This window comes from Vibrio sp. MEBiC08052, assembly GCF_001506075.1.
Taxonomy (GTDB): domain Bacteria; phylum Pseudomonadota; class Gammaproteobacteria; order Enterobacterales; family Vibrionaceae; genus Vibrio.
Window position 1 is genome coordinate 230687 of sequence record NZ_KQ947475.1, and the last position, 57671, is coordinate 288357.

Annotated in this window: 53 protein-coding genes and 3 pseudogenes (2 of these 56 running past the window's edge); 37 read left to right on the forward strand and 19 right to left on the reverse strand. The window is 45.9% G+C overall.

Features of this window, described 5'->3' with window-relative positions:
- From hslU to rraA, 3 genes are all read left to right on the forward strand, one after another.
- A protein-coding gene (gene hslU / locus VRK_RS01010; RefSeq protein WP_059119694.1) for an HslU--HslV peptidase ATPase subunit crosses the window boundary here: on the forward strand, nt 1–157 show its final stretch. 1175 nt of this gene lie to the left of the window's left edge; 157 of the gene's 1332 nt are visible here — the last part of the coding sequence; its start codon lies off the left edge, out of view; its stop codon occupies nt 155–157.
- A gap of 177 nt (nt 158–334) precedes the next feature.
- Nucleotides 335–1252 carry a 1,4-dihydroxy-2-naphthoate polyprenyltransferase gene (locus VRK_RS01015; protein ID WP_059119695.1) on the forward strand — a complete coding sequence of 306 codons (918 nt, stop codon included), beginning with the start codon at nt 335–337 and terminating at the stop codon, nt 1250–1252.
- A gap of 76 nt (nt 1253–1328) precedes the next feature.
- Complete coding sequence (gene rraA, locus VRK_RS01020) at nt 1329–1889, forward strand: ribonuclease E activity regulator RraA (RefSeq protein ID WP_059122590.1); 561 nt, start codon at nt 1329–1331, stop codon at nt 1887–1889.
- A 28-nt stretch (nt 1890–1917) separates the two neighbouring features.
- Here the strand turns inward: rraA and VRK_RS01025 are convergent, their stop codons facing one another.
- Together VRK_RS01025 and tpiA are read right to left on the reverse strand one after the other, a co-directional pair.
- Nucleotides 1918–3300, reverse strand: a complete 1383-nt coding sequence (locus VRK_RS01025) for an MATE family efflux transporter (RefSeq protein ID WP_059119696.1) — start codon at nt 3298–3300, stop codon at nt 1918–1920.
- 131 nt (nt 3301–3431) lie between these two features.
- Nucleotides 3432–4202 (reverse strand): triose-phosphate isomerase, encoded by a 771-nt coding sequence (tpiA, locus tag VRK_RS01030; RefSeq protein ID WP_059119697.1) that lies wholly within the window; start codon nt 4200–4202, stop codon nt 3432–3434.
- 207 nt (nt 4203–4409) lie between these two features.
- Between tpiA and VRK_RS01035 the strand changes: the two genes are divergently transcribed.
- Nucleotides 4410–4763 carry a tautomerase family protein gene (locus tag VRK_RS01035; protein WP_059119698.1) on the forward strand — a complete coding sequence of 118 codons (354 nt, stop codon included), beginning with the start codon at nt 4410–4412 and terminating at the stop codon, nt 4761–4763.
- 150 nt (nt 4764–4913) lie between these two features.
- On the opposite strand, the gene VRK_RS01040 is transcribed toward VRK_RS01035, so the two are convergent.
- Both VRK_RS01040 and VRK_RS01045 read right to left on the reverse strand, forming a co-directional pair.
- Nucleotides 4914–5255 carry a DUF3135 domain-containing protein gene (locus VRK_RS01040; RefSeq protein ID WP_059119699.1) on the reverse strand — a complete coding sequence of 114 codons (342 nt, stop codon included), beginning with the start codon at nt 5253–5255 and terminating at the stop codon, nt 4914–4916.
- Nucleotides 5256–5385: 130 nt separating this feature from the next.
- Complete coding sequence (locus VRK_RS01045; protein ID WP_059119700.1) at nt 5386–6006, reverse strand: helix-turn-helix transcriptional regulator; 621 nt, start codon at nt 6004–6006, stop codon at nt 5386–5388.
- 246 nt (nt 6007–6252) lie between these two features.
- Between VRK_RS01045 and VRK_RS01050 the strand changes: the two genes are divergently transcribed.
- From VRK_RS01050 to VRK_RS01060, 3 genes are all read left to right on the forward strand, one after another.
- A complete protein-coding gene (locus tag VRK_RS01050; RefSeq protein WP_059119701.1) occupies nt 6253–6543 on the forward strand; it encodes a co-chaperone GroES in 291 nt (96 codons plus the stop codon).
- Nucleotides 6544–6618: 75 nt separating this feature from the next.
- Nucleotides 6619–8256 (forward strand): chaperonin GroEL, encoded by a 1638-nt coding sequence (groL, locus tag VRK_RS01055; RefSeq protein WP_059119702.1) that lies wholly within the window; start codon nt 6619–6621, stop codon nt 8254–8256.
- A gap of 113 nt (nt 8257–8369) precedes the next feature.
- The gene (locus tag VRK_RS01060) at nt 8370–9818 is read left to right on the forward strand and encodes an ATP-binding cassette domain-containing protein (protein WP_059119703.1); all 1449 of its coding nucleotides are present in this window, start codon (nt 8370–8372) and stop codon (nt 9816–9818) included.
- A 36-nt stretch (nt 9819–9854) separates the two neighbouring features.
- Here the strand turns inward: VRK_RS01060 and epmB are convergent, their stop codons facing one another.
- Nucleotides 9855–10877 carry an EF-P beta-lysylation protein EpmB gene (gene epmB / locus VRK_RS01065; RefSeq protein ID WP_059119704.1) on the reverse strand — a complete coding sequence of 341 codons (1023 nt, stop codon included), beginning with the start codon at nt 10875–10877 and terminating at the stop codon, nt 9855–9857.
- Between the two features lie 34 nt (nt 10878–10911).
- Here epmB and efp point away from each other — a divergent pair, with 34 nt between their 5' ends.
- The gene (gene efp, locus VRK_RS01070) at nt 10912–11478 is read left to right on the forward strand and encodes an elongation factor P (RefSeq protein ID WP_059119705.1); all 567 of its coding nucleotides are present in this window, start codon (nt 10912–10914) and stop codon (nt 11476–11478) included.
- Nucleotides 11479–11573: 95 nt separating this feature from the next.
- Here efp and frdD read toward each other — a convergent pair whose 3' ends face one another.
- From frdD to frdA, 4 genes are read right to left on the reverse strand one after another with little or no spacing between them, the layout of a single operon-like run.
- Entirely contained in the window at nt 11574–11936 is a 363-nt protein-coding gene (frdD, locus tag VRK_RS01075) for a fumarate reductase subunit FrdD (protein WP_059119706.1), read from the reverse strand.
- Nucleotides 11937–11946: 10 nt separating this feature from the next.
- Nucleotides 11947–12330: a fumarate reductase subunit FrdC gene (gene frdC / locus VRK_RS01080; protein ID WP_059119707.1), complete on the reverse strand. Its 384-nt coding sequence runs from the start codon at nt 12328–12330 to the stop codon at nt 11947–11949.
- Nucleotides 12331–12333: 3 nt separating this feature from the next.
- A complete protein-coding gene (locus VRK_RS01085) occupies nt 12334–13074 on the reverse strand; it encodes a succinate dehydrogenase/fumarate reductase iron-sulfur subunit (protein ID WP_059119708.1) in 741 nt (246 codons plus the stop codon).
- 2 nt (nt 13075–13076) lie between these two features.
- Nucleotides 13077–14879, reverse strand: coding sequence for a fumarate reductase (quinol) flavoprotein subunit (gene frdA, locus VRK_RS01090; RefSeq protein ID WP_059119709.1), 1803 nt, complete (start codon nt 14877–14879; stop codon nt 13077–13079).
- 236 nt (nt 14880–15115) lie between these two features.
- On the opposite strand from frdA, the gene epmA reads away from it, so the two are divergent.
- The 5 genes from epmA (at nt 15116) to cysE (ending at nt 19307) form a co-directional block, all read left to right on the forward strand.
- Nucleotides 15116–16093, forward strand: a complete 978-nt coding sequence (epmA, locus tag VRK_RS01095; RefSeq protein ID WP_059119710.1) for an elongation factor P--(R)-beta-lysine ligase — start codon at nt 15116–15118, stop codon at nt 16091–16093.
- A 191-nt stretch (nt 16094–16284) separates the two neighbouring features.
- Entirely contained in the window at nt 16285–16719 is a 435-nt protein-coding gene (locus tag VRK_RS01100; protein WP_059119711.1) for a rhodanese-like domain-containing protein, read from the forward strand.
- 56 nt (nt 16720–16775) lie between these two features.
- Nucleotides 16776–17252 carry a protein-export chaperone SecB gene (gene secB / locus VRK_RS01105; RefSeq protein WP_059119712.1) on the forward strand — a complete coding sequence of 159 codons (477 nt, stop codon included), beginning with the start codon at nt 16776–16778 and terminating at the stop codon, nt 17250–17252.
- Between the two features lie 143 nt (nt 17253–17395).
- Nucleotides 17396–18430: an NAD(P)H-dependent glycerol-3-phosphate dehydrogenase gene (gpsA, locus tag VRK_RS01110; RefSeq protein ID WP_443083468.1), complete on the forward strand. Its 1035-nt coding sequence runs from the start codon at nt 17396–17398 to the stop codon at nt 18428–18430.
- A gap of 52 nt (nt 18431–18482) precedes the next feature.
- On the forward strand, nt 18483–19307 hold the full coding sequence (gene cysE / locus VRK_RS01115) for a serine O-acetyltransferase (protein ID WP_059119713.1): 825 nt from the start codon (nt 18483–18485) through the stop codon (nt 19305–19307).
- Nucleotides 19308–19454: 147 nt separating this feature from the next.
- On the opposite strand, the gene VRK_RS01120 is transcribed toward cysE, so the two are convergent.
- From VRK_RS01120 to argE, 3 genes are all read right to left on the reverse strand, one after another.
- Nucleotides 19455–19994, reverse strand: a complete 540-nt coding sequence (locus VRK_RS01120; protein ID WP_059119714.1) for a PadR family transcriptional regulator — start codon at nt 19992–19994, stop codon at nt 19455–19457.
- A gap of 365 nt (nt 19995–20359) precedes the next feature.
- On the reverse strand, nt 20360–22993 hold the full coding sequence (gene ppc / locus VRK_RS01125) for a phosphoenolpyruvate carboxylase (protein ID WP_059119715.1): 2634 nt from the start codon (nt 22991–22993) through the stop codon (nt 20360–20362).
- Nucleotides 22994–23291: 298 nt separating this feature from the next.
- Nucleotides 23292–24428 carry an acetylornithine deacetylase gene (gene argE / locus VRK_RS01130; protein ID WP_059119716.1) on the reverse strand — a complete coding sequence of 379 codons (1137 nt, stop codon included), beginning with the start codon at nt 24426–24428 and terminating at the stop codon, nt 23292–23294.
- Between the two features lie 247 nt (nt 24429–24675).
- Between argE and argC the strand changes: the two genes are divergently transcribed.
- The 4 genes and pseudogenes from argC to argH form a co-directional block, all read left to right on the forward strand.
- Nucleotides 24676–25680 (forward strand): N-acetyl-gamma-glutamyl-phosphate reductase, encoded by a 1005-nt coding sequence (gene argC / locus VRK_RS01135; protein WP_059119717.1) that lies wholly within the window; start codon nt 24676–24678, stop codon nt 25678–25680.
- 7 nt (nt 25681–25687) lie between these two features.
- Nucleotides 25688–26482: an acetylglutamate kinase gene (gene argB / locus VRK_RS01140; protein WP_059119718.1), complete on the forward strand. Its 795-nt coding sequence runs from the start codon at nt 25688–25690 to the stop codon at nt 26480–26482.
- A gap of 100 nt (nt 26483–26582) precedes the next feature.
- Nucleotides 26583–27800, forward strand: coding sequence for an argininosuccinate synthase (locus VRK_RS01145; RefSeq protein ID WP_038179195.1), 1218 nt, complete (start codon nt 26583–26585; stop codon nt 27798–27800).
- Between the two features lie 103 nt (nt 27801–27903).
- Nucleotides 27904–29283 (forward strand): annotated as a pseudogene (argH, locus tag VRK_RS01150) (argininosuccinate lyase); the annotation flags it as partial.
- Between the two features lie 258 nt (nt 29284–29541).
- Here argH and VRK_RS01155 read toward each other — a convergent pair.
- Nucleotides 29542–29790: a DUF3624 domain-containing protein gene (locus VRK_RS01155; protein ID WP_059119720.1), complete on the reverse strand. Its 249-nt coding sequence runs from the start codon at nt 29788–29790 to the stop codon at nt 29542–29544.
- Nucleotides 29791–30098: 308 nt separating this feature from the next.
- A complete protein-coding gene (locus VRK_RS01160) occupies nt 30099–30842 on the reverse strand; it encodes a glutathione peroxidase (protein ID WP_059119721.1) in 744 nt (247 codons plus the stop codon).
- Nucleotides 30843–31002: 160 nt separating this feature from the next.
- Between VRK_RS01160 and oxyR the strand changes: the two genes are divergently transcribed.
- Nucleotides 31003–31896, forward strand: a complete 894-nt coding sequence (gene oxyR / locus VRK_RS01165; protein WP_059119722.1) for a DNA-binding transcriptional regulator OxyR — start codon at nt 31003–31005, stop codon at nt 31894–31896.
- A 96-nt stretch (nt 31897–31992) separates the two neighbouring features.
- On the opposite strand, the gene VRK_RS01170 is transcribed toward oxyR, so the two are convergent.
- Entirely contained in the window at nt 31993–34593 is a 2601-nt protein-coding gene (locus VRK_RS01170) for a penicillin-binding protein 1A (protein WP_059119723.1), read from the reverse strand.
- 271 nt (nt 34594–34864) lie between these two features.
- On the opposite strand from VRK_RS01170, the gene pilM reads away from it, so the two are divergent.
- From pilM to trpS, 11 genes and pseudogenes are all read left to right on the forward strand, one after another.
- A complete protein-coding gene (gene pilM, locus VRK_RS01175) occupies nt 34865–35776 on the forward strand; it encodes a pilus assembly protein PilM (protein ID WP_059119724.1) in 912 nt (303 codons plus the stop codon).
- Nucleotides 35766–36431 carry a PilN domain-containing protein gene (locus VRK_RS01180; RefSeq protein ID WP_059119725.1) on the forward strand — a complete coding sequence of 222 codons (666 nt, stop codon included), beginning with the start codon at nt 35766–35768 and terminating at the stop codon, nt 36429–36431. Before pilM ends, VRK_RS01180 begins: the two co-directional genes overlap by 11 nt.
- The gene (pilO, locus tag VRK_RS01185) at nt 36421–37038 is read left to right on the forward strand and encodes a type 4a pilus biogenesis protein PilO (RefSeq protein ID WP_059119726.1); all 618 of its coding nucleotides are present in this window, start codon (nt 36421–36423) and stop codon (nt 37036–37038) included. Before VRK_RS01180 ends, pilO begins: the two co-directional genes overlap by 11 nt.
- A 160-nt stretch (nt 37039–37198) precedes the next feature.
- A pseudogene (gene pilQ, locus VRK_RS01190) lies at nt 37199–38158 on the forward strand (type IV pilus secretin PilQ); the annotation flags it as partial.
- A gap of 187 nt (nt 38159–38345) precedes the next feature.
- On the forward strand, nt 38346–38864 hold the full coding sequence (aroK, locus tag VRK_RS01195; protein WP_021019597.1) for a shikimate kinase AroK: 519 nt from the start codon (nt 38346–38348) through the stop codon (nt 38862–38864).
- Between the two features lie 27 nt (nt 38865–38891).
- Nucleotides 38892–39980: a 3-dehydroquinate synthase gene (gene aroB, locus VRK_RS01200; RefSeq protein WP_059119728.1), complete on the forward strand. Its 1089-nt coding sequence runs from the start codon at nt 38892–38894 to the stop codon at nt 39978–39980.
- Nucleotides 39981–40017: 37 nt separating this feature from the next.
- A complete protein-coding gene (locus VRK_RS01205) occupies nt 40018–41571 on the forward strand; it encodes an SPOR domain-containing protein (RefSeq protein WP_059119729.1) in 1554 nt (517 codons plus the stop codon).
- 80 nt (nt 41572–41651) lie between these two features.
- On the forward strand, nt 41652–42491 hold the full coding sequence (locus VRK_RS01210) for a Dam family site-specific DNA-(adenine-N6)-methyltransferase (protein WP_059119730.1): 840 nt from the start codon (nt 41652–41654) through the stop codon (nt 42489–42491).
- A gap of 156 nt (nt 42492–42647) precedes the next feature.
- Nucleotides 42648–43322, forward strand: coding sequence for a ribulose-phosphate 3-epimerase (gene rpe / locus VRK_RS01215; RefSeq protein WP_059119731.1), 675 nt, complete (start codon nt 42648–42650; stop codon nt 43320–43322).
- Nucleotides 43323–43409: 87 nt separating this feature from the next.
- On the forward strand, nt 43410–44096 hold the full coding sequence (locus tag VRK_RS01220; RefSeq protein ID WP_059119732.1) for a phosphoglycolate phosphatase: 687 nt from the start codon (nt 43410–43412) through the stop codon (nt 44094–44096).
- Nucleotides 44097–44214: 118 nt separating this feature from the next.
- Nucleotides 44215–45249, forward strand: coding sequence for a tryptophan--tRNA ligase (gene trpS, locus VRK_RS01225; RefSeq protein WP_059119733.1), 1035 nt, complete (start codon nt 44215–44217; stop codon nt 45247–45249).
- Nucleotides 45250–45300: 51 nt separating this feature from the next.
- Here trpS and VRK_RS01230 read toward each other — a convergent pair whose 3' ends face one another.
- Nucleotides 45301–46572 (reverse strand): NAD(P)/FAD-dependent oxidoreductase, encoded by a 1272-nt coding sequence (locus tag VRK_RS01230; protein ID WP_059119734.1) that lies wholly within the window; start codon nt 46570–46572, stop codon nt 45301–45303.
- A gap of 139 nt (nt 46573–46711) precedes the next feature.
- Between VRK_RS01230 and VRK_RS21655 the strand changes: the two are divergent.
- Nucleotides 46712–47306, forward strand: a pseudogene (locus VRK_RS21655) (RHS repeat-associated core domain-containing protein); the annotation flags it as partial.
- 1144 nt (nt 47307–48450) lie between these two features.
- Here VRK_RS21655 and VRK_RS01250 read toward each other — a convergent pair.
- Nucleotides 48451–48636 carry a hypothetical protein gene (locus VRK_RS01250; protein ID WP_059119738.1) on the reverse strand — a complete coding sequence of 62 codons (186 nt, stop codon included), beginning with the start codon at nt 48634–48636 and terminating at the stop codon, nt 48451–48453.
- Between the two features lie 548 nt (nt 48637–49184).
- Between VRK_RS01250 and VRK_RS01255 the strand changes: the two genes are divergently transcribed.
- Nucleotides 49185–49547, forward strand: a complete 363-nt coding sequence (locus tag VRK_RS01255) for a hypothetical protein (protein ID WP_059119739.1) — start codon at nt 49185–49187, stop codon at nt 49545–49547.
- Nucleotides 49544–49864: a hypothetical protein gene (locus tag VRK_RS01260; RefSeq protein ID WP_059119740.1), complete on the forward strand. Its 321-nt coding sequence runs from the start codon at nt 49544–49546 to the stop codon at nt 49862–49864. The genes VRK_RS01255 and VRK_RS01260 overlap by 4 nt, the downstream gene beginning before the upstream one ends.
- A 77-nt stretch (nt 49865–49941) precedes the next feature.
- On the opposite strand, the gene VRK_RS01265 is transcribed toward VRK_RS01260, so the two are convergent.
- On the reverse strand, nt 49942–50982 hold the full coding sequence (locus VRK_RS01265) for a CARDB domain-containing protein (RefSeq protein WP_059119741.1): 1041 nt from the start codon (nt 50980–50982) through the stop codon (nt 49942–49944).
- A 410-nt stretch (nt 50983–51392) separates the two neighbouring features.
- On the opposite strand from VRK_RS01265, the gene VRK_RS01270 reads away from it, so the two are divergent.
- Together VRK_RS01270 and VRK_RS01275 are read left to right on the forward strand one after the other, a co-directional pair.
- Nucleotides 51393–52376, forward strand: coding sequence for a glycoside hydrolase family 5 protein (locus tag VRK_RS01270; RefSeq protein WP_059119742.1), 984 nt, complete (start codon nt 51393–51395; stop codon nt 52374–52376).
- A 567-nt stretch (nt 52377–52943) separates the two neighbouring features.
- Complete coding sequence (locus VRK_RS01275) at nt 52944–54893, forward strand: glycoside hydrolase family 44 protein (RefSeq protein WP_059119743.1); 1950 nt, start codon at nt 52944–52946, stop codon at nt 54891–54893.
- A gap of 95 nt (nt 54894–54988) precedes the next feature.
- Here the strand turns inward: VRK_RS01275 and VRK_RS01280 are convergent, their stop codons facing one another.
- On the reverse strand, nt 54989–55375 hold the full coding sequence (locus VRK_RS01280; protein WP_059119744.1) for a lipocalin-like domain-containing protein: 387 nt from the start codon (nt 55373–55375) through the stop codon (nt 54989–54991).
- 340 nt (nt 55376–55715) lie between these two features.
- Between VRK_RS01280 and VRK_RS01285 the strand changes: the two genes are divergently transcribed.
- From VRK_RS01285 to VRK_RS01295, 3 genes are all read left to right on the forward strand, one after another.
- A complete protein-coding gene (locus VRK_RS01285) occupies nt 55716–56060 on the forward strand; it encodes a hypothetical protein (protein ID WP_231735722.1) in 345 nt (114 codons plus the stop codon).
- Between the two features lie 118 nt (nt 56061–56178).
- The gene (locus tag VRK_RS01290; RefSeq protein ID WP_059119745.1) at nt 56179–57348 is read left to right on the forward strand and encodes a 5-methyltetrahydropteroyltriglutamate--homocysteine S-methyltransferase; all 1170 of its coding nucleotides are present in this window, start codon (nt 56179–56181) and stop codon (nt 57346–57348) included.
- 203 nt (nt 57349–57551) lie between these two features.
- Nucleotides 57552–57671: the 5' end (the start) of an aminodeoxychorismate/anthranilate synthase component II gene (locus tag VRK_RS01295; RefSeq protein ID WP_059119746.1), read on the forward strand. The gene runs 459 nt beyond the window's last position; the window shows 120 of its 579 coding nt (coding positions 1–120); it begins with the start codon at nt 57552–57554; its stop codon lies beyond the right edge, outside the window.

The following is a 57671-nucleotide window of genomic DNA, read 5'->3' on the forward strand; positions in this document are numbered from 1 at the left end:
TCGCCGTCTGCATACCGTAATGGAACGATTGATGGATGAAATTTCTTTCGATGCGACCGATAAGGCCGGATCGTCGTTCATCATCGATGCCGATTATGTGCAAGAGCGTCTCGGTGAATTGGTTGGCGATGAAGATCTCAGCCGCTTCATTCTGTAAGAGCCAAACTGTGATCGGGACAGTGATGCCAGTGTTCTCAATTGCCTGCTCGGTATGGTTGGTTCACTTGGCATTTTAATGTCATCTGGGTATAAAAGCTCGCATTTTTATGCGGGCTTTTTATTATCAATGAATTCGTCGTATACTAGGACACTTGTCGTCCACTAGGCTGTAATCATGATGAACTCTCTTTCGATTTGGATGGATGCGGCTAGACCGAAAACCTTGCCTTTGGCATTGATTTCGATCCTCACAGGAAGTGCCTTAGCTTTTTCTGAAAAGCATTTTTCGTGGCCAATAGCAATTTTGGCCTTGGTCACTGCCATTTTACTGCAAATTTTGTCTAATCTTGCCAATGATTATGGCGATGCGGTGAAAGGAACAGATAATGATGCTCGATTAGGTCCTATGCGGGCGATTCAGTCGGGTGCCGTTACATTGAAAGACATGAAATATGCCATGATGATCAATGTACTGCTTACCGTCGTTTCTGGTATGGCGTTGATTTTGTATGCCTTGGACTCGCTTGAAAATATTCTGGTTTTTATTGGCCTTGGCGTTATGGCGATGATCGCAGCTGTTGCTTATACCGTCGGTAATAAGCCTTATGGTTATGTCGGGCTGGGTGATGTCTCGGTGTTTATCTTCTTTGGCTTGTTGGGGGTCTCCGGGACTTATTTTCTTTATACCGGTCAATTGAATACGACGTTGTTACTGCCATCGATCGCGTGTGGTTTATTGGCTGTTGCAGTATTGAATGTCAATAATATGCGGGATATCGAAAATGATGAAATTTGCGGTAAGCGAACCATTGCCGTTCGTTTAGGCCCGATACTGGCAAAAAAATATCACTTTATTCTGTTAGCCGGTGCTGTCTTCACGTTTAGTTTGTATCTGTGGTTACAGACTGATCCGCTTTGGCTCGCTCTTCCTTTTCTACTCAGTCTGGTGGCGATGATCAAACATGCGGTTGCCATCTGGGAAGCAGAACAGCCGGTGCAGATCGCACCGATGTTACCTGCTGTCGTCAGATGTTCTGTCGTGACAAATTTATTGTTTGTCGGAGTTGTCATTGCTCAAACACTGATCAGTTAATTGCGCTTTGTCATTGCAATGACTTACATAGTCGATATACTCATCTAAGATACTTTCCGCTGTGAGAATGGTTGCCATGGAATACAATACATCTGCACTTTGTGATATTTATTTCGATCAGGTTGATGTTGTAGAACCGATGTTCAGTAATTTTGGTGGGCGAGCCTCTTTTGCCGGCCAGATAACAACGATCAAATGTTTTGAAGATAATGGTTTGATCCGTGAAGTGCTTGAGCAAGACGGTTTGGGACGGGTGCTATTGGTTGATGGCGGTGGTTCTTTACGTCGTGCCCTGATTGACGCGGAATTAGCTGCGCTCGCTGAAGAAAATGAGTGGGAAGGACTGGTTGTTTACGGGTGCGTTCGAGAAGTTGACGAGCTGGAAGAAATGAATATCGGTATTCAGGGCATGGCATCGATTCCTGTTGGCGCTGCTGCACAAAGTGTGGGGGAGATCGATATCCCCGTTAACTTTGGTGGCGTCACCTTCTTACCGGAAGATTATCTTTATGCAGATAGTACCGGTATCATTCTTTCTCAGGAGCCTTTGAATACTGACCTTGAAGAGGCTGAGTTGGATGAGGAAGAACTCGATGATGATGATATTATTGTCGAAGAAGATGAAGACCGGATTTAATCTGGATTTTGTCTGATGTCAGAGCCGTTTATTGCTTACGGCTCATCGTCTTCCTTTTGACTGGCTTTTTTGTCGCTGGATGCAGGCTTTGTCGTCGTAAAGATAAAGCCTGAAAATATCCAAATACCCCACCGAGAATGTTGCCTATGGCAATTCCTGCAAATAACCCATTCACCTGCCAAAGTTGTGATCCGACCCAAGCTGAAGGTAGCGTAAAAATAAACAGACGCATGAAATTCCAACTGAAGGCTCTCAGAGGTTGGTGTAGCACGTTCAGGGCTGAAACAATCATCATCACAATCCCCTGAAATCCATAACTTAATGGCACAATCAGCAGATAATGCCAGAGTATTTCCCGAACCTGTGTTTCTTGTGAGAAGAGGGCAGAAATGGGGATACTCAGTGGAACCATCATTAAGAAAATGATGCTCTGAAACACAACAGAAAACCGCATACTCAAGAAAAGTCCGGCAAAGCCGCGTTGTGGATTGTCGGCACCAAAATTCTGCGCTAAAAAAGGTGTGAGTGTCGAAGTTAACGACATCAGTACCAGAATCAAAATCGACTCCACACGTTGTGCTGCACCGTATGCTGCAACCGCCTCGGTACCATGTTGGGAGAGTAGTATCATCAACAATGCACCGGAAATCGGGTTCATCGCGTTGGACAGCGCTGCAGGGGTTCCAATCCGCAAAATCTGCTGCCAGTCTTGCCATAATGACCGCCAATAAGGTCGTGTACCTAGTCGTTCCCGGTAGAATAAAATATATAATGTACCAACCAAGACTGAACACCAGCTAATCGCACTGGCAATCGCTGCGCCTTGAATTCCAAGCTCGGGAAAAGGGCCATAACCGAAGATGAGTAATGGATCTAAAATGCCGTTGATGGTGCCGGAAAGAATCATGAGCAATGCCGGGGTTCTGGTATCTCCGGTTGCCCGGATGGCGCTGTTTCCGGCCATAGGAATGACCAGCAATGGTATGGCAATATACCAAACGGACATGTATTGCTGTATCAAAGGCAGTAATGTTTGCTGAGCACCGAGTAAGGTAAAAAGAGGCGAGATGGTTAACAAGCCAATGCCAGAAGCAATACTGACTAAGAACACGGCCAGTAGCAAACCATGAATTGTCAGGCGAGCCGCATTGTGTATCGATTTTTGACCCAGCAAATGAGCAATACTGGTCGATAAACCAACACCGATCCCCATGGTGATACAGTTCACAGCAAAAGTAACAGGGAACGTATAGCTGACGGCAGCCAGTGCTTGGGTACCGAGCAGAGAAATAAAGTAAGTATCGACTAAGTTGAACATCAGCACCGATATCATGCCGAAGGTCATCGGGATTGTCATCCGGCGGAGTACGACGGGAATTGGTGCCGAAAGCAGCCCGTGTTTATCATGCATAGAAAGAAGGATGTCTATCGGGGGAACCGGGCTCACAGCATACTCGATTCTGGTCAAAACAGCCAGTTTAGTACCTGAGTGATAAAAAGGCCGGCAAATGCCGGCCTTGAAAATACGTCAATAATTGATCGTTATGCTTTGGCTGCCGCAGCTGCTTTCGCAATCGCTGCAAATCCTTTCGCATCTAATGCGGCACCACCAACCAATGCGCCATCGATGTCTGGTTGAGCAAAGAGTTCGGCTGCATTTTCTGCTTTTACGGAGCCGCCATACTGGATGATGACATTTTTAGCCACTTCTTCACTTTCTTTTGCAATATGAGCACGAATAGAAGCATGAATTGATTGTGCTTGTTCTGCTGTCGCTGCTTTACCAGTACCGATAGCCCAGATTGGTTCGTAAGCGATGATCGCACCGTTGAGTGCTTCAACACCTTGCGTTTTGATCACAGCGTCAAGCTGGCGTGCACAAACGGCAAGTGTCTCACCTGCTTCGTTTTGAGCTTCTGACTCACCGATACACAATACAGGTGTCAGGCCATTTTCTTTCAGAAACGCAAATTTTTGTGCGACGAACTCATCAGATTCATGATGGTATTCGCGACGCTCAGAGTGACCGATAATGATGTGCGTTGCACCAAAGTCTTTCAGCATTTGAGGAGACATATCACCGGTGAAAGCACCACTGTTGTTAACATCAGTATTTTGTGCGCCCAGAATAATCTTATTTCCGCCTTCTTTGATTAACCGTTCTGCAAGGTCAAGATACAAAGCAGGTGGTGCAACCGCGACGTCAACACCGGCTATGCCTTCGAGTTCAGCATTCAGGCCAGAGAGCAGTTCTGTGACCATCGTTTTACTTCCGTTTAGTTTCCAGTTACCCATAACAACAGGACGACGCATAGGAATATCTCCAAATTCAGTGAGTATAAAAATGTGACTTCGACAGAATATAACAGATAAAACCAAGTAGATCATGATACGAATCATGACTTTCTTGGTTAGCATATTTGAGATAGTTTCAATTTGGTTTTATTTTACCTGAGTAATTCGTTGTGGGGCGGGAAGCTCTGGAATCCTCGGTAGTATGTCATGATAGGGATACATCATATGATCAATCTTCGGATGGAATATTCAGCACCGGTTGATGAACGTGTGAATATTTCTCGGTTACTGGAAGACCTTCATCAAGTGTTACTCCACGATGAAACTATTCAGCGATTCGGTCTATCGGTCAAAAGCAATGCCATCCGGAGCCACCAGTGGTTTGTCGGTGAGCAGTTGGATTCTGTTGATTTTATACAGTTGATTGTGGAAGTGAGTCAGGAGTATGTCGCGGATATCAGTTGTTCTGTGATCGGAAAACTGACCGAACGTTTTGAACAGGATGCGAATAAAATTGAAAATCTTTCAGTTTTTCTGAGAGTGATCGAGCAGCACTATATTCGGTGTCACAGTGAATAATACCCTCAGAGAGGGTATTGATAACCAGCTTAAGGTTTCAAACAACACCATAGAGAGCTTGCCAAGCCGGATTGAAGTCGGGAAACAGCTTCGCAAAAAATGTCTCTTTTTAGGCACAGCCATTATGCGTATGGCTTCGCCGTTTCTGATTCAGACATGTGGCCTGTATCGATGAAACGGAATTACATCAGCAGGGCTTGGGTTGTTGTCTGCCGAGTTGCTGGTTAACGCATTTTGGAATTTAACCATCTGAGCACTCAACTCTCTCATCAGTTTTACATTGGCATGATCCGCGTTTTTGCAGGAACGTACGACTCTATCGATGTGGCTTTGCTGAGCCCATAGTCGGTCTTGCATTTTTCGAGACGATGAGAGAATCATCTCTTCGCAGATGTCTCGTTTGAGCATCGCGAATGCTTCCGGATTGTGTTTAGCCAGTGCTACCAGCTCATCAAATGGGGGGAGCTCGGTATAAAAACTTGGTGCGGCCATATATCACCTCAGTTTCTTTGTATGCTAGCCTATGACTCAAATTAAATACGTTTAATTAGAATACTACTCAATGATAAACCAAAATTGATCAAATTGTGAACTTAATGTGAGAACTTCTAACAAATGGACACTAATTGAGTTTCTTAATGATATAACTGCAACGCCGATGTCCGGAGACAATGTGCTCTTGACGTTCGATAGTACACAGCCCTTTAAGCAGAGACTGAAAGATGTGTAATTCAGATTGGCAAAAGCTTTGGCATCGCGTTGCTGCTTTACATATCGGGCAATGATTCTCGATGAGACGGTAGCCATCCGATAAAGTTTCCAGCTTAACCATATAGCCTTCTCTTTCTCTCAAGATCACTAGCATGTCGAGTTTTTCTTCCAGTGTGGTACAAGTCTGAATTTCAGAGCGGTATTGTGACAATGTTTGCGCTTCTCTGGTGGCAACAATTTTAGCGATACCTTCTGAGCCGTATACCTGCTCTATTGCATCAATTACCTGAAGCGTTAATTCACCATGACGGTCGGCAAAATAAGCATGTCCATTTTCTGTCAGTGTCCAATGGCGAGTTGGGCGACCTACCTTGACTTTGACATCATAAAAGTGGACCAAGCCATCTTCTTCAAGTGACTGAAGATGTTGACGGGCTCCCATTGTGGTGATTTCGAAGCGATCAGCAAGTTGTTTCGCAGTGACTGCGCCTTCTCGCTTGAGCGTATGCAATATCTTGTCGGCTGTTTTCATCGGTGTCCTCTTCGCTCCGCCTATTATTCAGACTTCAGTTAATAAAGTAAACAATTGACTATTGGCCAAAGATGAGAAGCTGTCGGAGAGAAAAAGTCAGGAATGATTATTATTTTGTTATACAGATCACATTTTTTTGCCTGTTTACCCTTGGGATATTTACTTTTCTCCCCCACATAGAAAGCACCAGCTGGTAAACAGCGTTTTCATAAACAACACAAATAATTAAATCAGGAGAGACGACCGATGAATATTCGTCCATTACATGACCGAGTTATCGTTGAACGCCAAGAAGTTGAATCCAAGTCTGCTGGTGGGATCGTTTTAACTGGTTCTGCGGCGGAAAAATCAACACGTGGAAAAGTGCTTGCTGTCGGCAACGGCCGAGTGCTTGAAAATGGGACAGTTCAGCCGCTGGACGTCAAAGTTGGTGATACTGTTATTTTTGCTGAAGGTTACGGCACCAAGTCGGAAAAAATCGATGGCAAAGAAGTATTGATCCTTGCTGAAAATGACATTCTGGCGATTGTCGAATAAAAGTAGGCGTTGAGTAATTTTTGCTCTTATTCAAAACAATTGATGAAAACCGAATCAAGAAATAGGGAATAAAAGATGGCTGCTAAAGACGTTAAGTTTGGAAATGATGCACGAGTAAAAATGCTGGAAGGTGTAAACGTTCTGGCTGATGCAGTAAAAGTAACATTGGGCCCGAAAGGCCGTAACGTTGTTCTGGATAAATCATTTGGTGCGCCAACTATTACCAAAGATGGTGTTTCTGTTGCACGTGAGATCGAACTGGAAGATAAATTCCAGAACATGGGCGCACAAATGGTGAAAGAAGTTGCATCTCAGGCAAATGATGCAGCTGGCGATGGAACAACAACTGCAACAGTTCTCGCTCAGTCTATCGTCAATGAAGGTCTAAAAGCGGTTGCTGCCGGTATGAATCCGATGGATTTAAAACGTGGTATCGATAAAGCAGTGATTGCGGCTGTTGAAGCATTGAAAGGGCTATCTGTACCATGTGAAGATAACAAAGCGATCGCACAGGTTGGTACAATCTCTGCGAACTCTGATGCCAGCGTGGGTAACATCATTGCTGAAGCAATGGAAAAAGTAGGTCGCGACGGTGTTATCACCGTTGAAGAAGGCCAAGCGCTACAAGATGAACTGGATGTCGTAGAAGGGATGCAGTTTGATCGTGGTTACCTGTCACCTTACTTTATCAACAACCAAGAATCTGGTTCTGTTGAGCTGGAAAATCCATTTATCCTGTTGGTTGATAAGAAGATATCAAATATTCGCGAATTACTGCCAGTGCTTGAATCTGTTGCAAAAGCGTCTCGTCCGCTGCTGATTGTTGCAGAAGATGTTGAAGGTGAGGCGTTGGCTACACTGGTTGTCAACAACATGCGCGGTATCGTGAAAGTTGCTGCTGTGAAAGCGCCTGGTTTTGGTGACCGTCGTAAAGCGATGTTGCAAGATATTGCGATTTTGACTGGCGGTACGGTGATTTCTGAAGAAATTGGTCTGGAGCTGGATAAAGCAACTCTGGAAGATCTGGGTCAGGCAAAACGTGTCACTATTACTAAAGAAAATACCACTGTGATTGATGGTGCTGGTGAAGCTGCGGCAATTGAGGGGCGTGTCGTTCAGATTCGTCAACAAATTGAAGAAGCAACGTCTGATTACGACAAAGAGAAACTGCAAGAGCGTGTTGCGAAACTTGCCGGTGGTGTTGCCGTGATTAAAGTTGGTGCAGCAACCGAAGTTGAAATGAAAGAGAAGAAAGACCGTGTCGAAGACGCCCTCCATGCAACGCGTGCTGCTGTTGAAGAAGGTGTGGTTGCCGGTGGTGGTGTTGCCCTGATTCGTGCGGCTTCTCAACTGACTGACCTGCAAGGTGACAACGAAGAACAGAACGTTGGTATCCGTGTTGCACTACGTGCAATGGAAGCGCCAGTTCGTCAAATCGCATCAAATGCGGGTGATGAAGATTCTGTGGTTGCCAATAACATCAAAGCCGGTGAAGGTAACTACGGCTATAACGCTGCAACAGGTGAATATGGTGATATGATTGCAATGGGCATCCTTGATCCAACGAAAGTAACCCGTAGCGCGCTACAGTTCGCGGCATCTATTGCTGGTCTGATGATTACCACTGAAGCGATGGTTACTGACGCACCGAAGAAGGATGGCCCGGCAATGCCAGATATGGGCGGCATGGGCGGAATGCCAGGCATGATGTAATTTATTCATCATTTTGTGCATGATCTTGAAAAGGGTGAGGTTTCCTCACCCTTTTTTCATTTTTGCGGTGACTGGTATAGGATGTTGATCTTCTTTCTGACGATGGTGTGGATATGTTAATTCAAGGATTAAGTTATACGTATGCGACGGAACAGCTGAATATTTCCCATTGGGAGCTTCAGCCCTCACAGCATTGGGGCGTGTTTATTGCTCATGCGCAGAGTAGTGAACTTTTAGTGCGCCTTCTATCCGGTACACTGGCAGAAAGTGAGCAAGCTATCGAGGGCAGACCTGCACGTGTTGGCTTAGTTTCTCTGTCTGAGCAGCAGCGGTTACTGGATGATGAAATTGCCAAAGATGAAACCGATTTTCAGGATCATATCGATTATGGGTCTACGGTAGAGGCGCTGTTACGGGAGGCCGGATGCACCGAGGATGAATTTGCATATTTGCTTGATCTGACCGATTTGAACCATTTGAGGACTCGCGGATTCCGCCAGTTATCAACAGGTGAGACTCGACGTTTAATGCTGGCTCGAGCGTTAGCTGGAAAACCGGAACTCCTGATTTTGCATGAACCATACTCCGGATTAGATGTAGCGCATCGTCGTCAGCTTACCGACAGCCTCAATCAACTGGCCGGTGAAATGCAATTGGTTGTAATCACTTCACGGGAAGATGAACTCCCTGAATGCCTGACCCATATTGCCTTATTTGATGATAAGCAGTTGACCCAAACCATGACGGTGGAACAGTGGCGACAGCATCCGATTTTAGAGCAACTGGCAGCGCTGACAGAAACTAAACAGGATGCATGGCTGGCGTTGAGCCAGCAATATGCCCCGGACACCATGATTCCTAATCCGAGAGTGATGATGAATCAAGTGAAGGTTGAGTACACTGATGGTCTGATTTTTCAGGATCTTTCGTGGCAAATTCAGGCCGGTCAGCATTGGCAGATTCGTGGTCCGAACGGATGTGGTAAAAGTACCTTACTCGGCCTGATTTTGGGCGATCATCCACAGTGTTACTGTAACGATATTACGGTGTTGGGGATGCGTCGCGGCAGTGGTGAGAGTATCTGGGATATTAAACGCCATATTGGTGTGGTTTCTTCTGCTTTGCATCTGCAATACCGAGTGAACTGTTCTGTATTAGATGTGTTGCTATCGGGGTTCTTTGACTCAATTGGTCTTTATGAAAAACCCTCGGCTAAGCAAGTGCAGATGGCCCGACATTGGTTAGATGTGCTGGAAATGAGTGATTATGAAAAACATACATTCAGGCAACTGGATTATGGGCAGCAGCGATTATTGTTAATCGTCCGTGCGTTAATCAAACAGCCGGTGTTACTGATTCTGGATGAACCCTATCAGGGGCTGGACTACTTAAACCGCCGTTTGGTGATGACGGTGCTTAACCGTTTGGCTGAATTGAAGATGACGCAGTTATTATATGTCTCGCACTATGAGGAAGATCGACTCTCTGCGATCCGTAATTATGTCGATTTTGTTGCACATCCGGAGGGAGGGTATCGGGTCTGTATTTCGGAGGAAGCGTAACTTCCTCCGGATAGTATCTTTTCTCTAAGCTTCCGGTTATTCCAGATGTAAATCCAGTGGTGTCTTACTACGACGTCCGCCGATTTCCCGGGTCAGTCTGGGAACGAGATAACCGGAGACTTGTTCAATCACGCCAGCCATAATGGTTCTTGCTGCTTCATCTGAGACAAAGAAGTGTGCAGCGCCCTGAACTTTATCCAGAACATGCAGATAGTAGGGAAGGATGCCAGCCTGAAACAGCGCCTCACTCAGCTTAACCTGAGCGTCTATCGAGTCATTGATTCCCTTGAGTAGCACCGCCTGATTGAGCAAGGTGACACCCGCCTGACGCAGAGACATCATCGCCTGACTGAGTGATGCATTAATTTCATTGGCATGATTGATATGAGAGACAAAAACCACCTTCAAACGGGTTTGAGCGAGTAACTCAGTGAGTGCCGGGGTGATTCGTTCTGGAATCACGACGGGTAAGCGAGAATGAAACCGTAGTGTCTGAATGTGTGGAATGAAAGCAATCTGCTCGATCAGCCAACGGAGTTCATGATCTTTTGCCATGAGTGGATCGCCACCGGACAGAATCACTTCGTTCAATTCAGGATGTTGTGCGATGTAAGCTAAGTTTTCCTGCCAGACTGTTTTATTGCCTTTGTTGTCCTGATAAGGAAAATGTCGGCGAAAACAGTAGCGACAGTTAATGGCACATGCGCCTTTTAAAATCAGCAGTACCCGATTGTGATATTTGTGCAACAGTCCCGGATGATCGTTATTCTGTTCTGCCAGTGGATCCGTTGAAAATCCCGGAAGAACTTCGAACTCCTGACTGAGCGGTAGCACTTGACGTAACAGCGGATCAAATGGATTACCTTTTTCCATGCGCTCGGCAAAGCTAAGCGGCACCCGTTGTGCGAAAAGCTTCCTAGCTTTAAATCCTTGCATCCAAGGCGTTGGATCAATTTCCAGATATCTGAGCAGCTGCTCTGGATCTGAGATCGCATTCGCAAGTTGTTTGAGCCAGTTTTGCTCAACAGATTCAATTTTTCGGGTTATTATGTGCGGCATTGAATTTAACTCGAAGTATAAGTAAGAGGAAATAATGGCTACTGTTAGCACGAATGAATTTAAAGGCGGTCTGAAGATTATGATCGATAACGAGCCTTGTGTCATTCTCGAAAACGAGTATGTAAAACCAGGTAAAGGTCAGGCATTCAATCGCGTTAAAATCCGTAAATTGCTTTCCGGCAAAGTGTTGGAAAAAACCTTTAAGTCCGGAGACTCCGCAGAAGTCGCAGATGTCATGGATATCGATCTGGATTATCTTTATTCCGATGGCGAATTCTATCATTTTATGAATAGCGAAACATTCGAACAAGTTGCTGCGGATGCAAAAGCTGTCGGTGACAATGCGAAATGGTTGGTTGAGAATAATGCGTGTATGCTGACGTTGTGGAATGGCAACCCAATCGCTGTAGCGCCACCTAACTTTGTTGAACTGGAAGTGACTGAAACTGATCCGGGTCTGAAAGGGGATACTCAGGGAACCGGCGGCAAACCTGCGACATTATCGACCGGTGCAGTGGTTCGTGTACCGCTGTTTATTCAGATTGGTGAAGTCATCAAAGTTGACACGCGCACTGCTGAATATGTGAGCCGCGTAAAATAGACGGGTTTCAGCATGGGGTGAGTCTGAACCTCAGTGTTTTGAATGAGAAAGGGCTGCCGATTCGGCAGCCCTTTTTGATCGCACGTGAATCTCGTTTAGATCATAAAAATGAACACGATAGAGAGCGCGGAAATGATCGTTGCAATGCCATAACAGGCGATTTTACCCACCACACCGGTATGGATTTTCAGGTCATGCATGCCGTGATGAACACGGTGCATAGCATGCCACATTGGGAGTGCAATCGTGGCAATCACAAATAGTGCGCCAATGATATTGGTCGCAAAACCTGCCACGCGGTCATAGCTCAGCGCGTCTGCATCAAGCATGCCCAGCGGGCCCATAATCCCCAGTACAAAAATGGTGATTGGAGTAATCATGGCAAACCATGTACCACCGGCACCGAACAGGCCCCACCAGACGGGTTCGTCTGAACGTTTTGGATTTTGGTTAATCACGCGTGTCTCCTTAAACGATAATGAGCACAAAAACAGAAATCACGGCAACAGCAACCCATTGGCTCAGCACGATAATTTTCTTATCAATCAGCTTGCCTTTCAGTCGCATCGGTACCACTTGTGGCATCATGCCGAAGAACGTATGGGCATGAAACAGGCTGGCGACCAGCGCAATGACGTTGATAACGATCACCAACGGGTTGGCCATAAAGTTCAGCCAGGATTGCCATGCCTCCGGCCCTTTCACCAGACATCCCAGACCTACCGTGAGGAATAGGGTAAACACGATTAAAGGAAGAACGGTCGCCTCACGGATCATATAGAAGCGATAGAACGGATTGCTTTTCCACCACGTCCGTTTCACTTCTCTTACATAGGGCTTACGATTACTCATCTCTTATGCCTCCTGAGGTTTCAACATCGCAATGACAAAGTCCATCGACGACACCACTTTACCCTGGTTCACCGCGGCTGCCGGATCAACACTCTTCGGACAAACTTCAGAGCAGTAACCGACAAAGGTACATCCCCAGACACCGTTTTCGCCATTGATCAGATTCATCCGCTCGGCCTGACCATTATCACGGCTGTCGAGATTATAGCGATGTGCCAGTGTCAGTGCAGCCGGACCGATAAATTCAGGATTGAGGCCGAACTGCGGACAGGCGGCATAACACAAACCACAGTTGATACAGCCGGCAAACTGTTTGTACTTTGCCATTTGCTCCGGGGTTTGCAGGTTGGTGCCGTCTTCCGGTTTACGGTCGTTACCGATGATATAAGGTTTGATTGCCTCCAGACGCTCGATAAATGGCGTCATATCGACAATCAGATCTTTCTCAATCGGGAAGTTGGCCAGTGGTTCGATTTTGACACCATCCGGGTAGTCGCGCAGGAAGCTTTTACAAGCGAGTTTCGGCACGCCGTTGACCATCACGCCACAAGAGCCACAAATCGCCATCCGGCAAGACCAACGATAGGAGAGGTTCTTGTCCAGATGATCTTTCACATATGAAATCGTGTCGAGGATCGACATGGTTTCATTGAACGGGACTTCGAAGGACTGTAAGTAAGGCGCCTCATCTTTTTCCGGGTCATAGCGCAGAATGTCTACTTTTTGAATACGTTGGGTGACCATGATTAATTCTCCTCTGCGCGCTGTTTGGCTTCTTCTGCTGCGGCTTGCTCAGCAGCGGCACCGTAAAGACGTGCTTTCGGTTGTGACTTGGTGATGGTGACATCACTGTAGTCAATCCGAGGGGCCGCATCTTGTTGATAGAATGCCAGTGAGTGTTTGAGGAAGTTCACATCGTCACGCTCGGTACACCCTTCATCAAGACGTTGATGGGCACCACGGGACTCTTTACGGAGAATCGCTGAGTGAACCATTGCTTCAGCCACTTCGAGACTATGGCCGATTTCAATCGCGTACAACAGGTCGGTATTGAAGACTTTGCCTTTGTCTTTAATGCTGATTTTTTTATAGCGAGCTTTCAGTTCAGCCAGTTTATCAACGGTCTGTTGCATCAGATCTTCCTGACGGTAGATCCCACATCCCGCTTCCATGGCATTGCCCATTTCAGTGCGGATATCGGCCCAGTTTTCATCGCCTTCTTGATTCATGAGAGATTGAATGTGTTGTTCGACCGCTTTGACCTGTGCTGCGATGGCTTTATCATTCCAGCCTTTGAATGTTTCAACGCGTTTGACTGCATGTTCACCGGCAACGCGACCAAAAACAACCAATTCAGCCAGTGAGTTGGAGCCGAGACGGTTGGCCCCGTGCAGACCGACGGAAGAGCACTCACCGACGGCAAATAACCCTTGGATACGAGTTTCGCACTGACCGTTGGTTTCAATCCCACCCATGGTGTAGTGCACGGTCGGACGGATTGGGATCGGCTCTTTGACCGGATCGACATTCACATAAGCTTTGGCCAGCTCACAAATAAATGGCAGACGCTCATGCAGATATTCTTCACCCAGATGACGCAGGTCGAGATGGACAACATCTCCGAGTGGGTGTTTGATGGTATTGCCTTTTTGCTGTTCGTGCCAGAAAGCCTGAGAAACTTTGTCACGCGGACCGAGTTCCATATATTTATTTTTCGGTTGGCCGACCGGAGTTTCCGGACCCATGCCGTAATCTTGCAGATAACGGTAGCCGTTTTTATTGACGATAATTCCGCCTTCACCCCGGCACCCTTCGGTCATTAGGATCCCGGTTCCGGGCAGGCCGGTCGGGTGATACTGGACAAACTCCATATCGCGCAGCGGTACACCGTGACGATAAGCCATTCCCATACCATCACCGGTCACAATGCCACCATTGGTATTACATTGATAAACGCGGCCTGCACCACCGGTGGCCAGAACGACGGATTTTGCTTTAATCGTTACCAGTTCGCCTTCTGCCATATGAATGGCAATCAGCCCCTGTACTTGACCGTCATCGACCAACAGGTCAACGACGAAGTATTCGTCAAAGCGTTTGATTTGTGGATATTTAATCGACGTTTGGAACAGGGTATGCAGCATATGAAAACCGGTTTTGTCTGCGGCAAACCAGGTTCTCTCAACTTTCATTCCACCGAAACGACGGACGTTGACCTCACCATTTTCTTTCCGGCTCCAGGGGCAGCCCCATTGCTCCATCTGGATCATTTCCCGGGTTGAGTTTTCGACAAAATACTCCACGACATCCTGTTCACAAAGCCAGTCCCCACCACCGACAGTGTCGTTGAAATGGTTATCTAAGCTATCCTCATCCTTGATAACTGCTGCGGAGCCTCCTTCTGCGGCAACCGTATGTGAGCGCATAGGATATACTTTTGAAATCAGAGCCACCTGTAAATCAGGGTTGGCTTCTGCGGCAGCAATCGCAGTACGAAGACCGGCACCACCAGCGCCGATGACCGCGATATCTGTGGTAAGTGTTTGCACAGTTATCCTCCAGTGAGTGATTTGCGGGAACCCCGCTTATTATCTAAAAACATAGTGCTTTTAGGGTCTTTTTAGTCTAATTGAAGTCATATGCTGAAAAAATTGATTTCGTTAGGTTTTTAATCGAATATCATGCTTCATTATCGATATAATTATCCCATGTGTGATTGCTTTCACGTTTTACATTTGATGGCATATCTTAATGGGATTTTATTGTGTAAGGGGTCAAACTTTTCATGCCGAGTCACCTATCTTGGAAACCAACGATTTCAATGTTTCACTTGCGTGAGCGATCCCGATTAATCAATGCTATCCGGCATTTTTTGACGGAACGGGGCGTTTTGGAAGTGGAAACCCCCTCAATGAGTCTTGCGACTGTGACGGACGTTCACTTGCAAACCTTTAAAAGTCAGTTTTTCGGACCTGATTTCGCCTCTGGTCGTGCGGTATATCTGATGACAAGTCCTGAGTTTCATATGAAACGTCTGTTGGCCGCTGGTTCCGGTTCGATCTTTCAGCTTTGTAAAGCATTCAGAAATGAAGAGAGTGGTCGCCATCACAATCCTGAATTTACTTTACTGGAATGGTATCGCGTCGGGTTCGACCATCATCAGTTGATGGATGAAATGGATGATTTACTGCAAGGCATCTTGGTGTGCCCGCCCGCACAACGCATTACTTATCAGCAGGTGTTTGCCGAGCATGTCGGTGTTTGCCCTCTATCTTGTGAGATGGATGAACTGCGAATCAAGGCACAGCACTTTGGTTTTGCTGACATTGCTGAGCATGAACAGGATCGGGACACGCTTTTACAACTCCTGTTTAGTATGGTAGTGGAACCGGCTATTGGTCAGACGGCACCTGTGTTTGTCTATGACTTTCCTGCATCTCAGGCGGCTCTTGCGCGAGTGAGTGCCAATGACCATCGGGTTGCTGAGCGGTTTGAAGTCTATTTTAAAGGCATTGAACTGGCGAATGGTTTTCATGAACTTGATGATCCACAAGAACAGCTGTGCCGTTTTGAAGCCGATAATGAAAAACGGTTACAAATGGGGTTGGAGCAACAGCCGATTGATTATCATCTGATTCAGGCGCTTGAGGCCGGTTTACCTCATTGTGCCGGTGTCGCGTTGGGCATTGATCGGTTGGTAATGCTGGCACTCGGACTCTCTCATATACAGGACGTGATCGCGTTTCCCTTCCCCAATGCCTAAAGAGGGTTAGAACCTGTAGCAAGAGTTAGCATCAAGATGCTTACTCTATTGCTACAGCCGCTTCGCGTGAGTCATTCCCCGATGCGCAAACTTTGTCGCTCTTTCGGTTTATGATGTGAATCACTCGCGTCTTCGGAATAACATCGTTATACTCCCAATCTGTTTTTGAACTGCAATATAAGAGACAGGACATGCAGGAGTATATTGAGTTTTTCCAGCAGAATATGATTCTTTCGCTGGCTTGGGTAGGTATCTTAGTTGCACTTATCCTGAATATTTTTAAATCATCCACGGCAAAATATCAGACGATCTCGGTGAACGAATTAACGCATTTGATCAATAAAGAAAATGGTGTTGTGGTTGATATTCGTTCTAACGAAGAGTTCAGACAAGGGCATATCACCGATGCGGTGAACTTGTTACCTTCAGAAATTAAGTCCGGATCTTATGGTTCCCTTGAAAACCGTAAATCCACCCCCATCATTGTCGTATGTAAAACAGGACAAACTGCACAGGAGAGTGCCACGTTGTTGGCCAAAGCTGGTTTTGAAAAGGTGAGCCTATTGAAAAATGGTCTGGTTGCCTGGAATGAAGCCAATCTTCCTCTTGTTCGTGGTAAAAAATAGTCCAATCCTCAAGGAACGAAATTCTTTGGTGATTTTGAATCAATAAGGAAAATATCATGTCTGAAGCAGCGCAACAGCAAGAACCGCAGCAGAACTTTGCAATCCAGCGCATCTATCTGAAAGATGTCTCTTTTGAAGCTCCTAACTCTCCGGTTATTTTTCAAAAAGACTGGAATCCGAATGTTAATCTCGATCTCGACACGCAAAACAGAGAACTGGGCGAAGGCATTTATGAAGTGATTCTGCGTCTGACCGTGACCGTCAAGAATGAAGATGAAACTGCATTTTTATGTGAAGTTCAGCAAGCTGGGATCTTCTCTGCCGAGCAAATGGAACCGGGCCAGTTGGCGCATTGTTTAGGTGCATTTTGCCCGAATATTCTGTTCCCTTATGCGCGTGAAACCATTTCTAGCCTTGTTGTGAAAGGGACATTCCCACAACTGAATCTGGCACCTGTTAATTTTGATGCACTGTTTATGAACTATCTGCAACAGCAAGCATCTCAGGAAGCTCAGCCAGAGAATGCCTCTTAAGCGTGTCGTTTGACCCGTTAGCGGTTTTTGGCAAGTACCTAATAAAATGCACACGACATCAGTTAAGGTGTTATGTGCATTTTTTGTATATCTTTTGTATAACGTAAACATCGATAGAGCATGTTGAACTGAATGGACAGAATATTGTGACTTCACATACCGATTTGATTACCCGAAACTCAATCGCGATGACGGTCATTGGCGCGGGTTCTTACGGAACATCTCTTGCCATCTCTCTGGCTCGGAATGGCGCGAATATTTTAATCTGGGGACACGACCCGCAGCATATGCAGCAATTGGAATCGGATCGGGAAAACCGAGCCTTTTTACCGGACATCCCTTTTCCTGAAACATTAATTGTGACTTCAGACTTAAAAGCTGCCGTTCAGGCATCCCGGGATTTATTAATCGTTGTTCCCAGCCATGTTTTTGGTGAGGTTTTACAACGAATACAGCCATATCTCAGAGCAGATAGCCGCATCTGCTGGGCAACCAAAGGGCTAGAGCCTGAAACCGGACGTCTGCTACAAGATGTCGCGCATGATATTGTCGGTGATAAGCACGCTTTAGCCGTGATCTCTGGACCGACATTTGCCAAAGAGCTGGCGATGGGAATGCCGACGGCAATCTCAGTCGCTTCTACCGACAATCAGTTTGTCGCTGATTTACAGGATCAGATTCACTGCAGTAAGACGTTTCGAGTATATGCAAATTCGGATTTCATCGGATTACAGCTCGGTGGCGCAGTGAAAAATGTGATTGCAATTGGTGCCGGTATTTCTGACGGGATGGGATTCGGCGCCAATGCCAGAACCGCATTGATTACCCGAGGTCTGGCAGAAATGAGCCGATTAGGGGTGACGCTGGGAGCTGCCCCGGAGACGTTTATGGGCATGGCAGGATTAGGTGATTTAGTGTTAACCTGCACGGATAATCAGTCGAGAAATCGGCGCTTTGGTCTGGCGCTTGGAGAGGGGCAATCGGTTGACACGGCACAGCGTGAGATTGGTCAGGTGGTTGAAGGTTATCGTAATACCAAAGAAGTCTGGCTGCTGGCTCAGCGTATGGGCGTCGAAATGCCGATTGTTGATCAGATTTATCAGGTACTTTATCAAGGTAAAGATGCCCGAATCGCAGCGAGAGATTTACTCTCGAGAGATAAGAAGGCTGAGCACTGATCAGACTGGTGGTCGTGACGCTGAAATAAATATAGAACAGAGAACTCAGATAATGAAGCAATGTGCAAAACATAAGGTTGTGTGGCAAACCATTGTTCAAGAAGCCCGGGAGATGACGGAACAAGAACCAATGCTGGCGAGTTTCTATCATGCGACGATAATTAAACATGAGAGCTTATCTGCCGCTCTGAGTTATATTCTGGCGAATAAACTGCATACGATCTCGATGCCGGCAATGGCTGTCAGAGAAGTTGTTGAAGAGGTCTTTCAGTCAGACCCGAGTATTACCGAATCAGCGGCTTGTGATATTTGTGCCACTGTTACACGTGACCCTGCCGTGGATAAATATTCAATTCCTTTGTTATATCTGAAAGGGTTTCATGCTCTGCAAGGGTATCGGGTGGCCAACTGGCTATGGAAACAAGGGCGGACAACTCTGGCTGGTTATCTACAAAACCAAATTTCAGTCACCTGTCAGGTTGATATTCATCCAGCCGCTCAGATTGGACGGGCGATCATGTTGGACCATGCGACCGGCATCGTGATTGGTGAGACAGCCATAATTGAAAATGATGTCTCGATTTTGCAGGATGTTACTCTTGGCGGAACCGGGAAAGAGTGTGGCGATCGACATCCTAAAATTCGTGAAGGGGTGATGATCGGTGCCGGCGCCAAAATTTTAGGCAACATCGAAATCGGGAAAGGGGCCAAGATTGGTTCCGGTTCCGTGGTTTTACAGGCAGTGCCACCACATACCACCGTTGCCGGCGTCCCTGCTAAAATCGTCGGACGGCCACAAACTGACATGCCATCTCTGGATATGGATCAGCAGTTCAACGGTCATTCTCAGACGTTTGTTGGCGGAGATGGTATCTAGAAAGGTCATACCGAAAAGATAAGACTGACAGTATAAAAGGGAGTGCATTGTACCCGAAGCCGTTGGTCGTCAATGTTGACGAGCACATCACATTGCAAATAAAACTAACAAGGGATGCCATTGGCATCCCTTGTCACTGGTTACGAATTAAGCAAGATCGTTTAATGTTTCCAGTGTTTCTTCTGCCCAATCAAGCCATGCCTGACGAGCCAGAAGATTACGGCGAAGTGTTAAGCGCTCCAGTTTTTGCTGTTTATCCAGAGAAGCTGGGTTCGCATAGTAAGCCGCTTCAACTTCCTGATAGTGAGCAACAAACTTCTTCGATTCCTCGATCAGTTCAACCAGCTGTTCACGATAAGGTTTCTCATCTTGTACAGAGCAAGCCATCAGCTTGGCACTGAACTCATCGCGAACCGTCGGATGTGCTGTTGGTTGATCAAACCATTGGCTCAGGGCTTGACGTCCGGCATCCGTAATCGAATAAACTTTACGGTCTGGTTTTCCTTCCTGAGGTTCCAATACGCAAGTGACAAGTCCCTGCTGACCCATTTTATTTAGTTCGCGATAAACTTGTTGGTGACTTGCTTTCCAAAAGTAACCGATACTCGAAGAGAACTCTTTGGTAATATCGTATCCCGTCGCATCGCGTGTACTTAAAACAGTAAGAATAACGTGTGGTAATGACATGTCTTCAATCCAAATGGTTAATTAACACAATGGGTTTGGATATTGCTGAGCTTTCTATGGCTCAATCTTAAACTCATCCAAACAGTCACCGGCCTAAAAATTAGTTGCCGGATATGTCACCTTAAAAGCCGTTCATCACCTAATTGTTAGTATAGTAAATTAATGTAACTTACTGACTGCAACGCCGTTATTTTATGAGAATGTTGCAGCGGTTGGATAGTATATCTAATAATAAGCAAAGAGTAGAATAAACGTGTGGAAAAATGCAAAAAAACTGATAAAACTCTCAATTGATGATTTTGTTAGAATAAAAGGCCGCAAATTTGCGACCTTTTGGTTATAAATCAGAATAATATTCTAATGCTTTAGCCCGTATTACGCATACCTGCTGCAATACCAGCGATGGTGACCATCAATGCTTCTTCGAGTTCAGCCGGTGGTGCATCATATTGGCGCGTCCTGTAGAGCAATTCAGCCTGAAGCATATTTAACGGTTCCACATAGATATTTCTCAGGCGAATGGATTCTTGTCCCCACGGATCGCTTTGCATCAGGTTTTCATTGTTCTCGACATTCAGTACGGTTTGAATATCTTTTTGTAGCTGTGCTCGCAGCTTTTGTCCCAATTTTCTCAGGTGCTCATCGACAAGGCGTTCATCGTAATACTGGGCAATCTCCAGATTACATTTTGAATACACCATTTCCAGCATTCCCAGACGGGTTGAGAAAAATGGCCATTCACGACACATCTCTTCCAACAGTGCCTGATGTCCTTTATCAATCGAGTATTGGATGGCTTCTCCCGCACCGAGCCAAGCCGGTAATACCAGACGGTTTTGGCTCCAAGAGAAAATCCATGGAATGGCACGGAGACTTTCGACACCGCCATTTGGATTACGTTTGGCAGGGCGAGAGCCCAATGGCAGTTTGCCCAATTCTAGCTCTGGCGTTGCTTGGCGGAAATAAGGGACGAAATCAGGTTCACCCCGAACCACCTTCCGGTAAGCTTCACACGAGATCTCTGATAAAACTTCCATCAAATCACGCCATTCCTGTTTTGGCTCCGGAGGCGGCAATAAGTTGGCTTCCAGAATCGCACTGGCATAGAGATTGAAGCTGTTGATTGCGACGTCCGGTAGCCCTAATTTGAAGCGAATCATTTCACCCTGTTCCGTGACGCGTAATCCACCTTTCAAACTTTTAGGCGGCTGTGACAGGAGTGCTGCATGGGCTGGCGCACCACCGCGTCCCAGCGTGCCGCCGCGACCATGGAACAAGGTCAGTTCGATACCTTCTTCTTCGCTGACCTTCACTAAGGATTCCATGGCACTGTACTGTGCCCAGCCTGCGGCCATTACACCGGCATCTTTGGCGGAATCCGAATACCCGATCATCACCATCTGATGGTTCTGAATGAAGCCTCGATAGATATCGATACCCATCAACTGGCGGATGACCGACTCCGAACGATTGAGGTCGTCTAAGGTTTCGAACAGCGGACAAACATCCATACGATAAGGGCAGCCGGCTTCTTGAAGCAGCAAGTGAACCGCGAGGACATCAGAGGCGGTTCTGGCCATTGAAATCACGTAAGCACCGAATGCGTCTTTCGGGTTCGCTGCAATGATCCGGCAAGTATCGAGTACTTCCTGAACCGGTTCAGATGGTTTCCAGTCACGGGGAATCAACGGACGTTTAGAACTTAATTCATTGGTAAGAAAGGCAATTTTATCCGGTTCGCTCCACTGATCATAATCCCCCAAGCCTAAATAGCGAGTCAGTTCAGACAACACATCTGAATGGCGGGTGCTCTCCTGACGAATATCGAGACGGACAAGGTGGACACCAAATGCTTTGATCCGGCGCAGCGTATCTAACAGAGAACCATCGGCGATTGAACCCATGCCACATTCATGTAACGACTGATAACAGGCATACAGCGGTTCCCACAGTTGACTGACATTTTTCAGGGGGGCTTTCACCAACAGTTGTTGACCTTGAATTTTTTCACCGAGAATATCGATTGTTTCGGTCAACAACTGACGAATATTTTTCAGAATGGCGCGATAAGGTTCGTGTTCTTCTTCGCCTGCAAGGTTGCGCATCTGGTCGTTACATTTGGTCATCGACAGTTCGCTAATCAATTCATTGACATCTCGCAGATACAAATCAGCCGCTTTCCAACGGGAAAGCAGCAGCACTTCGCGGGTGATTTTGTGTGTAACGAATGGGTTACCGTCCCGGTCTCCGCCCATCCAAGAGGAGAAGTGGACGGGACGTGCGTCAATCGGTAGCCCTTCTCCGAGATAATCTTCCAGTCGTTCATCCAGTTCACGCAGAAATTCCGGCACGGCTTCCCAGAGCGAATTCTCAACGACCGCAAAGCCCCATTTAGCTTCATCCATCGGGGTCGGGCGTTGTTTACGAATCACATCGGAGTGCCAGAATTGAGCGATTAGCTGTTCGAGACGGCGTTCTGCTTTATGACGTTCTTTGGGGGCCAGTTCGCTGAGCTCCAGACTCGACAGACACTGGTTAATTTTGACCAGCTTATTGATCATGGTGCGACGGGTAATTTCCGTCGGGTGAGCGGTGAGCACCAGCTCGATATTCAAATCGCGAATCGCTTGCGCGGTATCTAGTTTACTGACCTTTTTCTGGGTCAGTTTGTTAAAGAGTTCGTTGATCGCGTCAGGAGTACAAATATGAGCGTCGCAGTGGCGAGAGATCGTATGATATTGTTCGGCAATATTCGTTAAGTTCAAAAACTGGTTAAATGCCCGGGCGATCGGTGTAATCTGATCATCGGATAGATTTTTGATCTCTTCGACCAAAGTGTCCCGATCGGATGGGTTACCATCTTTGAGTGATTTCGAGAGTTTCCGTATCGTCTCTACCTTTTCTAAAATAACGCTGCCATCGGCATCAAGGATTGTCTTACCGAGCAATCTGCCAAGCATACTTACGTTACTTTTTAGCGCTGTATATTTTTCGTTCATTGTCATCCTGCCTTGAAAAAAAACTACATCCAATGTTCTTGTTAGATCTTGCTATATCGTGGATTTTCTCCAGTCAAACTCCATATAGAGTAACAATATTCTGTTTGTTGTCTATACGAATAGATTAAATAATAAATGGAATTTAAGCGTTTTTTGTTGAAAGTTTCTTTCAGAATCGTCTGAATGGTTAATCCTGTTTCAGGCCATTTATGTGCTTCAACATGCGCTTTCCGCCAAACGATGTTGATAGCATCAATCGGGCCGATCTATGGCGATTAGCCCGCATCGCGATTTGTGATTAAAAACAATATTTGTAAATCGATTTGGTCAGTAGATCAATGGTCGGATCAATATACTCAAAAGCAAGAAATTCATCCGGCTGGTGAGCTTGATCGATTGAGCCCGGACCCATCACGAGCGTCGGACAGAGCTGTTGCAGATAAGGCGCTTCGGTACAGTAGTTGACTGTTTCCGCTTCTCGTCCGCTTAACTGATGAATTTGTTCGACGAATGGGTGATCTTTCTGGCACTCATACCCGGGGATTGAATCATGTAATGGTTGCATTTCGATACGACCGGGCCATTTGGCTTTCAACTCCTGAAGCGACTCGCGCAGCAGATGATCAAGCCCTTCGAGACTCATTCCCGGCAGTGGTCTGACATCATAGTGCAGTTCACAACAGCCACAAATCCGGTTGGCACTGTCTCCGCCATGAATATGACCCAGATTGAGGGTGGGGGTCGGCACTTCAAAACCCGGATGATGATAGGTTTTGATCAGTCGCTCTCGTACTTGCATCAGGGTAAATAGTACCTCATGCATGATTTCAATTGCATTGACTCCCAATGCCGGATTCGATGAATGCCCTGATTTCCCCGTCACACGGATCGCATTGGCGACATGTCCTTTATGTGCATAGACCGGCACAAGGCTGGTGGGTTCACCGATGATACAGTAGTCCGGCTTAAATGGTGCACTCTCGGTAAAGTGGCGCGCGCCCATCATCGTCGTCTCTTCATCACAGGTTGCCAGAATATAAAGTGGCTTGGTTTGCTTCTGCCAGTCAATTTTTTGGACGGCTTCTATAATAAAGGCGAAGAAGCCTTTCATATCAGCGGTACCCAGACCGTAGAAACGTTGATTCGACTCGGTCAGTACATGAGGATTGAAATTCCATTGACCTTCATCGAAAGGGACGGTATCGCTATGACCGGACAACAACAATCCTCCTTCGCCATCGCCTTTTTTCGCGATGAGATTGTGCTTATGAGGCGCGACTGTGTCGATCTGTACGGAGAAGCCTAAAGTGCTCAGCCAGTCTGAAAGCTTCGCAATAACGGCTTCATTGCCTTCATCCCAGCTTGGATCTGTCGAGCTAATGGAAGAGGTTGAAATGAGGTCCTGATAAACCGCCTTGAATTTAGGGAATTGCATAGAATCTTTGCTCCTGCTATTGACAGAGTTAGGCTGAGAGGGTAAAAAGCATATTAAATCATTTTTTTTGAATAAAAAACCATAAATAAGCGAAAAACAGCATATTAATAATCATTTTTCGTTTAGTATTTAACCAAAATGTGCGTGTTTGAACTGATGTTCAAGTGTTGAATCAAACACCCAGCCGTTTCATTAAAAGATAACGCGTTTCACTCAAAGATACAGTCAAAAAATCGGATGCAGGGATATGTTAAAAACAACCATTATCGGAGCCAGTGGATACACAGGTGCAGAGCTTGCTCTGATGGTCCATCAACATCCTGAGCTAACGCTATCAGGTTTGTATGTTTCCGCCAACAGTGTGGATGCCGGAAAGCCGATTGCCCAATTGCATGGACAACTGGCCGGGCGCATTGATATGCCGGTTCAGGCATTGGTCGATCCGGAACAAGTCGCTCAGGAATCCGATGTGGTCTTTTTGGCAACCGCCCATGAAGTCAGTCATGATCTCGCCCCTATTTTTCTCGCGCATCAGTGCCAAGTATTTGATCTGTCGGGCGCATACCGTGTCAATCACCCCGATTTTTACACTGACTTTTATGGATTTGAGCATCAGCATCAGACTCATTTGGAGCAGGCTGCGTATGGTCTGGCGGAATGGAATCAAGCTGCGATTCAGTCCAGTCAGCTTGTTGCTGTTGCCGGGTGTTATACAACTGCTGCGCAACTTGGCATTAAGCCTTTGCTGGTCTCTGAACTGATTGATACGCAGCAGTGGCCGGTGATTAATGCGACCAGTGGTGTGTCCGGCGCAGGTCGTAAAGCGACCATGACCAATAGTTTTTGTGAAGTGAGTTTACAGGCTTACGGTGTATTTACGCATCGTCATCAGCCTGAAATCGTTGCTCATTTAGGATGTGATGTGATTTTCACGCCACATCTGGGTAACTTTAAACGCGGTATTCTGGCAACGATCACCATGAAACTGAAACCGGGTGTCACGACATCGGACGTGACCGCAGCATTTACACAAGCTTATGCGCAAAAGCCAGCGGTACGTTTATGCGGTGAGACGCTGCCCCGGTTACAACATGTCGTGAACACCCCATTTTGCGATATCGGCTGGAAAGTACAGGGGGAACACGTGATCGTGATTTCAGCCATTGATAACTTGTTGAAAGGTGCTTCGAGTCAGGCAATGCAGTGTCTGAATATTCACTATGGTTACCCTGAACTGACAGCATTAATTTGAGGAACGCATGGAACAATTATCTCATCCGGTTGTAATTAAGCTTGGCGGTGCCGTGCTGGGAAGTAGTGAAACACTGGCGAAGCTTTTTGAGACGGTGGCACAGTACCGGCAGAGTCGTCCGATCGTGATTGTTCATGGTGGGGGATATCTTGTCGATGAACTGATGTCCAAGCTTCAGTTCGCAACCGTCAAAAAACATGGCCTGCGGGTCACGCCATACGACCAGATTCCGTTTATCACCGGTGCTTTAGCCGGTACAGCCAATAAAATGCTACAAGGCGAGGCGATCAAGAGTGGCTTGAAAGCCGTTGGTTTATGTCTGGGTGATGCCGGTTTGTGTCAGGTTGAAGAACTCGATCCGGAGCTGGGCGCTGTCGGTCGTCCGTCTGCCGGTGACCCTACGATTGTCAATGCGATCATGCAAGCTGGCGGCGTGCCGATTATCAGTTCGATCGGTCTGACTGCCGACGGACAAATGATGAATGTGAACGCTGATGATGCTGCGGTTGCCGTGGCCAAAACACTGGATGCTGAATTGGTGCTGCTTTCCGATGTCAGCGGCGTGCTGGATGGGGACAAACAGTTGATCTCTCAACTGGATGTCGATCAGGCTAATCAACTCATCGCGGATGGCGTGATCACTGATGGCATGATTGTCAAAGTCAAAGCGGCACTTGCAGCAGCAGATGACTTAGGGCGAGCCATTACTGTTGCCGGCTGGCGGACACCAGAATTGTTGGCTCATCTATTTTCCGGTGACAAGCACAGTGTCGGAACCCGTTTTTATCCCACAACAAAATAGTTTCATTCAACCGACTGTTTTGTTTCAATAGATTTTTTACAGAGTAGAGAAACGCTTGGCGCTGACCGCCGTGCAGAGCCGAGATATTGGAGAAAAGATTATGAGTAAGGTTCAAGTAAACAAAGTTGTTGTTGCATACTCTGGCGGTCTGGATACGTCAGTGATTATCCCATGGTTAAAAGAAAACTATGGTTGTGAAGTCGTTGCATTTGTTGCCGATGTCGGCCAAGGCGCTGATGAGTTGGTCGGTATCGAAGAGAAAGCGATTGCCTCCGGCGCGTCTGAATGTCATGTGGTTGACCTGAAAGATGAATTTGTTGCGGAATATATCTATCCGAGCCTGAAAACCGGTGCTTACTATGAAGGTAAGTATCTGCTCGGTACCTCAATGGCGCGTCCGGTAATTGCTAAAGCGCAGGTTGAAGTGGCGCGTAAAGTCGGTGCGGATGCTCTGGCTCACGGTTGTACCGGAAAAGGGAATGATCAGGTTCGTTTCGAAGGTGCCTTTTCTGCATTAGCACCGGATCTTCATGTGATTGCACCATGGCGTGAATGGGATTTGGAAAGCCGTGAAGAGTGTCTGGATTATCTGGCTGAGCGGAATATTCCTTGCGCTGCATCGCTGACTAAAATCTATTCGCGTGATGCCAACGCATGGCATATCTCGACTGAAGGTGGTGTTCTGGAAAGCACTTGGAATGCACCGAATGATGATTGTTGGGCATGGACCGTTGATCCGAAGAAAGCACCGGATGCCGCGGAAACAGTGACACTGAAAATTGAAAATGGTGAAGTTGTTGCCGTTGATGGTCAGGCCATGTCACCTTATGAAGTGCTGGTTTGCCTGAACGAGAAAGGTGCGAAGCATGGTGTCGGCCGGATCGATATCGTTGAAAACCGTCTGGTCGGGATGAAATCTCGCGGTTGTTATGAAACTCCGGGAGGCACCATCATGATGGAAGCACTGCGTGCCGTTGAGCAACTGGTGCTGGATAAAACGGCATTTGAGTTCCGTGAAGAGATCGGGATTAAAGCCTCACACCTGATTTATGATGGTCGCTGGTTTACGCCATTACGTGAGTCGGTGTTTGCTGCTGCAGAGTCACTGGCAAAAGATGTCAATGGTGAAGTTGTGATTGAACTTTACAAGGGTCATGCCACCGCGATTCAGAAACGTTCTCCAAATAGCCTCTATTCTGAAGAGTTTGCGACATTTGGTGCCGATGATGTGTATGACCAGAGTCACGCAGGTGGATTTATCCGTCTATACTCTCTTTCAAGTCGCATCAGATCACTGAATGCAGCAAAACAAAAATAACTAGCAACGTTGGCGCGCAATAAAAAGGTGGATCCGGACTTCGGTCCGGATCCCTTTTCTCTTTAGTAAAGATGTAAAAGATGTAAATGGCAGGAGAGATATAATGGCATTATGGGGTGGTCGGTTTACTCAGGCAGCAGATACAAGATTTAAAGACTTTAATGATTCTCTTCGTTTTGACTACCGTCTGGCCGAGCAGGATATTGTCGGTTCGGTGGCTTGGTCGAAAGCATTGCTATCCGTCAATGTGCTGACACAGGAAGAACAGCAGCAGTTAGAAGCGGCACTCAATGAGTTAAAAGCCTCTGTGATTGCTGATCCGGAACAGATTCTGCGTTCAGATGCTGAAGATATCCATTCATGGGTTGAACAGCAGTTAATTGATCGGGTCGGCGATCTGGGTAAAAAACTCCATACCGGTCGTTCGAGAAACGATCAGGTCGCAACCGATTTGAAACTGTGGTGTCGTGCTCAGGGCGACGTGTTGCTGGATGCGTTACAGCGCTTACAAACTAAAATGGTTGAGGTGGCTCAAGCCAATCAAACTACCGTATTACCGGGATATACCCATTTGCAACGTGCCCAGCCGGTGACATTTGCACATTGGTGTCTGGCCTATCTGGAGATGTTCGAACGGGATAGTTCGCGTTTGCAAGACGCGCTGCAACGCCTGAATACTTGTCCGCTGGGCTCGGGGGCTTTAGCGGGGACAGCTTATGCGATTGATCGTGAGCAACTGGCTCAGTCACTGGATTTTCAACGGGCGACCCGTAACTCTTTAGATGCCGTATCTGATCGCGACCATGTCATGGAGCTGATGTCAGTTGCGTCGATCTCGATGCTGCATTTATCCCGTCTGGCAGAAGATCTGATTTTCTATAATTCGGGTGAAGCCGGATTTATTGAACTCGCTGATACCGTCACATCGGGCTCTTCGCTGATGCCACAGAAGAAAAACCCGGATGCACTGGAGTTGATTCGTGGTAAAACAGGGCGTGTCTATGGTGCACTGGCTGGCATGATGATGACCGTGAAAGCATTGCCGTTAGCGTACAATAAAGACATGCAGGAAGACAAAGAAGGTCTGTTTGATGCGTTGGATACATGGTATGACTGTATCGAGATGACTGCACTCTGCTTTGAAGGGATTCAAATCAATGGCGAACGGACGTTGGAAGCGGCCAAGCAAGGGTATGCGAACGCAACCGAACTAGCGGATTATCTCGTTGCGAAAGGGATTCCCTTCCGTGAAGCGCACCATATTGTCGGTGTTGCGGTTGTCGGTGCGATTGCGAAAGGCTGTGCGCTGGAAGAACTGTCTCTGGCTGAACTCCGTGAATTCTCCTCAGTCATTGATGATGATGTCTACGGAACTTTGACGATTGATTCTTGCCTGAAACAGCGGTGTGCTTTAGGTGGCGTATCGCCAAATCAAGTGGCTTATGCCGTAGAACAGGCACAGCAACGCCTGAGTGATAAAGATTAAAATCAACGGTTCTTGACGGTCTGTTATTCGGGGTGATATCGGATATGAACGGCTCACCAAATCAATTTGGCAAGCCTCCGCAAACGAATGATCAAAAAAGATCGATTTTTTTGGAACCAATTCAGAAAGGCAGGGTCTACCTTTATACCACTGCTTTTTCTTAGATGAATCTAAGAGGCCCCGAGACTGAATTTGGTCTTGGGGCTTTTTCTTTCTGGCTGATTTTGTGGTCAGGGTGCATTCATTCTGCTTGACTTAATGAGGTTTTCTTTTCCGCCATGGCAGAATAATAAACTTCATCCATAAATGAAGGCTGAGTAGCAGATGAACCGTAAGCCCGAAACCGATCAGCGCAATCCCTTCAACCGATTTGGTATGGTGTATTCCCCAAAGCAGCCAGCTTCCCCAGAATAAGAGACACAGGACGCTTAACTGATTCATGCAGCGCTGACAGCGACCTATCTTTTTCCAGAACCAGCTTGATTCACAATTGTTACAAGTCATCCGAAGCGTTTATTGAGTCAATAAAAGGCAAGCGTAGGTGAGGATATGAGGGGGATCAAGCAAAAAAATTACCCCGGTTCTCTTTCTTGGGGGAAGAAGAGAACCAGAGTCGAAATGAATTACCGTCTATTCAGAAGGCAGTAACACACCGAAACAGAGTCAACGTTATGGACATTAACACTGACTCAACTCCCGAGATTAAATCGAGTTAATGCAGGCAGTTTGAATTCTAAGTAAGTGGCAGACCAAGTTATTACTATGATTGGTTTTGAGCCAGACCTCCGGGTCACCCGGAGGTCCGTATATTTTTAGTTTGTGGTTGAGTCGCGAAAGTAGATATCCAGATCTTCACTTCCACCGATATGTTTACCACCGATGTAAACTTGAGGAACTGTTGAGCGTCCGGTAATGGCACGCAGACTCACGGTTGTCGCATCTTTGCCCAACACGACTTCTTCGTATTGCAGACCACGGTCAATTAAGGTCTGTTTTGCTTTCGCACAGAATGGGCAGCCCGGTTTGGTAAAGATCGTGATGGATTCCTGAAGCTGATGTCCCGGAGAAATATAGTTCAACATTGTATCGGCATCGGAAACTTTGAACGGGTCACCGGGTTCATTAGGTTCAATAAACATCTCTTCGACGATGCCATCTTTGACCAGCATACTGTAACGCCATGAACGTTGACCGAATCCGAGATCGTGTTTATTGACTAACATGCCCATGCCGGCGGTAAATTCACCGTTACCGTCTGGGATGAAGGTAATGTTGTCGGCTTCCTGATCGTTTTTCCATGCGTTCATGACGAATGTATCGTTCACCGACACACACAAGATTTCATCGACACCATGCTCTTTAAATACAGGAAACAGCTCGTTGTAGCGCGGTAAATGACTTGAAGAACATGTTGGTGTAAATGCTCCGGGAAGACTAAACACGATGACTGTTTTTCCTTTGAATAATTCATCAGTGGTGACATTGACCCACTGATCCCCCTGACGCGTTGGAAAGGTAACTTGTGGTACGGGTTGGCCTTTTTTAGATGTCAACATATTGGGTGTCCTTTTAAGTTCAAATGTTTTTTTTTTGAGGTTATATCAAGTGTCTGGCACTTGTTTTTGTTTTGATGTGTTCATTATTCAAAAAAATCTTTGATAGCTCTAATCGTTTGATGCTATGGTTTCGATAGATGTAATCTATTAGGGGGATAGAATGAATATCCGAGATTTTGAATACTTGGTCTCTTTAGCTGAACACCGTCATTTTCGTAAAGCAGCTGAAGCGTGTTTTGTCAGTCAGCCGACACTCAGTGGTCAGATCCGTAAACTGGAAGATGAACTGGGAACCGTATTGTTAGAACGAAGCAGCCGCCGGGTGCTCTTTACTGACGCTGGCTTACAGTTAGTCGAACAGGCAAAAAATATTCTTAAAGAGATTAAAACATTCAAAGATATGGCGAGCGGGCAAGGAGATGAGATGAGTGGTCCGATGCATATCGGCTTTATCCCGACAGTTGGTCCTTATCTATTGCCCCGCATTGTCCCGTCACTGAAAACTCATTTTCCTGATTTAGAATTGTATTTGCATGAAGCGCAGACAAACCAGTTAGTCCGTCAATTGGAAGATGGTAAATTGGACTGTCTTGTACTGGCATCCGTTGAAGAAACGAAGCCATTTAAAGAAATTGAGCTCTACAATGAGCCGATGAGTCTTGCTGTGCCTGCCGACCACCCGTGGGCGAAGAGCGAGCAATTGGATATGTCTCATCTCAAAGGACAAACCGTACTGATGCTGGGTGACGGGCATTGCTTACGTGATCAGGCGCTGGGATTCTGTTTTGCGGCCGGTGCAAAAGATGATGAACGATTTAAGGCAACCAGCTTAGAAACATTACGGAATATGGTCGCTGCCGGTGGCGGCATTACATTACTGCCTGAACTCTCTTTGCCGGGGTGCCGAGAAAAAGATGGCGTCTGCTATCTGAAAGCATTCAATCCCGTGCCAAGCCGGACATTAGTGCTGGTCTATCGGCCCGGTTCACCGCTCAGACAACGGTTTGAGACATTGGCTGGTGTGATTCGTCAACGGCTCAATGAACTGACCTGAAGTAGAACACATATCAAAAAGCGGAGTGACCTCCGCTTTTGGTGTTTTTGTTCGCTTGAGAGAACCACTTTTCATTCAAAAGCAGTCCCTACAACACTAAAACAGTTCTTCACCACCATTGGGTGAGGTGTACAGACTATTCGTCACGGAATCCTGTACATATTCTTTCGGTTCGGTGCCCTGAATAAAGTATTCGAACATCGCACTACCATCCGTTTTTGTCGTTAACAATCCGCTCTCCCGATCGATTCTGACTTGAACAATATGTTTTGGGATGACCTTCTCATGTGTCGGGACATCATTGAGTGCATGGGCCATAAAATCGATCCAAGCCGGTTCTGCTGTTTTGGCACCTGATTCGCCACCGCTAATTGGTACATCGTCGAGGTTCGGGTTTTGGGTTGTTTTGCCTAAATCCCGGTTATGGCTGTCAAACCCGACCCAGGCACTGGCAACGATACCCGGTGCAAACCCATTATACCAAGCATCTTTCGAATCGTTGGTTGTCCCGGTTTTCCCACCAATATCCCGGCGTTTGAGTTTTTGAGCACGCCATCCGGTGCCGTTCCATCCGGTTCCTTCACGCCAGTTTCCGCCACCCCAAATATTGCTATACATCATTTCCCGAACCAAAAATGCATTCTGTTCCGAGATAACGCGTGGAGCATATTGGACATCTGCCGAATGTTCATTAAAGCGAGGTGATCCGGCATTGACATAAGCGCTATCTTGATGAATATCGGGGGCACTGATCCCTTGTTCATTCTCTCCTTGCTGGACGCTATCGTACTGATCTTGATTTTGTAGCTCATCGCTGTCCTGATCAGGGCATTGGTCATGGCAGACGATTTTCGGTGTGGAGCGATAGACCAGTGTCCCGAAAGGATCTTCAACATGATCAATGTAATAGGCATCAACACTGTAACCGCCGTTGGCAAATACCGAGTATCCCTGTACCAGTTTCAGAGGGCTCAGGCTACCGGCACCCAGCGCGATGGTTTCTGAATGAGGCAGATTGTCCAGATCGAAGCCAAAACGGGTCAGATAGTGTCGCACACGTTCCAGACCAACCGCTCTGAGCACGCGGATTGCCATGACGTTTTTCGATTGTGCCAAGCCAATCCGTAGCCGCGTCGGCCCTCGGTAAGTCGGAGGTGAATTTTTAGGACGCCATGCTGTTCCCTGACTCTGATCCCATTTGTTGATCGGTGCATCATTGACCAGCGTTGCCAGCGTCAAACCATCATCAATGGCGGATGAATAGATGAAGGGTTTAATCCCCGAACCAACCTGACGGATGGATTGTGTCACGCGGTTAAACTTACTATGAATGAAATTAAAACCGCCGACCAGCGCAAGAACGGCACCATCTTCAGGATTCATCGCAACAAAAGCGGTGTTGGCATTCGGCACCTGACTGAGATGCCAGATCGGTTGATTTTCATCCGAAGTATCATCACGTTTTCTCACCCAGATTTGTTCACCGGCTGCCATGATTTGATGGGCGTCCGTCGGCGCGTCTCCTTGCCGATCATCGGTAATAAAACGCCGGGCCCATTTCATCCCATCCCAGGGAATGGTTTGCGAACCGTGATTCTTGACCCAGACCGTCGCTGATTGTTGGGTAACATCCGTCACAATGGCTGGGTACATATCATCGTAGATAGGTTGTTCGGTGAGGTATTCTTCCATCTGCTCTTGGGTGTACGCCGATTGACCCGTTTTCCACAACACTTTTTCTGCACCACGATAACCATGGCGTTGATCGTAGTCGATCAAGTTATTAATGGCTGATTTATGCGCGGCATCTTGCAGATCAGACTGGATGGTGGTGGTGACTCTCATCCCTGATGTATAGGCGTCTTCACCATAATGCTCAACCATCCAGGCACGTGCGAGCTCAGCCACATAAGGTGCATTGACTTCAATTTCAGCCACATGATATCGCGCGATCAATGGCTCAGCTTTTGCCGAGTCATACTGCTTCTGCGTAATGTAATGTTCGTCAAGCATTCGCATCAGGACGACATTACGACGGTGGGTTGCCCGGGTCAGTGAGTAGATCGGGTTCATGGTCGACGGGGCTTTCGGCAATCCGGCAATCATGGCTATTTCACCCAGTGTGAGGTCTTTGACGTTTTTACCGAAATAGACTTGTGCTGCGGCACCAACCCCATAAGAGCGATAGCCCAGATAGATTTTGTTCAGATACAGTTCAAGGATTTCGTCTTTTGTGAGCAACTGTTCAATGTGAACGGCGATAAAAATCTCTTTTATCTTGCGCATGATTTTCTTCTCATTGCTCAGGAAGAAGTTACGGGCAAGTTGCTGAGTAATGGTACTCGCGCCTTGAGAGGCACTACCGGAGAGTATGACGGCAAATGCCGCGCGGGTAATCCCGATGGGGTCAAATCCGTAGTGCTCATAAAAGCGATTATCTTCCGTTGCCAGAAATGCATGGATCAAATCCGGCGGGATGTCACTCAGTTTGAGTGGAATTCGGCGTTTTTCTCCAAACTGGGCAATCAGTTTTCCATCTTTACTGAAAACCTGCATCGGTGTTTGAAGTTGAACATCTTTTAAGGTGGCGACATCAGGTAATTCCGGTTTTACATAGTAGTAAAACCCAAAAATTGTACTCACCCCTAAAACCATGCAAATCAATGAAAATAAAAATAATCGCTTTATGAACTTCACCGGATAATCCCTGTTTGGTCGGATTGAACGCATGTCATCCGATCTAATTTTCGCTATTTTCTCTAAGAAACTGATCGCTTAACGTTTCATTTCAAGATAGACCCGTTGAAAAGAGTCTACACGACTAAAAATATCGGTTGTTAAAAATATAATTGCGGCAAACCTGTCGTTTTATCTTTTTACCATCCCGTCATTTTGGTGCTATCTCAAAATGAACGCTTATTGTACTACCAATCAGCGATTTGAACAGTGCTGAACGACTGGAGTCTGTATGAGAAAACGTATCGTAACGGGAATCGATATCCGCCGTCACCGTATTACTACCGTTACTTTAAAGCGCCAACATAACATCGTGTCATTACTTGACTGTGAAACGCTGTCTGTTCCCGATGACATTTTCTCTGAGAATGAGGTCATCGATTATCAGAGCATTGTCAATAAACTTGCCGAAGTAAGAAAGAGATTACCTTTTTGGCAACATCGGGTTGCGATTTCGATGCCTGACCTGACGGTGATGGCCAAAACACTTCAGCTCTCTATAAGTGATTATGATCAAAGTTTGGAGCCGTGGTTGATTGCTCAGGCTTTTGCTGAAAAAACCGGCCTCTCCGGTGATTCCGTCTATTTAGATTATGTCCCGCTTCAAACTGGCTATCAGGTCTATGCTGCGAAAAAGGAAGTGGTAGAAAGCCGTCTGCAAGCGCTTTGTCTGGCCGGATTAAGACCCGTATTGATCGATACGGAAAAGCAGGCCTTTCTTCAGTTTCTGCTGCAATCCATGTGTCGTACTCAGCGTCAGGGGTGGCTACTGATTGACATCGGTGAAGATATTATCGCGATGGGATTTATCACCGATGAACTGAGTTTTTATCGTCAGTTTCCTTTTTCTGTACAGGCGTTCGATGTAGCGCTCACGCTAGTGTTACAAGAGGTGCAGCGGTTTATATCATTACATCCTGCCGCTTTGCTGAACGGGATATGGGTCAATAGTTCGCCGGGCATATATCAGACGGTAGCACAGGGGTTGCGTCAGCAATTCTGTGGGCAGGTAGAACACTTGGTGGCCGCATCGGTTTTCGAGACATCAGCTTCGATACCTGCTCATTACTGGCCTTTCATTCCATTGGCTGCCGGCAGTGCGTTGCGTGGCCTGATGGCATTGGAGTCCGGTTATGCTGCATGAACTGAATTTAATGGATTGGCGACATCGTCAATTATACCGACGGAAGCGGTTTTTATATGGATTGTGGCTCTTCGGCGGGTGTTTGTGGCTAGTTGTACAGAGTATTTTCTATTTTGAATGGCACAAGCAACAAACCTTCTGGCAACAGTCTGAGCAGCGGTTCAATTTACAACTGGATGAGCAGCAAAAGCGTCTGCATCAGTGGGAAGTGCGACAGCAACATGCGCTGCAGAATCAGCGAGAACTGGCTGACACAGAGCAGTGGATCGTACACAGCCAATTGCCGCAGAAACTTATGTCCGTGTTGGCCTCGGCTGTTCCCGACGGCATCTATCTGGAAGAAATCCGTTTGACGGAACAACTGGTTGTCATCCAAGGATTAAGTCGTCATCCGACAGTGATGAGCCGTTTTATTCAGCGGCTCAGGCAAGCCTCATCGATTAGGCAGCTGGATATTCTGTCAGTGACGGATCAGACCTCCCATTGGGGCAGCAAATTCAATACGTTTCAGCTGCGTTTGGTGATAACAGCAAACACTGGTGTCGGTTCGGTCTCAGCGATTAAGTCTGAAGTTGCAATGGAACCTGTTGCTGTCATTCATGCTGTTGAGAAACAGAACGCGATTGAGAAAAAGGACCGCGCAGATGTTCACTGATTTTCTCCAACGTCGGATGTTGAATGCTTCGATACTGCAACAAGTGGGGATGGTGGCAGGTCTGTTTGTGGTACTCACTGGTGTCAGCTATCCACTTTTCTGGCAAAGCCGATATGACATGTTATTGCAATATCAATCCCATCTGAATGCACTGTCTCAGCAACAGGAGATGAACCGGCAACAATTGCATGACTTTCGCCGACAGCAAGCGGATTGGGAGGCGATTCAGTACCAACTGGTGCAAACCATGGCGCAGGTAACCAAAGTGCGTGATTCTTCTGCGTGGGTCAAACAAGTCGAGCAGGTTGCAGAGCAACAGCATATTCGCATTCGACATATTGTATGGAAAACACCGCAACAACTTTATGGCCATGATGCGGATACTTTCGAGATCAGGTTGAGCGGTCTGTTCCCTGACATCCTGAATTTCATGCGGACAATTGCGCATCAGTCTGTTGGTGTAGTGTTTCAACCGATTCGCTGGAAAAGAGTGTCACCACAGCAGCGTCGTATTGAGGTCGTCGCAACTGGTTTTCTTTATCAACTGAAAACAGATCACAGCAAAGATCATCATATAAAAGGACATGATCAACATGAGTCAAAATAACTATCGGGGAGTGTTGTCTGACATCTGGGTGATAGGGGGGATTTTATGGGGAGTCTGTACTCAAGTACTTGCCCAACCGACTATTGATCCGTTTGATGTGCCGATCATGACACAATCCAGTACGGTGTCCGGAGAGGCACCCGGTTCATCGCAACCGATACTGGAAACGGTGTTCATTCCTGTCCAGTATGCGAAAACTGCAGACTTACTGCCACTACTTAAAGGAGGAGAGCAACCGGGGCTGCTTTCCGAATATGGATTGGTACGCGTTGCCCCCCGAACCAACTCGCTGATTATTCGCGATACGCCACATCATTTAGCATCGATCCGGAGCATGATCCAAGCGCTCGATATTCCCGTGAAACAGGTCAGAATTGAAGCGCGAATTGTGATTGTCAGTGAAGGGGCACTTGATGAGCTTGGTGTACGCTGGGGTGTCGGCTTGGAACAAGGGCACCTTGCCGTTGGTAGTCACATTCAACAGCACCATACGGCAGATGACGGAGCAGACGAATCATCACAAGTGACCGATTTTATGAATATTAATTTGCCGAGTACATCCGGTAATGCTTCATCGATTGCTTTTCGATTAGCTAAGTTGGGCTCCGGCACATTACTGGATTTGGAGTTATCGGCATTACAGAGTGAATCCCGTGCTGAAATTATTTCCAGCCCGAGCCTGTTAACCACAAACCATCAGTCAGCGTTTATCGAACAAGGGACTGAGATCCCATATCAGGAGTCGAGTTCCGATGATAAGACCACCATTGCTTTTAAAAAAGCGGTGTTGAGTCTGGAAGTGACCCCGAATATCACACCGGATCATCACATGTTGCTGGATTTACGCGTAACACAAGATCGTCCCGGAGAGGTGGTTAAAACCGGTTCCGGAGAAGCTGTTGCCATTACGACGCAAAGAATCGGCACTCAAGTATTAGTCAATGACGGAGAGACAGTTGTTCTCGGGGGAATTTATCAGAAAACTCAAATGCATCGAGTTGATAAAGTGCCAGTGTTAGGGGAATTACCGTTATTAGGCAAACTGTTTCGGCGTAATTATCAAAAGACGGATAAGAATGAGTTGCTTATTTTTGTCACACCTCGGGTTGTGATTCAATAAGTTAGTCCGCTTTTTGCAGATCGTCTAAAAATAAGGTTGCATTCGGGCACTCAGATCTAGATAATTTCGGGTCTTATCACGAAATGTCTGTGAGGAATTGGTGCCACGAAGCTGATTCATCCCTTGTTATACCTTGAATTCACTTGTGGCGATGTCATTGAATTAATGTTGTTAATTACTGCTAAACATGGCTGAAAAACGTAATATTATCCTTGTTGGTCCTATGGGGGCCGGCAAAAGTACTATCGGTAGATATCTGGCACAGCAACTTCATATGGAATTTGTCGATTCTGACTCCGTTATTGAAGAACGGACGGGGGCAGATATTGCTTGGGTATTTGATGTTGAAGGAGAAGATGGTTTCCGGAAACGTGAAGAAACTGTCATCCATGATCTGACTGAACAACAGGGCATCGTTCTGGCAACAGGCGGTGGATCAGTCAAAAGCAAAGAAAATCGTAATCGTCTTTCTGCCCGGGGAGTTGTCGTTTATCTGGAAACGACAATTGAGAAACAGTTAGCTCGTACCAGCCGTGATAAAAAGCGTCCGCTCCTGCAAACGGAACAGCCACGCGAAGTTTTAGAAGCTTTGGCTGAGGAACGTAATCCGCTTTATGAAGAAATTGCGGATATTACTGTGAAAACTGATGATCAAAGTGCAAAAGTGGTAGCCAATCAGATCGTAAAAATGTTAGAAGAACAATAGGTTTTTTTATTTTTGCGGAGTGCAACCATGGCGCAGATTACGGTCAGTCTAGGTGAGCGTAGTTACCCCATTTCAATCGGAGCCGGATTATTTCAAAATCCGGCGCTTCTTTCTTTTCTTCCCCCTCAGCAAAAGGTGGTCATAGTCAGTAACGTCACTGTTGCGCCACTTTATGCTGATAAAATCACGCAGTTATTGAACGATATCGGCTGTCAGACCTATCTGCTGACGCTACCCGATGGTGAGCAGTACAAGAATCTGAATACTTTTGATACGGTCATGACATTTCTGCTTGAGCATAATCTTGGGCGAGATATTGTGATCGTTGCTCTCGGTGGTGGTGTGATCGGTGATCTGGTTGGTTTTGCGGCGTCATGCTATCAACGAGGCGTTGATTTTATTCAAATACCAACAACGCTATTGTCTCAGGTTGATTCTTCGGTGGGCGGAAAAACAGCGGTAAATCATCCGTTGGGTAAGAATATGATCGGTGCATTCTATCAACCGCGTTCAGTGATTATTGATATCGATTGCCTGTCAACGCTGCCCGAACGAGAATTTGCTGCCGGAATGGCAGAAGTTATCAAATACGGCATTATTTATGATGCTGAGTTCTTCGACTGGCTGGAAACCAATCTTGAGACGCTGTATGCACTGGATCAGTCTGCGCTAACTTATGCCATCGCACGGTGTTGCGAGATTAAAGCTGAAGTTGTGGCGCAGGATGAAAAAGAAGCCGGGATTCGGGCATTACTGAATTTAGGTCATACGTTTGGTCATGCCATTGAAGCGCATCTGGGATACGGACAATGGCTGCATGGTGAAGCGGTTGCATCAGGAACCGTGATGGCTGCGAAGACTGCACAATTACACGGTTTAATTTCTGAAGCGCAGTTCTCACGAATTGTGGCACTCCTCAAATCAGCAAAGCTACCGGTGCAAACCCCGAACGGCATGTCTTTCTCTGATTTCATGACCCATATGATGCGGGATAAAAAGGTTCTGGCCGGTACATTGCGGCTCGTTCTCCCAACTGGAATCGGTACTGCACAAGTGTTGAAGGGCATTCCAGAATCAACGATTGAGCATGCGATCGATTTCTGTCGTACAGTATAATTCAACAGTCTTTCATGCTTCTGGGTAGGATGATTTCATGAGTGCAGCACACGGTCGAGTGTTGGAATTACAGTCTCAGGTCGATCTGTTAGAACGGCTGAGGTTACTGACGCATTTCGGTTCAAATCTGGTGACTGTCTCCGGTGAACCCGGAGCCGGTAAAACTTGGCTCGCACAACGTTATCTGGAAGCATGGGCAGAGGATAAGAATCAGTCGCTATTGTTGTGCTATCCCAATCAGGATGATCGCCAGCATCGTATGACGATTCTGACGCAGATCGATTCTCACGCACGTTTTAGTCCCGATGATGCCTTGGTCGATAATCTGACGGCTGTGTTTGATGACGAACCTTGTAATATCGTTATCGTGGTCGATAATGCACAGCGTCTGTCTGAGAATCTGGTTTCGGAGCTATGGATGCTTGTGCTTGAGGCGCAGGATAAGCCACAATGGTCGATCAATGTGATCCTCTTTGCTCTGCCTCGGGTACTTGACCCTTTAATTACTCGAATTGGGTATGGTCAAGAGCATAAACCGGTTGATCTGGAGATTGATCGACTTTCTCAAGATGACGCTGATCGTCTTTTCGAATATCTGGTGATCCGTTTTATCGACGATAAAATGGAGAAGCGAGTTCGCCATGCGTATAGTAAAGTGAATAAAACACCGGGTGATATCATAGCATTAGGAGAGAAGAAGATGGAAAAGCGGATAGTGATTCGCTCAATAGTCGGGTCTCCGGTCAAGATCGCGGCACTGATACTGTTACTCGCTGTAATTCTCGGTGGGGGTTATTGGTGGATGTTATCTGAAGAGCAGGCACCTGAGCGTGTGCTGGATGATATGGTTGCCAATGATACCGCGACAAAAGAACAGACGGTGATACCAGCCTTAACTGGTAATACCAAAGAGCAGACGAAAGCAGCTGACATATCCGATTCGTCCGGTGTAAATTCCACTGAGCCACTACCGGATGGTGTGAAGGATGATTCTAATGCGCTTCCCCCGGCGGTGACTTCTGATTCTGACCGGGTTGGTGAGGATGATCAGGGACAACGGGTTGTGATTTCTTCTGAAGTGGTTGATGCATTGATGGATGGTAAAGCTGAATCGGTGGATACCAAACAACTCGCGGATGTTGCCCGTCAGGTTGCACCGGTGTCGGATGATTCTGCAGCGGTGGACGAGCGGCAGCAAACGGCATCGACAGAGCAGAGCGCATCATCTTCAACCCCAACCACTGGGCAATCCAAACCAGACCGTTCGCAATCCTTGTCCGGTTACTCATTTTCCTATGCCACTGCTGAATTAAAGGGTATGTCTGATCGCAGCTATACCTTGCAGCTCGCTGCATTTAACTCGCTCCGGGAAGTTGAAGATTTTATTCAACGTCATCGCTTACAGAATCAGGTTTATGTCTATCCGACGATTCGGGATCAGGTGAACTGGTATATTGTAACGTACCAAAACTATCCAACGATTCAGATGGCTCGAGATGCGGTCACGACGCTCCCTCGCCCGATTCAGGTGCTCGGACCATGGGCAAAATCTATCAGACAGGTACACCGAGAAATTGAACGAGTGAAATAGTACGGGTTCACTTGGGGATAAAGTGAAAATATGTTAGATTTCGCAGCCTTGTTAATTGTGGTGGATAGATAGAGCAGTAGATGAAGAAGAATCGCGCCTTTCTGAAGTGGGCTGGCGGAAAATATGGATTGGTTGATGATATCCGACGCCATTTACCGGCTGCTCAAACTTTAGTTGAACCTTTTGTCGGTGCTGGTTCTATTTTTCTCAATACCGATTATGAGCATTATGTTCTGGCCGATATCAATCCAGATCTAATCAATTTATACAACCTGTTGAAAGAGCGGCCCGAACATTATATTACAGAAGCCAAACGGTGGTTTATTGCTGAGAATAATCGTAGAGAAGTCTATCTATCGGTTCGGCAGCAGTTTAATCAGACCGATGAAGTGATGTATCGCTCGTTGGCATTTTTGTATATGAACCGTTTTGGTTTTAACGGGTTATGCCGTTATAACAAAAAAGGCGGTTTCAATGTTCCTTTTGGTTCTTACAAAAAACCCTATTTCCCTGAAGCCGAGCTCGAGTTTTTCGCCGAGAAAGCGAAGAAAGCAACGTTTATCTGTACCAATTATCGGGATAGTTTTGAACAAGCGGACCATGTCAGTGTGATTTATTGCGATCCACCGTATGCTCCGTTGTCTCATACCGCGAATTTTACCTCTTACACTGGTGGTGGCTTTTCACTTGATGATCAGGCTGCGTTGGCTGATATTGCCGAGAAAACTGCGAATGATCGGGGCATATCGGTGTTAATCTCAAATCATGATACGATTCTGACCCGACGGTTGTACCATGGTGCAAAACTCAATGTCGTGAAGGTAAAGCGAACCATCAGCCGTAATGGGGCGGGGCGAAATAAAGTGGATGAATTGCTCGCACTATTTGAAGGCAATCCGGCATCTCGGGTAGCTCAATAATCAGGGCTTGGCGTGTTGCGGTTGAGCGAACCATCTTCGACACGCCGCAAAAATGGTATCAAAGCGCAACACAGGCTAGGATCCGAGCAATGGCTTCTGTAGAATGGTCTATCTTGGCAACTATTCCTAATCTTCATGCTCACAGAGGCCTGCTTTATGAAAGACTTTTTGATTGCCCCTTCCATCCTTTCTGCTGATTTAGCCCGTTTAGGTGAGGATGTTGTTGATGTCCTGAACGCCGGTGCGGATGTGATTCATTTTGATGTTATGGATAACCATTATGTGCCGAATTTGACCTTTGGCGCACCGGTTTGCAAAGCATTACGTGACTATGGTGTGACGGCACCGATTGATGTCCATCTGATGGTTAAACCGGTTGATCGTCTCATCCCGGATTTTGCTAAAGCAGGTGCATCAATGATTACTTTTCATGTTGAAGCTTCCGAGCATGTTGATCGCACGTTGCAACTCATCAAAGATCATGGTTGCCAAGCCGGTGTCGTGCTGAATCCGGCGACTCCACTGATTCATCTGGATTATCTGATGGATAAAGTGGATCTGATCCTGCTGATGTCTGTAAACCCCGGATTTGGCGGTCAGTCTTTCATTCCGCATACACTGGATAAACTCAGTGCCGTTCGTGAACGCATCAATGCTTCCGGTCGTCAGATTCGTCTGGAAATCGACGGTGGCGTCAAAATTGATAACATCCGTGAAATTGCCGAAGCCGGTGCTGATATGTTTGTGGCGGGTTCCGCGATCTTTGGTCAGCCCGATTACCAACAAGTGATTGACGCGATGCGTGCTGAGTTGGCACAGATCAAGCGATAATCTGTCGTTGTGTTCAATCCGAAGGGATCCATTTGGGGTGTGAGTATGCTGAGCCACCCATATAAAAACAGATAGAGAGTAGATGTAATGTCTTTTGAACCGATTCAATTGATTGTTTTTGATCTGGACGGCACGTTGTTAGACAGTGTTCCCGATCTTGCTGTGGCAGCCGATCAGGCTGTCCGTGCGTTGGGTTATCCGGGTGTTTCTGAAGCACAGGTTCGTGATTATGTCGGCAATGGCGCTGATGTCTTAATTGGCCGGGCTTTGAGTCAGAGTCTGACCGTTGACCCGTCGTTGAGTCCTGAGCTGATGCAAGATGCCAGAAAACGTTTTGACGGATATTATGAAGCGACGGGACATCGTCTTAGTCACTTGTATCCGGGGGTTAAAGAGACACTGGAACAGTTATATCAGGCAGGGTTTACTCTGGCCATTGCAACCAATAAACCGTCGCGGTTCGTGCCCGATATTCTGCAACAGCATGGTATCTCCCACTATTTTAAAGAAGTGATTGGCGGTGACCGTTTTGAGAAAAAGAAACCGGATCCGATGGCGCTTGAATGGTTGCTCACCACCTATAATTGCCAGCCTCAACAGATGCTGATGGTCGGTGACTCAAAGAATGATATTCTGGCGGCACAGCGTGCCGGATGCCGTTCATTCGGGCTGACATACGGCTACAATCATGGTGAGCCTATTGCTGACTCAAATCCCGATTATGTGGCAGATCAAATCAATCAATTACTAGATATTGTTCTTGTCTCGGCATGAATGCGATAAATATCTAGAAAAATACTTCCTGATGAGTACACTGAGTAAACCGTGTGACTGTTTGCAGAACGATCACACGGTTTTTCTCTAATTTTGATGAAGTCAAAGGAATCTTTTCATGAGCAACTCCCTCGTCTCGGACAAACCGATCGTCTTTAGTGGTGTTCAACCCTCCGGTGAACTCAGTATTGGTAACTACTTGGGTGCGCTTCGTCAATGGCATCAGATGCAAGATGAATACAACTGTCAGTATTGTATCGTTGATCTCCATGCGATCACCGTGCGTCAGGATCCAAAAGCGTTACAGGCAGCAACACTAGACGCACTGGCGATTTGTCTTGCAGTCGGTATTGATCCGCGCAAGAGCACCTTATTTGTTCAGTCTCATGTCCCTGCTCATGCACAACTCAGTTGGCTTCTCAATTGTTATACCCAGATGGGTGAGTTGAGTCGGATGACCCAGTTCAAGGATAAATCCGCACGTTATGCAAATGATGTCAATGTCGGACTGTTTGATTACCCGGTCTTGATGGCTGCCGATATCCTTCTTTACGGCACCCATCAGGTACCCGTTGGGAATGACCAGAAGCAGCATCTTGAACTGGCTCGCGATATTGCCATTCGTTTTAATAATATTTACAGCCCTGAGCAACCGATCTTCACTGTGCCTGAGCCGTACATTCCTAAAGTGAATGCACGGGTGATGAGTCTTCAGGATGCAACCAAGAAGATGTCCAAGTCGGATGATAACCGCAAGAATGTCATCACGCTGCTTGAAGATCCGAAATCGATTCTCAAGAAGATCAATAAAGCTCAAACGGACACTGAAACTCCACCACGGATTCGTCACGATGTTGAAAACAAAGCCGGGATCTCCAACCTGATGGGATTGTACTCGGCAGCAACCGGGATGACTTTTGCTGAAATCGAAGCAAAATATGCAGGGGTGGAAATGTATGGCCCGTTCAAGAAAGACGTCGGTGAAGCGATTGTCGCCATGCTGGAACCCGTTCAGAGTGAATACCACCGGATTCGTGCTGATTTGGGCTATCTCAATGAAGTGATGAAATCTGGCGCTGAAGCCGCGTCGGCAAAAGCAGCGCCAATCCTGAAAAAAGCCTATCAAGCGGTTGGTTTTGTGACACCATTTTAAGTATCACCAACCAAGGTTACATCAATATCAAGGCTGCCTATCGGCAGCTTTTTACTGAATCCGTTTGATCCCCGCCGCCTTCATAATATATTTTTCATAAATCGGTTCACTGGTGCCTTTCTTCACTTTATAGAGGAAATATTTCTCGAAAGCGATTTTAGCGATGTGAACCCATTGCCCCATCGAGGTCCAGTTGGTATTTCGTGGCGGGTTTTGTGGCAGGGCAATAAATGCCGCCCCTTTATCCCCCATGTCAGCCAGACAGACTGCATTCATCGACGGCTTGGTTTTCACCGCTTCACCACGCTCAATGCTGAGAATATTTTCTACAATCGCACTGGTCATGGATTCAATCATAAAACCGGTTTTCGGTGCTCCGACAGGAACCGGTGTTTCTTCAAGTGGCGGAATTGCAACGCAAACACCGGCAGCAAAGATTTCCGGGTAAGTCGGGCTACGCTGATATTCATCAGTCAGCACAAAGCCTTTGGGGTTGCATAAGTCAGGAACATTGGCCACCGCAGGTGAACCTTTAAATGGTGGCAAGAACATCGCCATATTGAAAGGTAAGTGATGTTCGAAATCGACTTCGCCTTTGCGGTTGAGCTCTTCAATATGGGCCATATTGGGTTCAAAATGCGTGGTGCGTGCATTACAAATCCATTGAATACCCCGCTCCCGGAATTCGTGCTCCATTAATGCTTTTGAATCCCCGACGCCGCCGAGTCCCATGTGGCCGATGTAAGGTTCGCTGGTAACAAAAGTCATCGGTACCTGAGCGCGGATTTTCAGTTTACGCAACTGGCTTTCAAGCGACAGGATATATTCATAGGCAGGACCGAAACAACTGGCTCCCTGAAGCGCCCCGACAATGACCGGTCCCGGGTTTTTGATGAGCTGCTGATAGGCTTCGTGAGAATGTACCGCGTGGTCAACCGTACAGATTGACTGGGTATAACCATTCTCCGGCCCGGCTCCGGGGACGGTTTCAAATGCCAGTTTCGGGCCAGTACAGATAGCCAGATAGTCATACTCGTATTCGGTTCCGTCTTCAGTTTGCAGACATTTATTCTGAGCGTGGATCTGAGCAACGCCGGAAGTATTGAAGGGAATCCGGAATTTCTTCGTGTAGGGTGTTAAATCCAATACCACCTGATCTCTGGTTCGCTCTCCAAGGGCGACCCAAGGGTTTGAAGGAATAAAATGAAATTCAGCGCCTTCATTGATCAGCAGTATTTCATGATCTTTCGGTAGTTTCTGCCTTAATTCATAGGCGACGGAGATGCCACCCAACCCTGCACCAATTACGATCGTTCTTTTCATCTTTACTTTCTCTCTCTTTTATATTAGTAATTACTAAATTAATAATAACTTATATTCAAGATTGTGCGCCCGATCTGCATCACAGAAAGAAGATCAGATGAGGGGGACGTTGACGGGAACGTGTTTAACAGCCAAAACGATCACGCGTAATGGTAATACGGTGACCTTTAAATATGATGCTGAACATAACCGCTATCTGAAGACGACCAGTGACGGTAAGGAGACATTCTACTTCGGCAAATACTATGAGCGGGTGACTGATACCAAGACCGGTGAAGTACAGCATAAACCACTTTATTTATGCCGATGGCAAGCTGATCGCGCTGAATACGCAGGTCAAAGATGCCGATGATAAGTTGAAAGATAAGCAGATACGCTATCTGCACTATGACGCGCTGGAATCGGTCGATATGATCACCGACGGTTATGGCGTGGTGGTAGAACGGCGCAGTTATGATACCTGGGGTAAACAGCGCAAAGTGAGTTGGCGTGAAGACGGCCCCCGCTGGATGTTGTACAGGCAGCCATCACCAACCGGGGTTACACCGGCCATGAAGAGATCACCGAAGTCGGGCTGATTCATATGAATGGCCGGGTTTATGATCAGGAACTGGGGCGGTTTATCAGCCCGGATCCGGTAATACAAGCTCCGTTTGTGACCAATAGTTTTAACCGCTACTCTTATGTCTGGGATAACCCATTAAAATACATAGATAATACTGGGTTCTATACTTTTGAGAATAGTCCATCGGATCCTCCTGCTTCTCATAATGCAGTATCGACACCACATAGCAGTAGTAATACAAATGACGACAATGGTCATACAAACGATAATCATGGAAAAACTGAGCAAAAAAATATAGAAAATCGAGGGTTTGGTTTTGGCTTTTCTTATATGACCAGAGCTATTGGAGAATTGTTTGGTGGCCTCGGAAATACACCTGAAGATAAAGCCGAGATGGCAGCAAGAAATGCAGCGCAGATTGCCAGAACTCAGGGTTATATGGCAGGATATAGCTACTGGACTCGTACCGCTCTAGACATTGGAACAGAAGTTCTAAGTAGCATGTATAGTGAGTTATCGAAAGAGATAAAAGGTTTTAAAGAGAAAATAACAGTAAAGCTGGGTGTTGGTATTGGAGGTAATATAAAATTTGGTATTAAAGGTGTTGCTGATATTGATATTGGTTTTTCGCTTAGCAGTGCAGCAGTGTTGAGTGATGATAAATTTAAGCAAGGATATGATACAGAATTTAATTACCCTCATATCTCTGTTACAACTCCTGGATTTAAAGGAGAGTTAAGTTTAGGAAAAGAAGTTTATCATTTTTCACCTACTAGATTAGATGAAAACTATAAAAAATTAGAAAGCCCTAGTGCGAAGTTTAATGTTAACTATAAGGGCGTTAATATTAATGAAAGTAAGGTAAATGTTAAAGTTGGAGTTGCAGCTTTTGGTGAAGTGGAGTATGTTTTTTAATGAAACTATACAATGTGTTATTTTTTTCATATGTTTTTCTATTTTTTATGATTTTTATGTCATTGATGTCTTCCATATATGACATCGGTTTTTTTAAAGAAGAACCATTCTCAATTATTAATGGAGTTTTATTATTTTTACTCTTAATGATTATTTGGGTTGTTCCTATAGTTATGTCAGTTCTCTATCAGAATATTCCTTATCGAGTTATTTTTGTTATTGCTTCCATGATGTTCCCAGTTTTACTGGGAGGAATATTATTGTATGTGATAAGAAAGAAAAACAGAGACACATTAGGATAAAAATAAAGAGTACACAAAAATAAGCAAAATCCCCCAATAATAGCAGATAAATACCGGGTCACAGGGATTGCCTTAACAATCCCTGCCATTCTATCGTCACCTTTCCCCACAGCCGTCACAGCACAGACTCATTTCATCAAACGTAATCAGATTATTGAGGAACAGAATGACTTCGCGTAATTCGTGTTGATCGATGTGAGGTTCGGTGCGGGTGATGAGTAAGTCGATCAGATATCCGCGGGCGGTCAGGTGCAGACCGAGGTTGGCTGGGTGTTTGGGCATAGTCGCCTCCGGTAGTTGTGATGATGAATCACTACTCAAAGTTCCTACTCTGTGAGTGGTGAACTGAACAGGGGTAGGAATTACCGCAACTACCGTAACGGCCAGCCGAAGCTGCCCTATTCAGCTCACCATAATTGATATGTTGAGATGGTTACGAAAAAGCCGTTATACCAGCTTAATCGTGTATCGGTAGATTAATACAGGTTCCTACGCCTGTCACTGGGTTTGCCAGTGATCTATCATCGTATTTATGGTGTGTGACTAGCTCAAATGATTGTTTTTATAGGATGTAATTCATCGAGGTAATTCATACCTGAGTGACATTTCAGTTGCTACTTTCTGCGATTCAATTCACGTTCAGGAATCAATTTTCATCATCGTAAGAGATGCTGGTCAGAAGTACTTTAACCAACGAATTCATGATTATATTGCGATAAAGCTAGAATCAAGATCTCAACGTCAGAGCCTACAAGTCTTCATATCACTCATATAATCAATCGTATGATAGTATCTGCATCTATTATCACAGTCATAAGGAGAGGTTTTTCATGGCTAATCACAAACTAGCCGGTTTTATGTTTGTTTTCGTTGTGTTGTCTATAGCAGTGGCAACGGCATTTGACTATATCGGGACAACAATCGAGCAGGCAATTCAGTTTGTTACTCAAATCATGACATTCTATGTGGTCATCGCACTATTTGGGATATGGAAAAAAGTGGATTTGTTTACACACAAATCAATGAAAATGATTGCATTATTATATCCCACACTTGTCGTAATTCGGACAATATACCCTCTCTTTGAGTATGCAGAGCAAACAATACCTCGGACTTACATTTTTGCTCAATCAGTAGAGATTATTATATCCCTCCTGATTGCAGGAATTTTTCTGGCGGAGGTGAAAAAGTGAATACTTTTGAGACCGCAAGTAAATTGAAATCAAGCCCTTTGGGTAGTGTTTTCGTTTCGATGTTGGAAAGAATAAAAAACTTGTATGATGTAAATGATCAATATAAAGAGTTAGTTGTATCATTAAATGGCTTGCTCGACGCAGGATATCATTTTAATTCTCCAGAGATTCAAGGGATAGTGAATGTATTACGTGAGTTACCATCATATGGAACAAGACAGCGGAATTTTGAAAGAATGTATCTTCAGGATGAATATACTTTAAGAAAACTTCCAAGCGATCCTAATAAAATTCCCTTCGGATATTGGGCAAGATAATATGGTGCTAATTATTGGAAAAAATAACGCCAGCCTAACCTGACTGGCGTTTGTTTTTGGACAAATCAATAAACCGATTATTCTTTCTTATCTGACGGAGATAGAGTCTGAAGTTTATTCGGGTTAATCACATCGTTGTCTTTAAGCTCACTCGATTTGAGCATTTGCATGCCGGGAGTGACCGGTAATTGTGGGTCAACGAAGTTTTGGTTATCTTTGTCGGTTCTGCTCAAATAGGTTATTGAACCACTGGTATTGGCTGACTGCTCATTTTCTGGTGCAATACTTTGTCCGCCGACAGCACTGTCAATCACGGTAATTCTGCCCATCGCGACGTTATTGTTTTCATTGGTTTCAGCAACCACATCATTTCTGTCAACCACTAACACCAAGTAATAAGTGCCCGCCGTCAAGCCTGAAGGAATCGGAACAGTGATGGTGTGTCTTGAGCCATATGGCAAGAGAACCGATGTTTCTCCGTAGAAATACATAAGCTGCTTATTTGCATTGGCCAAATATATCGCCAGTGTTGGAGCTGTACCGCTTTTTTGTGCGCAATTGGCTGAGGATACCTCGGCATTAATCACAACCTGGCCACCCGCAGTCACTTGGTTCGGAGAAAAACTACCGGAAGAAACCAGCCAGTCCGGTGCTCCTTGCCCCCCGATCTTGACGGTATTCATACTCAGTGCACTCGAAATACTGTAACTCGCCTTCACCTGAAATTCATACGGGACACATGAATTGGCCAATACTTTTTTGTTTTGTTCACTCAACACACTATCCAAATTGACTCGGTATGTTTGTTTTGAGTTACTCGGGACGCAGCGCATTGTACCGCCTAAACCGCTACTCCCACATGAAATATCAGCAAAATCACGGCCGATATCAATGAATGTTTTTCCACCATCTTGTGTCAGTGCAAAATTAACGGTTCTACCGGTATTAAAAATCTCAGAGCCGAACATACGGTAGTCCACCTCAAGTGTTTTTTGATTCGGGTATGGGAGTTCCGTGTTAACGATATCGACATTGCCCGGATAAATCGAGGCGAGAGCCGCTTGACTACAAAGGGCTGTGGTTGTGATTAGGCCAACGACTATTTTTTCTAGTTTCATACTTAGTTCCTATATGTTCATGATGATTCCGTCAGTGAGGTATGACGCTACCCTTGTAACAGATGAAACAAGACGCATATTTATTTTTTGCCATTATGAAACTAATTTTTTATGAGTCAATGTTATGTATTCTTTTTTCTCAACACTGTGATCAATAGAAAGAAATGACTGAAGCAGTTGCTGTGGAGACGACATTTTAGGCGGCTGGTGGATTGATGAAACCAAGTCAGATATCACCAACGAAATCCGATAGGGGATTTCTGTACTCGTGTCGGAGCATTGAATTCGATGCTCAGTGTTACTATCGACATAACTTGAATTTATATGAGATCAAGACCATATTTTACAGTTTAAATAGCACTGGTGAAACCATCTATCACGGTGCTTTCATTGTTGGTAAGGATAGGAATATGAAATTAATAAAAATATTAATCGCAACGTTGGGTTGTCTGTTCGCTTTGTCTGCCCAGGCTGGGTTCTATATCGCGAATGGTGTGTTATATGAGGGCAATGGGCATCCTTTCAAAATCCGTGGCATCAACCATGCCCACACTTGGTATGTTGATCGGCTGAATCATGCTTTAGACGGGATTGCCGCGACGGGGGCAAACACGGTTCGGATTGTTTTGAGTAATGGGCAGCGCTGGAATAAGAATCGTGCCGCTGATGTGGCGAATGTGATTCGGCAGGCCAAAGCAAGACATTTAATCACGGTGCTTGAAGTCCATGATACGACCGGGTTTGGTGAGCAGGCACAAGCCGCAAGCTTAGATTCTGCAGCCGACTATTGGATTGAACTCAAAGAGCAGCTCATCGGTCAGGAAGATTATGTCATCATTAATCTGGGCAACGAGCCGATGGGAAATGGCGTGAATACCAATGTGTGGAGCAATGATCATATCCATGCCATTCAGCGCTTAAGAAAGGCTGGGTTGACCCATACCCTGATGGTTGATGCGCCAAACTGGGGGCAGGACTGGCAACAAATTATGCTGAACCATGCTCACTCTGTATTTGATGCGGACCCGCTGCGCAATACGATTTTTAGTGTCCACATGTATCAGGTTTATAGGGACTATCCGACTGTGAATAATTACATCACTACTTTTCTTAACCAAGGTCTGGCGCTGGTTGTCGGTGAGTTCGGTGCGAGTCATCAAGGTGCAGATGTTGCTGAAGATGCGATTATGGAGCGGGCAGAAACGTTGAATATCGGCTATATCGGCTGGTCATGGTCGGGCAATAATCAAGATGTTGCGGATCTGGATATTGTCAATCACTGGGATAACAACTCATATAGCGAATGGGGTAATATTCTGATCAATGGCGTCAATGGTATTCGATCAACCTCGACACCTGCCACAATATTCACCTGTGGTGCATCTTGTCAGTAACTTTTTATGAGTGTTTATCTGCTCAATCACTAATCGGACGGAGATGATGTTATCTCTGTCCGGACTCTCACCAATGTACCTCGTTATTTATCACTTAGATGAAGGTGAATTGGGAGCAACCATACAGATTGGAAATAATTACAGGATTCAATATATCCCAGCTCGATTATAAGCAATTTGTTGTACTAATATGCTAATTGTTCCATTTGTCTCAGAGGTCAAAGTGTTGGCGCGTGACAAGACACTGTTTTTATCGTGAAAAAAGAAAACAGTGTGTATGAGCTTGTATGAGTTTTCGCGTCCCGCATAGAAATTGCCAGACTAAAAGAGAGGCAGATTAGGGAGAGAATGAATGTTGGCGGATAAAACTCTTTCGTGATTAATCCTGAATCTTCATCAATGCCATGCCCGAATATGAAGATGTTTGACGAGCTGGTCTGGTACGTTTTTGCCACTGTCGGTATACCTGATGTTTGATGAACTTTTTGTTTGTAGAGCTTTGCTCTGATCGAGTTTTGTTGCGGCAGCATCACTTATAGCAAAAGTAGCAAAGGAGAATATCTTGTGATGAATGTATCAAGTCATCGACACGGACTGGCCAGACCTAAAGTTCTATCTGTACTGATTTTTGCCGCATTAGCCAGCAGCGCAGTATCTGCTCAGGTGAGTATCGATTATTCAATTTCACCTGACGAACAAAATCATAAAATCAGTGATTTAATTTATGGGACCAATCATAGAATGAACATGACTGGTCATGAAAATTTTGGTTTCTATCGTCTCGGTGGTAACCGGACAACCGGATATAACTGGGAGAATAACTACTCCAATGCTGGATCAGATTGGCAGCATTCCAGTGATACCTACATGGTACCGGATGGTGTAGATGAAACCATTCCGGGGATTACGCTGACCGATTTTGTTGATAATGACGCGATTCCCGGCGCGAAAACAATGCTGACTGTGCCGTTAGCCGGCTACGTTGCCGCGGATAAAAACGGTACGGTACAGGAAGGGGAAGTTGCACCCTCATCTCGTTGGATTCCGGCGATAGCGAAAAAGAATGCACCGTTCTCATTAACCCCTGATCTTACCGATAATGCTGTGTATACCGATGAAATGGTCAACTTTTTAGTTGAGCGCTACGGCAAAGCGGCCGACGGTGGCGTATTTGCTTACTCATTAGATAATGAACCCAGTTTATGGTCTCACACTCACTCTCGAATTCATCCTGACAAACTGGGTGCCAAAGAGCTGGTTGACCGTTCAATTGAAGCAGCTCAGGCCGTCAAAGGCGTTGATCCGACTGCCACGATCTTTGGCCCTGCGTTATATGGTTTCGGTGCTTTTACCGGATTGAGTGATGCACCGGACTGGTCGAACTATTCGGCTCAATATCACTGGTTTATTGATTATTATCTGGCCCAGATGAAAGCGGCAGGTCAATCATCAGGGATGCGATTATTGGATGTGCTTGATTTACACTGGTATTCCGAAGCGCGCGGAGATCAACGTGTTACGGATGGTAATGCCGATTCAGCGAAAGATAAAAATGCCCGGATGCAGGCTCCCCGGACGTTATGGGATCCTGAATATCAAGAGGATAGCTGGATTGCACAATGGAATATGGCGGAGCTACCGTTGATTCCACATATTCAAGATTCAATCGATGCCCATTATCCGGGAACGAAGATCGCCTTCACCGAATATGGTTATGGTGGTGGTGATGATATTACCGGTGCGATTACTGAAGCCGATGTGCTGGGTATCTTCGGTAAATATGGTGTGTATGCCGCAAACAGCTGGATTTTAAATGACGAAGAGAAATATTTAGCCAGTGCATATCGTCTCTATCGAAACTATAACGGAGAGAATGGGACGTTTGGTGATACCAGCGTCACAGCAACAATGAGCGATAAAGAAAACAGCTCTATTTATGCATCGGTTGATTCAGAGACCGGGTTACTCCATGTCATCGTACTGAATAAGAATATGAATGAGTCGATCAATGGTGTGTTCAATATCGATTCAACCACGATTTATAAGTCAGGCAAGACTTATGTGCTCAATTCTGATTCGGTTGAAATTCAGGATAAAGGAGAGGTTGAGGTCACGAATAATCAGCTCAATTATGATATTCCGGCCTTGTCTGCTTATCATTTTGTCTTTAGTACCTCTGATGCCACCGATCCGACTGACCCCACAGATCCAACCGATCCGACTGATCCGACAGACCCTACTGACCCAACGGATCCCGGAACTGACGGGGTAACGGTGTCCGTCAATATTCCACAAGATGGTAGCGCATCATACTGCTCTGACATTGTGGTCACCAACAATGGTTCTGAAGCCGTTGAATGGCATACTGCTTTTGACGTCGAAGGCAGTGTGTATGCATTATGGAATGCAAACTGGGAACAGGCCGGCAGCAAAGTAACCATTCGTGGTGTTGAATGGAATAAAGTGTTGCAGCCCGGTGCAAGTACAAGTTCGATCGGGTTCTGTGCCAATCGTTAATTGATTGTTTTTAACTGATTGAGTCAGAAATAAAACTAAAATCCCCTGTGAAATACACAGGGGATTTTTACAATATCTACAATACACTGAGACACTTACCGACCATCTGAATCCGCTGAGCTGCTTTGTGCTTGTTTACTTGCCACTGTGCTTGATTTCAGCATATAGAAGCAGCCGTCTAGGCCATTTTGTGATCTTTGTACCCCGACGACCGCCTTACTGGTATGGTAACCGGTATAATAGGTTCCTGTGCTATAAGTGAGCGTCAGTGTTTGATTGTTTTCTACCCAGTTTCCGCTGTAACTACCGGTATTAAAAGTGCCGTCAGAGCTGAGAGTTACTGTTGTTGAAGAGTAACTTCCGTCGCAACCCCAATCAAAGTTAAGTGTGTAGGTACCCGTTGTTGCTACAGCTGCTGATGCGATACCAGTAAAGCCAATGGAACAGAGTAATGCAATTGATGGAATGAGTGGCGATTTCATGACAATTTCCTTTATGTTATGAGTGTGTGTTCATACATCAATAAAAACTATAGCTCCGAACAGAAACATATGCTCAAAAATATGAGCTTATTATCATAATTGGATGCCGTCATACTTGTTCACTCAACCTCTTTGAGGTTTTATTCTATTTGGAATTATGTGCTTATATTTATGTGATAACATCACGGTTTCAGCACGGACTCGGAATACGGAATAAAGCGTAAGAATTGCCACGGGTGTGTTCGTCTGAGATGGATTTAGATTGAAAGTATTCTTTATCAATGAACAACGGATATTATTTCCTTGAGATATAAATGCCTTAAGGGGGAGCCGTAAACATATGTTTTATCAACTGGGAATTAACATGAAAAAGAGATTATCTGCATTGTTATTTTTATGTGCTACAAGTGTATTTTCTGTGAATGCAAGTGAGACATTAATTACCGGGAAAGTGACAACTGTTGAGGCGACTTACATGCCGGGGAGCGTTACGTTCCAAATGAATGTTGGGACGTCACTCTGCCCGGCAGGGAAATGGTTGCAATGGAATAAAAATGAGGAAAATAATAAAGTGGTTTATTCGACATTGATGGCTGCACTTGTGAGTGGCAAAAACATCAACTTCTATCTGGTTGATGGTGATTCAGGCTGCCATGGAAAATTTATCCATCTCTTATCCAGCTAGTTTAGTCGTTAGACAGAGATGAATTTCTTTCATGTTTTACGTGAGTAAATCTCTCTTTTCTCATGTGAAGAACCGAGTACGCTATGAATATGATTCAATAGCAACTTGAGAAAATATCATGTCTTTGTCTATCCCCCCATTTCGTGCCGATGTGGTCGGCAGTTATCTTCGACCAAACTATCTTCATGACGCTCGCCGGCAGTTTGCTGCCGGTCAACTGACTCAGCAACAATTGACTGACGTTGAAGATCAAGCCATTACTGAGCTCGTTGCCCGTCAGAAAGCGGTAGGTCTTCAAGTCATCACTGACGGTGAATTCCGGCGGAGCTGGTGGCATCTCGATTTCATGTGGGGAATCCATGGGGTCGAAAAGTCTGAGATTGAGCAAGGTTATCTTTTCGCTCAGATTGAAACGCGTCCGGAGAGTATCCGTCTGACCGGGAAAATTAGCGGCGAGCACCACCCTTTTCTTGAGCATTTCCGGTTTCTGATGCAATTTGTAGAAGAGGGGGTTGTGCCTCGTCTGACGATTCCGGCCCCTGCTCAGTTTCTGAAAGAGCTACAGCGTCCGTGTAATCTGGAGCAGACCCAAGCGATATATCCGAATGAAAGCGATTTGCTTGATGATATTGTTCTGGTTTATCAAACCTTTATTCGGGAGTTGTATGCGGTAGGTTGTCGCAACTTACAGATTGATGACTGTACCTGGGGGATGTTAACTGATCCAAAAATTGCGGCGATTGCAGCAAAAGCGTCCACACCGAGAGAAGCAACTTGCGGATGTGGGGATTCTCACGAATTTGATCATACCCAAAGTATTGCGGGGTTAACGGAAAAGTTATTGTTGGTCAATAACCGGGCGTTAGCCAATGCGCCAGTTGATCTGATTTTGACAACACATGTTTGCCGCGGTAATTATCGTTCGACCTGGGCAGCATCTGGTGGGTATGCTCCGATTGCTGATGTCCTGTTCGCCAAAGAAAATGTCTCTGCATTTTATCTGGAATTTGATACAGACCGGTCCGGTGATTTTTCACCTCTCGCCAAAGTACCTCAAGACAAGCAAGTTGTTCTTGGCCTTGTTTCTTCGAAAACGGGTGAATTGGAAGATAAAGATGAAGTGATTACTCGCATTCATGAGGCGGCACAATATGTACCTCTGGAAAATCTGTGTCTGAGCACGCAGTGCGGTTTTGCTTCAACCGAAGAAGGGAATGAGCTGAGCGAAGAGCAACAATGGCAGAAAATTACACTTGTGAAAGAGATAGCCAAGCAAGTCTGGGGATAAGCTAACATGGCATGATGTATCCGCCCTGTCAGTTGCTTACAGCGTAAGTACACGGATAAATTTAGTGTACTTCCATTTCAATCTCAAAAAGAAGTAGCCGGTGACTGGTTACTTCTTTTTATTGATTGACTATTCTTGATTTCTTACATCTATCCTGCACAATAGCGGCCTGACTTTCGGCAGTCGTTTGGCGTAGGATCTGCATGTTACTCATTATTGATAATTATGACTCGTTTACTTACAACCTGTATCAGTATTTCTGTGAACTGGGGGCTGAAGTCAACGTCGTCCGTAATGACCAGATTGATATTGCCGGAATTACT

Bases quoted from the DNA above. Each gene is read 5' to 3' on its own strand.
- VRK_RS01015 (WP_059119695.1), top strand. From the start codon at position 335: ATGATGAACTCTCTTTCGATTTGGATGGATGCGGCTAGACCGAAAACC.
- rraA (WP_059122590.1), top strand. From the start codon at position 1,329: ATGGAATACAATACATCTGCACTTTGTGATATTTATTTCGATCAGGTT.
- VRK_RS01025 (WP_059119696.1), bottom strand. From the start codon at position 3,300: ATGCATGATAAACACGGGCTGCTTTCGGCACCAATTCCCGTCGTACTC.
- tpiA (WP_059119697.1), bottom strand. From the start codon at position 4,202: ATGCGTCGTCCTGTTGTTATGGGTAACTGGAAACTAAACGGAAGTAAA.
- VRK_RS01035 (WP_059119698.1), top strand. From the start codon at position 4,410: ATGATCAATCTTCGGATGGAATATTCAGCACCGGTTGATGAACGTGTG.
- VRK_RS01040 (WP_059119699.1), bottom strand. From the start codon at position 5,255: ATGGCCGCACCAAGTTTTTATACCGAGCTCCCCCCATTTGATGAGCTG.
- VRK_RS01045 (WP_059119700.1), bottom strand. From the start codon at position 6,006: ATGAAAACAGCCGACAAGATATTGCATACGCTCAAGCGAGAAGGCGCA.
- VRK_RS01050 (WP_059119701.1), top strand. From the start codon at position 6,253: ATGAATATTCGTCCATTACATGACCGAGTTATCGTTGAACGCCAAGAA.
- groL (WP_059119702.1), top strand. From the start codon at position 6,619: ATGGCTGCTAAAGACGTTAAGTTTGGAAATGATGCACGAGTAAAAATG.
- VRK_RS01060 (WP_059119703.1), top strand. From the start codon at position 8,370: ATGTTAATTCAAGGATTAAGTTATACGTATGCGACGGAACAGCTGAAT.
- epmB (WP_059119704.1), bottom strand. From the start codon at position 10,877: ATGCCGCACATAATAACCCGAAAAATTGAATCTGTTGAGCAAAACTGG.
- efp (WP_059119705.1), top strand. From the start codon at position 10,912: ATGGCTACTGTTAGCACGAATGAATTTAAAGGCGGTCTGAAGATTATG.
- frdC (WP_059119707.1), bottom strand. From the start codon at position 12,330: ATGAGTAATCGTAAGCCCTATGTAAGAGAAGTGAAACGGACGTGGTGG.
- VRK_RS01085 (WP_059119708.1), bottom strand. From the start codon at position 13,074: ATGGTCACCCAACGTATTCAAAAAGTAGACATTCTGCGCTATGACCCG.
- epmA (WP_059119710.1), top strand. From the start codon at position 15,116: ATGCCGAGTCACCTATCTTGGAAACCAACGATTTCAATGTTTCACTTG.
- VRK_RS01100 (WP_059119711.1), top strand. From the start codon at position 16,285: ATGCAGGAGTATATTGAGTTTTTCCAGCAGAATATGATTCTTTCGCTG.
- secB (WP_059119712.1), top strand. From the start codon at position 16,776: ATGTCTGAAGCAGCGCAACAGCAAGAACCGCAGCAGAACTTTGCAATC.
- cysE (WP_059119713.1), top strand. From the start codon at position 18,483: ATGAAGCAATGTGCAAAACATAAGGTTGTGTGGCAAACCATTGTTCAA.
- VRK_RS01120 (WP_059119714.1), bottom strand. From the start codon at position 19,994: ATGTCATTACCACACGTTATTCTTACTGTTTTAAGTACACGCGATGCG.
- ppc (WP_059119715.1), bottom strand. From the start codon at position 22,993: ATGAACGAAAAATATACAGCGCTAAAAAGTAACGTAAGTATGCTTGGC.
- argE (WP_059119716.1), bottom strand. From the start codon at position 24,428: ATGCAATTCCCTAAATTCAAGGCGGTTTATCAGGACCTCATTTCAACC.
- argC (WP_059119717.1), top strand. From the start codon at position 24,676: ATGTTAAAAACAACCATTATCGGAGCCAGTGGATACACAGGTGCAGAG.
- argB (WP_059119718.1), top strand. From the start codon at position 25,688: ATGGAACAATTATCTCATCCGGTTGTAATTAAGCTTGGCGGTGCCGTG.
- VRK_RS01145 (WP_038179195.1), top strand. From the start codon at position 26,583: ATGAGTAAGGTTCAAGTAAACAAAGTTGTTGTTGCATACTCTGGCGGT.
- VRK_RS01155 (WP_059119720.1), bottom strand. From the start codon at position 29,790: ATGACTTGTAACAATTGTGAATCAAGCTGGTTCTGGAAAAAGATAGGT.
- VRK_RS01160 (WP_059119721.1), bottom strand. From the start codon at position 30,842: ATGTTGACATCTAAAAAAGGCCAACCCGTACCACAAGTTACCTTTCCA.
- oxyR (WP_059119722.1), top strand. From the start codon at position 31,003: ATGAATATCCGAGATTTTGAATACTTGGTCTCTTTAGCTGAACACCGT.
- pilM (WP_059119724.1), top strand. From the start codon at position 34,865: ATGAGAAAACGTATCGTAACGGGAATCGATATCCGCCGTCACCGTATT.
- VRK_RS01180 (WP_059119725.1), top strand. From the start codon at position 35,766: ATGCTGCATGAACTGAATTTAATGGATTGGCGACATCGTCAATTATAC.
- pilO (WP_059119726.1), top strand. From the start codon at position 36,421: ATGTTCACTGATTTTCTCCAACGTCGGATGTTGAATGCTTCGATACTG.
- aroK (WP_021019597.1), top strand. From the start codon at position 38,346: ATGGCTGAAAAACGTAATATTATCCTTGTTGGTCCTATGGGGGCCGGC.
- aroB (WP_059119728.1), top strand. From the start codon at position 38,892: ATGGCGCAGATTACGGTCAGTCTAGGTGAGCGTAGTTACCCCATTTCA.
- VRK_RS01205 (WP_059119729.1), top strand. From the start codon at position 40,018: ATGAGTGCAGCACACGGTCGAGTGTTGGAATTACAGTCTCAGGTCGAT.
- VRK_RS01210 (WP_059119730.1), top strand. From the start codon at position 41,652: ATGAAGAAGAATCGCGCCTTTCTGAAGTGGGCTGGCGGAAAATATGGA.
- rpe (WP_059119731.1), top strand. From the start codon at position 42,648: ATGAAAGACTTTTTGATTGCCCCTTCCATCCTTTCTGCTGATTTAGCC.
- VRK_RS01220 (WP_059119732.1), top strand. From the start codon at position 43,410: ATGTCTTTTGAACCGATTCAATTGATTGTTTTTGATCTGGACGGCACG.
- trpS (WP_059119733.1), top strand. From the start codon at position 44,215: ATGAGCAACTCCCTCGTCTCGGACAAACCGATCGTCTTTAGTGGTGTT.
- VRK_RS01230 (WP_059119734.1), bottom strand. From the start codon at position 46,572: ATGAAAAGAACGATCGTAATTGGTGCAGGGTTGGGTGGCATCTCCGTC.
- VRK_RS01250 (WP_059119738.1), bottom strand. From the start codon at position 48,636: ATGCCCAAACACCCAGCCAACCTCGGTCTGCACCTGACCGCCCGCGGA.
- VRK_RS01255 (WP_059119739.1), top strand. From the start codon at position 49,185: ATGGCTAATCACAAACTAGCCGGTTTTATGTTTGTTTTCGTTGTGTTG.
- VRK_RS01265 (WP_059119741.1), bottom strand. From the start codon at position 50,982: ATGAAACTAGAAAAAATAGTCGTTGGCCTAATCACAACCACAGCCCTT.
- VRK_RS01270 (WP_059119742.1), top strand. From the start codon at position 51,393: ATGAAATTAATAAAAATATTAATCGCAACGTTGGGTTGTCTGTTCGCT.
- VRK_RS01275 (WP_059119743.1), top strand. From the start codon at position 52,944: ATGAATGTATCAAGTCATCGACACGGACTGGCCAGACCTAAAGTTCTA.
- VRK_RS01280 (WP_059119744.1), bottom strand. From the start codon at position 55,375: ATGAAATCGCCACTCATTCCATCAATTGCATTACTCTGTTCCATTGGC.
- VRK_RS01285 (WP_231735722.1), top strand. From the start codon at position 55,716: ATGTTTTATCAACTGGGAATTAACATGAAAAAGAGATTATCTGCATTG.
- VRK_RS01290 (WP_059119745.1), top strand. From the start codon at position 56,179: ATGTCTTTGTCTATCCCCCCATTTCGTGCCGATGTGGTCGGCAGTTAT.